53 protein-coding genes (2 of these 53 running past the window's edge) are annotated in these 56,039 nt (G+C 59.8%); 28 read left to right on the top strand and 25 right to left on the bottom strand.

Annotated features, from left to right (window positions below):
* The 4 genes from trkA to def all read right to left on the bottom strand — a co-directional run.
* Positions 1 to 469, bottom strand: partial view of a Trk system potassium transporter TrkA gene (gene trkA / locus ACYZT4_RS20905; protein ID WP_461982766.1) — the start only. It extends 905 nt beyond the left edge of the window; the window shows 469 of its 1,374 coding nt (coding positions 1-469); it begins with the start codon at positions 467 to 469; its stop codon lies off the left edge, out of view.
* A gap of 23 nt (positions 470 to 492) precedes the next feature.
* Positions 493 to 1,803 (bottom strand): 16S rRNA (cytosine(967)-C(5))-methyltransferase RsmB, encoded by a 1,311-nt coding sequence (gene rsmB / locus ACYZT4_RS20900; protein WP_461982765.1) that lies wholly within the window; start codon positions 1,801 to 1,803, stop codon positions 493 to 495.
* Positions 1,800 to 2,759 carry a methionyl-tRNA formyltransferase gene (gene fmt, locus ACYZT4_RS20895; protein WP_461982764.1) on the bottom strand — a complete coding sequence of 320 codons (960 nt, stop codon included), beginning with the start codon at positions 2,757 to 2,759 and terminating at the stop codon, positions 1,800 to 1,802. The genes rsmB and fmt overlap by 4 nt, the downstream gene beginning before the upstream one ends.
* An 87-nt stretch (positions 2,760 to 2,846) precedes the next feature.
* Positions 2,847 to 3,353, bottom strand: coding sequence for a peptide deformylase (gene def / locus ACYZT4_RS20890; RefSeq protein WP_461982763.1), 507 nt, complete (start codon positions 3,351 to 3,353; stop codon positions 2,847 to 2,849).
* Between the two features lie 171 nt (positions 3,354 to 3,524).
* Between def and ACYZT4_RS20885 the strand changes: the two genes are divergently transcribed.
* From ACYZT4_RS20885 to ACYZT4_RS20875, 3 genes are all read left to right on the top strand, one after another.
* Positions 3,525 to 4,550: a LysM peptidoglycan-binding domain-containing protein gene (locus ACYZT4_RS20885; protein WP_461982762.1), complete on the top strand. Its 1,026-nt coding sequence runs from the start codon at positions 3,525 to 3,527 to the stop codon at positions 4,548 to 4,550.
* A gap of 79 nt (positions 4,551 to 4,629) precedes the next feature.
* Entirely contained in the window at positions 4,630 to 5,730 is a 1,101-nt protein-coding gene (dprA, locus tag ACYZT4_RS20880) for a DNA-processing protein DprA (RefSeq protein ID WP_461982761.1), read from the top strand.
* Positions 5,731 to 5,784: 54 nt separating this feature from the next.
* On the top strand, positions 5,785 to 6,342 hold the full coding sequence (locus tag ACYZT4_RS20875; RefSeq protein ID WP_461982760.1) for an L-threonylcarbamoyladenylate synthase: 558 nt from the start codon (positions 5,785 to 5,787) through the stop codon (positions 6,340 to 6,342).
* A gap of 93 nt (positions 6,343 to 6,435) precedes the next feature.
* On the opposite strand, the gene ACYZT4_RS20870 is transcribed toward ACYZT4_RS20875, so the two are convergent.
* Positions 6,436 to 7,413, bottom strand: a complete 978-nt coding sequence (locus tag ACYZT4_RS20870) for an NADPH:quinone reductase (RefSeq protein WP_461982759.1) — start codon at positions 7,411 to 7,413, stop codon at positions 6,436 to 6,438.
* A gap of 178 nt (positions 7,414 to 7,591) precedes the next feature.
* On the opposite strand from ACYZT4_RS20870, the gene hemF reads away from it, so the two are divergent.
* Positions 7,592 to 8,521 carry an oxygen-dependent coproporphyrinogen oxidase gene (gene hemF / locus ACYZT4_RS20865; RefSeq protein ID WP_461982758.1) on the top strand — a complete coding sequence of 310 codons (930 nt, stop codon included), beginning with the start codon at positions 7,592 to 7,594 and terminating at the stop codon, positions 8,519 to 8,521.
* Positions 8,521 to 9,342, top strand: a complete 822-nt coding sequence (gene aroE / locus ACYZT4_RS20860; protein WP_461982757.1) for a shikimate dehydrogenase — start codon at positions 8,521 to 8,523, stop codon at positions 9,340 to 9,342. Before hemF ends, aroE begins: the two co-directional genes overlap by 1 nt.
* A gap of 7 nt (positions 9,343 to 9,349) precedes the next feature.
* Here aroE and ACYZT4_RS20855 read toward each other — a convergent pair whose 3' ends face one another.
* From ACYZT4_RS20855 to betC, 3 genes are all read right to left on the bottom strand, one after another.
* A complete protein-coding gene (locus ACYZT4_RS20855; RefSeq protein WP_461982756.1) occupies positions 9,350 to 10,918 on the bottom strand; it encodes a SulP family inorganic anion transporter in 1,569 nt (522 codons plus the stop codon).
* Positions 10,919 to 11,079: 161 nt separating this feature from the next.
* Positions 11,080 to 12,000 carry a choline ABC transporter substrate-binding protein gene (gene choX, locus ACYZT4_RS20850; RefSeq protein ID WP_461982755.1) on the bottom strand — a complete coding sequence of 307 codons (921 nt, stop codon included), beginning with the start codon at positions 11,998 to 12,000 and terminating at the stop codon, positions 11,080 to 11,082.
* A gap of 16 nt (positions 12,001 to 12,016) precedes the next feature.
* On the bottom strand, positions 12,017 to 13,531 hold the full coding sequence (betC, locus tag ACYZT4_RS20845; protein ID WP_461982754.1) for a choline-sulfatase: 1,515 nt from the start codon (positions 13,529 to 13,531) through the stop codon (positions 12,017 to 12,019).
* Between the two features lie 114 nt (positions 13,532 to 13,645).
* Here betC and ACYZT4_RS20840 point away from each other — a divergent pair, with 114 nt between their 5' ends.
* A complete protein-coding gene (locus tag ACYZT4_RS20840; protein WP_461982753.1) occupies positions 13,646 to 14,596 on the top strand; it encodes a choline sulfate utilization transcriptional regulator in 951 nt (316 codons plus the stop codon).
* On the opposite strand, the gene ACYZT4_RS20835 is transcribed toward ACYZT4_RS20840, so the two are convergent.
* On the bottom strand, positions 14,583 to 15,254 hold the full coding sequence (locus ACYZT4_RS20835) for an NAD(P)-dependent oxidoreductase (protein WP_461982752.1): 672 nt from the start codon (positions 15,252 to 15,254) through the stop codon (positions 14,583 to 14,585). The genes ACYZT4_RS20840 and ACYZT4_RS20835 overlap by 14 nt on opposite strands.
* A gap of 82 nt (positions 15,255 to 15,336) precedes the next feature.
* Here ACYZT4_RS20835 and ACYZT4_RS20830 point away from each other — a divergent pair, with 82 nt between their 5' ends.
* Complete coding sequence (locus tag ACYZT4_RS20830; RefSeq protein ID WP_461982751.1) at positions 15,337 to 15,663, top strand: DOPA 4,5-dioxygenase family protein; 327 nt, start codon at positions 15,337 to 15,339, stop codon at positions 15,661 to 15,663.
* Here the strand turns inward: ACYZT4_RS20830 and ACYZT4_RS20825 are convergent, their stop codons facing one another.
* A complete protein-coding gene (locus ACYZT4_RS20825; protein WP_461982750.1) occupies positions 15,664 to 16,065 on the bottom strand; it encodes a GFA family protein in 402 nt (133 codons plus the stop codon).
* A 409-nt stretch (positions 16,066 to 16,474) separates the two neighbouring features.
* Between ACYZT4_RS20825 and ACYZT4_RS20820 the strand changes: the two genes are divergently transcribed.
* The 9 genes from ACYZT4_RS20820 (at position 16,475) to ACYZT4_RS20780 (ending at position 26,834) form a co-directional block, all read left to right on the top strand.
* On the top strand, positions 16,475 to 17,782 hold the full coding sequence (locus tag ACYZT4_RS20820; protein ID WP_461982749.1) for a CitMHS family transporter: 1,308 nt from the start codon (positions 16,475 to 16,477) through the stop codon (positions 17,780 to 17,782).
* A 96-nt stretch (positions 17,783 to 17,878) separates the two neighbouring features.
* Complete coding sequence (locus tag ACYZT4_RS20815; protein WP_461982748.1) at positions 17,879 to 18,646, top strand: TerC family protein; 768 nt, start codon at positions 17,879 to 17,881, stop codon at positions 18,644 to 18,646.
* 283 nt (positions 18,647 to 18,929) lie between these two features.
* Positions 18,930 to 20,588, top strand: coding sequence for a Na/Pi cotransporter family protein (locus ACYZT4_RS20810; protein ID WP_461982747.1), 1,659 nt, complete (start codon positions 18,930 to 18,932; stop codon positions 20,586 to 20,588).
* A 56-nt stretch (positions 20,589 to 20,644) separates the two neighbouring features.
* On the top strand, positions 20,645 to 22,021 hold the full coding sequence (locus tag ACYZT4_RS20805) for a M16 family metallopeptidase (RefSeq protein WP_461982746.1): 1,377 nt from the start codon (positions 20,645 to 20,647) through the stop codon (positions 22,019 to 22,021).
* A 218-nt stretch (positions 22,022 to 22,239) separates the two neighbouring features.
* The gene (locus ACYZT4_RS20800) at positions 22,240 to 23,268 is read left to right on the top strand and encodes a DUF5924 family protein (RefSeq protein WP_461982745.1); all 1,029 of its coding nucleotides are present in this window, start codon (positions 22,240 to 22,242) and stop codon (positions 23,266 to 23,268) included.
* Between the two features lie 54 nt (positions 23,269 to 23,322).
* On the top strand, positions 23,323 to 24,471 hold the full coding sequence (locus ACYZT4_RS20795) for an ABC transporter permease (protein ID WP_461982744.1): 1,149 nt from the start codon (positions 23,323 to 23,325) through the stop codon (positions 24,469 to 24,471).
* Positions 24,468 to 25,271 (top strand): ABC transporter ATP-binding protein, encoded by an 804-nt coding sequence (locus ACYZT4_RS20790; protein WP_461982743.1) that lies wholly within the window; start codon positions 24,468 to 24,470, stop codon positions 25,269 to 25,271. The genes ACYZT4_RS20795 and ACYZT4_RS20790 overlap by 4 nt, the downstream gene beginning before the upstream one ends.
* Position 25,272: 1 nt before the next feature.
* Positions 25,273 to 26,211 (top strand): MlaD family protein, encoded by a 939-nt coding sequence (locus ACYZT4_RS20785; protein ID WP_461982742.1) that lies wholly within the window; start codon positions 25,273 to 25,275, stop codon positions 26,209 to 26,211.
* Positions 26,208 to 26,834, top strand: coding sequence for an ABC-type transport auxiliary lipoprotein family protein (locus tag ACYZT4_RS20780; protein ID WP_461982741.1), 627 nt, complete (start codon positions 26,208 to 26,210; stop codon positions 26,832 to 26,834). Before ACYZT4_RS20785 ends, ACYZT4_RS20780 begins: the two co-directional genes overlap by 4 nt.
* Positions 26,835 to 26,960: 126 nt before the next feature.
* Here the strand turns inward: ACYZT4_RS20780 and ACYZT4_RS20775 are convergent, their stop codons facing one another.
* The 5 genes from ACYZT4_RS20775 to ACYZT4_RS20755 all read right to left on the bottom strand — a co-directional run bounded on the left by ACYZT4_RS20775 (position 26,961) and on the right by ACYZT4_RS20755 (position 31,407).
* The gene (locus ACYZT4_RS20775; RefSeq protein WP_461982740.1) at positions 26,961 to 28,190 is read right to left on the bottom strand and encodes a nucleoside recognition domain-containing protein; all 1,230 of its coding nucleotides are present in this window, start codon (positions 28,188 to 28,190) and stop codon (positions 26,961 to 26,963) included.
* Between the two features lie 141 nt (positions 28,191 to 28,331).
* Complete coding sequence (gene gltP / locus ACYZT4_RS20770; RefSeq protein ID WP_461982739.1) at positions 28,332 to 29,663, bottom strand: glutamate/aspartate:proton symporter GltP; 1,332 nt, start codon at positions 29,661 to 29,663, stop codon at positions 28,332 to 28,334.
* 719 nt (positions 29,664 to 30,382) lie between these two features.
* Complete coding sequence (locus ACYZT4_RS20765; protein ID WP_461982738.1) at positions 30,383 to 30,847, bottom strand: inhibitor of vertebrate lysozyme family protein; 465 nt, start codon at positions 30,845 to 30,847, stop codon at positions 30,383 to 30,385.
* A 2-nt stretch (positions 30,848 to 30,849) separates the two neighbouring features.
* Positions 30,850 to 31,014 carry a DUF1328 domain-containing protein gene (locus tag ACYZT4_RS20760; RefSeq protein ID WP_003177151.1) on the bottom strand — a complete coding sequence of 55 codons (165 nt, stop codon included), beginning with the start codon at positions 31,012 to 31,014 and terminating at the stop codon, positions 30,850 to 30,852.
* 105 nt (positions 31,015 to 31,119) lie between these two features.
* Complete coding sequence (locus tag ACYZT4_RS20755; protein WP_461982737.1) at positions 31,120 to 31,407, bottom strand: hypothetical protein; 288 nt, start codon at positions 31,405 to 31,407, stop codon at positions 31,120 to 31,122.
* Between the two features lie 444 nt (positions 31,408 to 31,851).
* Here ACYZT4_RS20755 and algB point away from each other — a divergent pair, with 444 nt between their 5' ends.
* Both algB and ACYZT4_RS20745 read left to right on the top strand, forming a co-directional pair.
* Entirely contained in the window at positions 31,852 to 33,198 is a 1,347-nt protein-coding gene (algB, locus tag ACYZT4_RS20750; RefSeq protein ID WP_461982736.1) for a sigma-54-dependent response regulator transcription factor AlgB, read from the top strand.
* Between the two features lie 10 nt (positions 33,199 to 33,208).
* On the top strand, positions 33,209 to 34,999 hold the full coding sequence (locus tag ACYZT4_RS20745) for an ATP-binding protein (protein ID WP_461982735.1): 1,791 nt from the start codon (positions 33,209 to 33,211) through the stop codon (positions 34,997 to 34,999).
* Positions 35,000 to 35,007: 8 nt separating this feature from the next.
* Here the strand turns inward: ACYZT4_RS20745 and ACYZT4_RS20740 are convergent, their stop codons facing one another.
* The 7 genes from ACYZT4_RS20740 to ACYZT4_RS20710 form a co-directional block, all read right to left on the bottom strand.
* Entirely contained in the window at positions 35,008 to 36,621 is a 1,614-nt protein-coding gene (locus ACYZT4_RS20740; protein ID WP_461982734.1) for an EAL domain-containing protein, read from the bottom strand.
* Positions 36,622 to 36,696: 75 nt separating this feature from the next.
* Positions 36,697 to 37,479 (bottom strand): N-acetylmuramoyl-L-alanine amidase, encoded by a 783-nt coding sequence (locus ACYZT4_RS20735; RefSeq protein ID WP_461982733.1) that lies wholly within the window; start codon positions 37,477 to 37,479, stop codon positions 36,697 to 36,699.
* A 98-nt stretch (positions 37,480 to 37,577) separates the two neighbouring features.
* Positions 37,578 to 39,611, bottom strand: coding sequence for a GGDEF domain-containing protein (locus tag ACYZT4_RS20730; protein WP_461982732.1), 2,034 nt, complete (start codon positions 39,609 to 39,611; stop codon positions 37,578 to 37,580).
* The gene (locus ACYZT4_RS20725; RefSeq protein ID WP_461982731.1) at positions 39,608 to 40,486 is read right to left on the bottom strand and encodes an endonuclease/exonuclease/phosphatase family protein; all 879 of its coding nucleotides are present in this window, start codon (positions 40,484 to 40,486) and stop codon (positions 39,608 to 39,610) included. The genes ACYZT4_RS20730 and ACYZT4_RS20725 overlap by 4 nt, the downstream gene beginning before the upstream one ends.
* Before the next feature lie 14 nt (positions 40,487 to 40,500).
* A complete protein-coding gene (locus tag ACYZT4_RS20720) occupies positions 40,501 to 41,142 on the bottom strand; it encodes a thiol:disulfide interchange protein DsbA/DsbL (protein WP_461982730.1) in 642 nt (213 codons plus the stop codon).
* 199 nt (positions 41,143 to 41,341) lie between these two features.
* Positions 41,342 to 41,953 (bottom strand): c-type cytochrome, encoded by a 612-nt coding sequence (locus ACYZT4_RS20715; RefSeq protein WP_461982729.1) that lies wholly within the window; start codon positions 41,951 to 41,953, stop codon positions 41,342 to 41,344.
* A 46-nt stretch (positions 41,954 to 41,999) separates the two neighbouring features.
* Complete coding sequence (locus ACYZT4_RS20710) at positions 42,000 to 42,290, bottom strand: c-type cytochrome (RefSeq protein WP_461982728.1); 291 nt, start codon at positions 42,288 to 42,290, stop codon at positions 42,000 to 42,002.
* Between the two features lie 191 nt (positions 42,291 to 42,481).
* Here ACYZT4_RS20710 and yihA point away from each other — a divergent pair, with 191 nt between their 5' ends.
* Positions 42,482 to 43,126 carry a ribosome biogenesis GTP-binding protein YihA/YsxC gene (gene yihA, locus ACYZT4_RS20705; protein ID WP_461982727.1) on the top strand — a complete coding sequence of 215 codons (645 nt, stop codon included), beginning with the start codon at positions 42,482 to 42,484 and terminating at the stop codon, positions 43,124 to 43,126.
* A 348-nt stretch (positions 43,127 to 43,474) separates the two neighbouring features.
* Here yihA and polA read toward each other — a convergent pair whose 3' ends face one another.
* Positions 43,475 to 46,243, bottom strand: a complete 2,769-nt coding sequence (polA, locus tag ACYZT4_RS20700; protein ID WP_461982726.1) for a DNA polymerase I — start codon at positions 46,241 to 46,243, stop codon at positions 43,475 to 43,477.
* A 74-nt stretch (positions 46,244 to 46,317) separates the two neighbouring features.
* Between polA and ACYZT4_RS20695 the strand changes: the two genes are divergently transcribed.
* Both ACYZT4_RS20695 and ACYZT4_RS20690 read left to right on the top strand, forming a co-directional pair.
* Positions 46,318 to 46,608: a DUF2782 domain-containing protein gene (locus ACYZT4_RS20695; protein ID WP_461982725.1), complete on the top strand. Its 291-nt coding sequence runs from the start codon at positions 46,318 to 46,320 to the stop codon at positions 46,606 to 46,608.
* A 58-nt stretch (positions 46,609 to 46,666) separates the two neighbouring features.
* Positions 46,667 to 47,617 (top strand): homoserine kinase, encoded by a 951-nt coding sequence (locus ACYZT4_RS20690; RefSeq protein WP_461982724.1) that lies wholly within the window; start codon positions 46,667 to 46,669, stop codon positions 47,615 to 47,617.
* Positions 47,618 to 47,697: 80 nt separating this feature from the next.
* On the opposite strand, the gene ACYZT4_RS20685 is transcribed toward ACYZT4_RS20690, so the two are convergent.
* Complete coding sequence (locus ACYZT4_RS20685; RefSeq protein WP_461982723.1) at positions 47,698 to 48,618, bottom strand: zinc ABC transporter substrate-binding protein; 921 nt, start codon at positions 48,616 to 48,618, stop codon at positions 47,698 to 47,700.
* A gap of 66 nt (positions 48,619 to 48,684) precedes the next feature.
* On the opposite strand from ACYZT4_RS20685, the gene zur reads away from it, so the two are divergent.
* The 6 genes from zur (at position 48,685) to ACYZT4_RS20655 (ending at position 52,728) form a co-directional block, all read left to right on the top strand.
* A complete protein-coding gene (gene zur, locus ACYZT4_RS20680; protein ID WP_461982722.1) occupies positions 48,685 to 49,167 on the top strand; it encodes a zinc uptake transcriptional repressor Zur in 483 nt (160 codons plus the stop codon).
* Positions 49,167 to 49,952: a zinc ABC transporter ATP-binding protein ZnuC gene (gene znuC, locus ACYZT4_RS20675; RefSeq protein WP_461982721.1), complete on the top strand. Its 786-nt coding sequence runs from the start codon at positions 49,167 to 49,169 to the stop codon at positions 49,950 to 49,952. The genes zur and znuC overlap by 1 nt, the downstream gene beginning before the upstream one ends.
* A complete protein-coding gene (gene znuB / locus ACYZT4_RS20670) occupies positions 49,945 to 50,733 on the top strand; it encodes a zinc ABC transporter permease subunit ZnuB (protein WP_461982720.1) in 789 nt (262 codons plus the stop codon). Before znuC ends, znuB begins: the two co-directional genes overlap by 8 nt.
* 37 nt (positions 50,734 to 50,770) lie before the next feature.
* A complete protein-coding gene (locus ACYZT4_RS20665; RefSeq protein ID WP_461982718.1) occupies positions 50,771 to 51,487 on the top strand; it encodes a PA5502 family lipoprotein in 717 nt (238 codons plus the stop codon).
* Positions 51,488 to 51,601: 114 nt separating this feature from the next.
* Positions 51,602 to 51,898: a transposase gene (locus ACYZT4_RS20660; RefSeq protein WP_461981154.1), complete on the top strand. Its 297-nt coding sequence runs from the start codon at positions 51,602 to 51,604 to the stop codon at positions 51,896 to 51,898.
* A gap of 35 nt (positions 51,899 to 51,933) precedes the next feature.
* Entirely contained in the window at positions 51,934 to 52,728 is a 795-nt protein-coding gene (locus tag ACYZT4_RS20655) for an IS3 family transposase (RefSeq protein ID WP_461981152.1), read from the top strand.
* A gap of 78 nt (positions 52,729 to 52,806) precedes the next feature.
* Here the strand turns inward: ACYZT4_RS20655 and katE are convergent, their stop codons facing one another.
* Entirely contained in the window at positions 52,807 to 54,945 is a 2,139-nt protein-coding gene (gene katE / locus ACYZT4_RS20650; RefSeq protein ID WP_461982717.1) for a catalase HPII, read from the bottom strand.
* A gap of 264 nt (positions 54,946 to 55,209) precedes the next feature.
* Here katE and ACYZT4_RS20645 point away from each other — a divergent pair, with 264 nt between their 5' ends.
* Positions 55,210 to 56,039 carry the 5' portion of a methionine ABC transporter ATP-binding protein gene (locus ACYZT4_RS20645; protein WP_461982716.1) on the top strand. The gene runs 178 nt beyond the window's last position, so the window shows 830 of its 1,008 coding nt (coding positions 1-830); the start codon lies at positions 55,210 to 55,212; the stop codon falls past the right edge of the window.

Genomic DNA, 56,039 nt, shown 5'->3' with positions numbered 1-56,039 from the left:
CCGCCACCAACTGCGCTTTGCCTTCGGCGAAGTCGATCACCTGCAATGCGCCCGGATGCTGGATCAGGCGCTTGATGTAATTGGTGACCACTTGTTCCGGGCTGATCAGCACGTCCACCGGAATCGCGTCGTTGTCGAACAGCTCGGAGCGTGTCAGGTACGCGGCTTCGCGCACGCGGGCGATTTTGGTCGGGGTGTGGAACAGGGTGTGGGCGACCTGGCAGGCGACCATATTGGTTTCGTCACTGTTGGTGACTGCCACCAGCATGTCGGCGTCATCGGCGCCGGCCTGACGCAGCACTGTTGGCAACGAGCCTCGGCCCTGCACGGTGCGGATGTCCAGCCGATCGCCAAGGTCGCGCAGGCGTTCGCCGTCGGTGTCGACCACGGTGATGTCGTTGGCCTCGCTGGCCAAGTGTTCCGCCAGCGAACCGCCGACCTGCCCTGCGCCGAGGATGATGATTTTCATCCAGTCACTCCCTTGGAATCCGGTTAACCGCGCGCGGCGGCGATCTTGATCAGCTTGGCGTAGTAGAACCCGTCATGCCCACCTTCCTGGGCCAGCAACTGGCGCCCATGGGGCTGCTTGATCCCGGCTGTCGTGGCGAGGTCCAGTTCCCGGGCACCCGGCGTGCGCGCGAGGAACGCCTCGATGACTTCGGTGTTCTCGGTGGGCAACGTCGAGCACGTGGCGTACAGCAGAATTCCGCCCACCTCCAGAGTTACCCACAGGGCGTCGAGCAGTTCGCCCTGAAGAACCGCCAGCGCGGCGATGTCATCCGGTTGGCGAGTCAGTTTGATGTCCGGGTGACGACGGATCACGCCGGTGGCCGAGCACGGTGCGTCGAGCAAGATGCGCTGGAACGGTTTGCCATCCCACCAGGTGGCGGTGTCGCGCCCGTCGGCGGCGATCAGCTCGGCGCTCAGGCCCAGCCGTGCAAGGTTTTCCCGCACCCGCACCAGGCGCTTGGCTTCCAGATCCACGGCCACCACGCAGGCCAGTGCCGGTTCGGCTTCAAGGATGTGGCAGGTCTTGCCGCCGGGTGCGCAGCAGGCGTCGAGCACCCGTTGGCCCGGCGCGAGATCGAGCAGATCGGCGGCCAGTTGCGCCGCTTCGTCCTGCACGCTGATCCAGCCTTCAGCAAAGCCCGGCAGGCTGCGCACGTCGGCCGCCGATTCGAGAATGATGCCGTCGCGGCTGTAGACACAGGGCGTGGCGGCAATGCCGGCGTCGGTCAGCAGCCCGAGATAGGCATCGCGGCTGTGATGGCGGCGGTTGACCCGCAAAATCATCGGCGGATGCGCGTTGTTCGCCGCGCAAATGGCTTCCCATTGCTCAGGCCAGAACGCCTTCAGGGATTTTTGCAGCCAGCGCGGATGAGCCGTGCGCACCACCGGGTCGTGTTCCAGTTCGGCCAGCAGCGCTTCACTTTCACGCTGCGCGCGGCGCAACACGGCATTCAGCAAGGCTTTGGCCCAAGGCTTTTTCAGTTTGTCGGCGCAACCCACGGTTTCGCCGATGGCGGCATGGGCCGGGACGCGGGTGTAGAGCAATTGGTAGAGACCGACCAGCAACAGCGCCTCGACATCGGCGTCCGCCGCCTTGAATGGCTTCTGCAACAACTTCGCCGCCAGCGCCGAAAGGCGTGGCTGCCAGCGCGCCGTGCCAAACGCCAGGTCCTGGGTGAAACCGCGATCGCGGTCTTCGACCTTGTCCATCTGTGTCGGCAGCGAACTGTTAAGTGAGGCTTTTCCGTTTAGGACGGCTGCAAGTGCCTTGGCGGCGGCCAGACGCGGGTTCATTGAGCGTCCGCCGTTTGACCGAGGAAGGTGCCGACAGCAAATTTCTCACGACGGCTGTTGAACACATCGCTGAAGTTCAGCGCCTTGCCGCCGGGCAATTGCACACGGGTCAGACACAGCGCTTGCTCACCGCAGGCCACGATCAAGCCGTCCTTGCTGGCGGCGAGGATTTCCCCGGGTGCGCCCTTCCCTTCCGCGAGGCTCGCGGCCAGCACCTTCAAGGCTTCGCCGTTCAGCGTGCTGTGGGTGATCGGCCACGGGTTGAAGGCGCGGACCAGACGTTCCAGCTCAACGGCCGGACGGTTCCAGTCGATGCGCGCTTCGTCCTTGTTCAATTTGTGTGCGTACGTGGCGAGGCTGTCGTCCTGCACTTCGCCTTCGAGTGTGCCGGCGGCGAGGCCGGCGATGGCCTCAATCACTGCCGGCGGGCCGATGTTTGCCAGACGATCGTGGAGGCTGCCGCCGGTATCTTCCGCGCTGATTGGCGTGGTGGTTTTGAGCAGCATCGGCCCGGTGTCGAGGCCCAGCTCCATGCGCATCACGGTCACGCCGCTTTCGCTGTCGCCGGCTTCGACGGCACGCTGGATTGGCGCCGCACCGCGCCAGCGCGGCAGCAACGACGCGTGGCTGTTGATGCAGCCCAGGCGCGGAATATCCAGAACCACTTGCGGCAGGATCAGGCCGTAGGCAACCACCAGCAGCAAATCCGGCTTCAGCGCCGCCAGTTCAGCCTGAGCGTCTTCGTTGCGCAGGGTCGGCGGTTGAAAGACCGGGATGCTGTTTTCCAGCGCCAGCTGCTTGACCGGGCTCGGCATCAGTTTTTGCCCGCGACCCGCCGGACGATCCGGTTGGGTGTAGACGGCGACAATCTCGTAAGGGCTGGCGAGCAGCGCCCGGAGGTGTTCGGCGGCGAATTCCGGGGTGCCGGCAAAGACGATGCGCAGTGGCTCAGTCATGGAGGATTCTCATTTTAAAAGGCAGTCATTTACAAAGCAGCCGCAAAAGAAAAAGGCTTGCCGCAGCAAGCCTTTGGAAGGAGGGCATCAAGCGTTCTGGCGATGGAGCTTTTCCAGCTTCTTCTTGATTCGGTCGCGTTTGAGATTGGACAGATAGTCGACGAACAACTTACCGTTGAGGTGGTCGCATTCGTGCTGGATGCACACGGCGAGCAGGCCTTCGGCGATCAGTTCGTAGGGCTTGCCGTCGCGGTCCAGAGCCTTGACCTTGACGCGCTGCGGGCGATCGACGTTTTCGTAGAACCCCGGCACCGAGAGGCAGCCTTCCTGGTACTGCTCCATCTCGTCGGTCAGGGATTCGAACTCGGGGTTGATGAACACCCGCGGCTCGCTGCGGTCTTCGGAGAGGTCCATCACGACGATACGTTTGTGCACGTTGACCTGGGTCGCGGCGAGGCCGATGCCTGGCGCTTCATACATTGTTTCAAACATATCATCGACCAACTGACGCACTTCGTCGTCCACTACGGCCACTGGTTTGGCGATAGTACGCAGACGCGAGTCGGGAAATTCGAGGATGTCTAAAATGGCCATAGGCTTATTGATGCACGTGTGAGGTAAAGTCGGGTCGATGGCCTGGCGGGTCCGTAGATGCAGGCTACCGTTGTGAAGCGTAGCTACCTTCTCTTTTTGGTAAAGGGTCGGAAGCGAGCCACGAGGGCTCTGGCGTTTCACGCGAACGCACATAATAAAGGGATTCACCGCATGAGGAAATCACTACTCGCCCTGCTCCTTCTGGCTTCGGTCGGTTTTGCGCACGGGCAAGTGCAACTCAAGGAAGGTTTTCCACAGCAATACACGGTTGTCGCGGGTGACACGCTTTGGGACATTTCTGGAAAATTCCTCCGTGAACCCTGGAAATGGCCGGAACTCTGGCAGGCCAATCCGCAGATCCAGAACCCCAATCTGATCTACCCCGGCGATTTGCTGTCGCTGGTCTACGTCAACGGCCAGCCCCGTCTGACCCTCGACCGCGGGGCTTCCCGGGGCACCATCAAGCTGTCGCCACGGGTGCGCAGCTCGCCGGTGGCCGACGCCATCCCGAGCATTCCGTTGCAGTCGATCAACAGCTTTCTGCTGAGCAACCGCATCGTCGACAAGGTCGAGGATTTCGACAAGGCGCCCTATATCGTCGCGGGGGATGCCGAACGGGTGCTCAGTGGCACCGGGGACCGCATCTTCGCCCGTGGCCATTTCGATCCGAACCAGCCGGTCTACGGGATCTTTCGCCAGGGCAAGGTCTACACCGACCCGCAGAGCAAGGAGTTCCTGGGGATCAATGCCGACGATATCGGCGGCGGTGAAATTGTTGCTGCCGAGGGCGACGTCGCGACGCTGGCGCTGCAACGCACGACTCAGGAAGTGCGCCTTGGCGATCGCTTGTTCAGCGGCGAGGAGCGATCCATCAACTCGACCTTCATGCCCAGTGCGCCGAAAACGGATATCGACGGGCTGATCATCGACGTACCGCGCGGGGTGACCCAGATTGGCACGATGGATGTGGTCACGCTGAACAAGGGCCTGCGCGACGGTCTGGCCGAAGGCAACGTGCTGGTGGTGATGAAAACCGGCGAAACAGTGCGTGACCGGATCACCGGGCAACCCCTGAAAATTCCCGATGAGCGCGCAGGTCTGCTGATGGTTTTTCGCACCTACGACAAGCTTAGTTACGGGTTGGTGCTCAATGCATCACGCTCATTGGCGGTGATGGACAAGGTGCGAAATCCTTAGCCAGCTTCACAAGTTACCAACAGAGTTATCCACAGCTTATTCCCGTTTGAACGGGGCTCATAACGATCAAGGATGATCCATGTCGCTGTCTGCAATTACATCGGTTTCCCCTGCGGAACTTGAAGCTCGTTTACGCCTGCATCGTTTGCCGGAACTCGGGCCGATGCGTTTCAAGAAGTTGCTCGAAGCCTTCGGCTCGGCGTCCAAAGCCATCAGCGCACCGGCCAGTGCCTGGCGCTCGTTGGGTTTGCCCCTCGCCTGCTCGGAGGCCCGGCGCTCGACTGAAATCCGTGACGGCGCCAGCCATGCATTGGCTTGGCTAGAGCGTCCGGGCCAGTCTTTACTGATGTGGGACCAGCCTGAGTACCCGGCATTGCTGGCGGAAATCAGTGACGCGCCACCGCTGCTATTCGTGGCGGGTGATCCGGGCATTCTGGAAATACCGCAACTGGCGATGGTCGGTAGTCGCCGCGCGTCGCGACCGGGAATGGACACCGCGGCCGCGTTTTCACGCAGTCTTGCCAGTGCCGGTTTTGTCATCACCAGCGGTCTGGCGCTGGGCATTGACGCCGCCGCGCATCAAGCCGCACTGGACGTGGGCGGGCGAACGGTGGGTGTGCTTGGCACGGGACTTGAAAACTTTTATCCACAGCGCAACCGAAGGCTGGCGGACGCGATGATTGCGTCGGGAAGTGCGGTGCTTTCCGAGTTCCCGCTGGACGCCGCGCCGACCGCCAGCAACTTTCCGCGGCGCAACCGAATCATCAGTGGTTTGTCTCTCGGCGTGCTGGTGGTCGAGGCCAGTGTCGCCAGCGGTTCATTGATCACGGCGCGGCTGGCGGCGGAGCAAGGTCGCGAGGTGTACGCGATTCCGGGTTCGATTCATCATCCCGGTGCCAAGGGTTGTCATCAGTTGATTCGGGACGGTGCGATGCTGGTGGAAACCATCGAGCATATCCTCGAGGCGTTGCGCGGCTGGCAACGATTGCCGCTGTCCTCAACGATGCCTTCGGTGACTCATCCGCTGCTCAAGCTGCTGCATGCGGCTCCCCATACCAGTGAGGCGTTGGCGGCCAGCAGCGGCTGGGCCTTGCCAAAAGTGCTGGCGGCGTTGACGGAGCTGGAAATGGAGGGCCGGGCGGTGTGCGAAAACGGGCGCTGGTTTGCGCGGGTGAGCTAGGTTTTACAAGGAAGATCGGTAAACTGCGCAGAGCCTTTTTCCGGAGAGTTTTTCATGGTCAACAATTGGCGTGTGCAAAAAGCCGCGCAAGCCATTCGCCAAGGCGCGGTGATTGCCTATCCAACCGAGGCAGTCTGGGGCCTGGGTTGCGATCCCTGGAACGAAGAAGCGGTAGAACGTCTGCTGCTGCTCAAAGGGAGGTCGGTGGATAAGGGCCTGATTCTGGTCGCCGATAACATTCGCCAGTTCGACTTCCTCTTCGAAGACTTCCCTGAATTGTGGATGGATCGGATGGCGAGCACCTGGCCGGGTCCGAATACCTGGCTGGTACCGCATCAGAATCAATTACCGCCGTGGATCACTGGCATGCATGAGACGGTGGCGCTGCGCGTCAGCGATCATCCGCAGGTACGGGATTTGTGCGCGGCGGTCGGGCCGTTGGTGTCGACGTCGGCCAACCCACAGGGCCGGCCCGCTGCACGAACGCGGATTCGCGTGGAGCAGTATTTCCGTGGGCAGATCGATTTGATCCTTGGCGGGAATCTGGGCGGGCGCAAGAATCCGAGTGTGATTCGCGACGTGGCGACCGGGACCGTCATTCGCCCGGCTTAAAACCGCGTCATCGTTCATCGCTGGCAAGCCAGCTCCCACAGGGTTTGGGTCGACACAGAACCGGTGGGAGCTGGCTTGCCAGCGATGGCGATCTCAAGGTAACAAAACAGTCGAGCCAGTAGTGCGCCGCGCCGACAACTCGGTCTGTGCTTTGGCGGCATCAGCCAGCGAATAGGTCTGGTTGATTTCCACTTTCAACTTCCCGCTGATGATCATCTCGAACAGCTCATCCGCCATTCGCTGCAGGTTCTCCGCGTTGTTGGCGTATGTCGCCAGTGTCGGGCGGGTCACGTACAGCGAGCCCTTCGCCGACAAAATCCCCAGATTGACCCCGTCCACCGCACCCGATGCATTGCCGAAACTCACTACCAGGCCCCGAGGCGCCACGCTGTCCAGCGATGTCAGCCAGGTGTCCTTACCGACGCCGTCGTACACCACCGGGACTTTTTTGCCGTGGGTCAATTCCAGTACGCGTTCGGCGACGTTTTCATGGCTGTAGTCGATGGTCGCCCACGCACCGTTGGCCTTCGCCAGCGCGGCTTTCTCCGGCGAGCTGACCGTACCGATCAGCTTCACGCTCAGGGCCTTGGCCCATTGGCACGCCAGCGAGCCGACACCACCGGCGGCTGCGTGGAACAGAATGGTTTCGCCACCCTTGAGTTCATAGGTCTGACGCAGCAGATACTGCACGGTCAGGCCCTTGAGCATCACGCCGGCGGCTTGCTCGAAGCTGATCGCATCCGGCAGGTGCACCAGATTGGCTTCCGGCAACACATGAACTTCGCTGTACGCACCCAGCGGACCGCTGCCGTAAGCCACGCGATCACCGACCTTGAAGCGGCTGACTTCGCTGCCCACCGCCTCGACGATGCCGGCACCTTCGGCGCCCAGACCGGACGGCAAGGCGGGCGGCGCATACAGGCCGCTGCGAAAATAGGTGTCGATGAAGTTCAGGCCGATCGCCTTGTTGGTGACGCGGACCTGTTGCGGACCGGGCTCGGCCGGTTGGTAATCGACAAACTCGAGCACTTCGGGGCCGCCGTGGGCGCGGAACTGGATTCGCTTTGCCATCAGAACTCTCCTTAGGTCTGGCTACTGGAGGTGTAGCGCCAAGCGCCCTATCGGACTCCTATGCTTGATCCGCGTCAACTGCGGCGAGCCCTTCCGCGATGTTATGCTACGCGCCCATTTGCGCCGGCCCCTGCATCCATGGCGCGCCGCGTAGTTTTGCCCGATTCAAGGTGATGACATGACGACCCGCACCGAGGCCGTAAAAGCCTACCTGCTCGACCTGCAAGACCGCATTTGCGCTGCCCTCGAAGCCGTAGACGGCGGCACGCAATTCGTCGAAGACGCCTGGACCCGTGCGGCCGGCGGTGGCGGTCGCACCCGAGTGATGGAAAACGGCACGGTCATCGAGAAGGGCGGCGTCAACTTTTCCCACGTCTTCGGCAGCGGTCTCCCACCGTCCGCCAGCGCCCATCGGCCTGAACTGGCCGGCCGTGGCTTCGAAGCCCTCGGGGTGTCGCTGGTGATTCATCCGCATAACCCGCAGGTGCCGACTTCCCACGCCAACGTGCGATTTTTCATCGCTGAAAAAGAAGGCGAAGAAGCGGTCTGGTGGTTCGGCGGCGGTTTCGACCTGACCCCCTATTACGGCAATGAAGAAGACTGCGTGCACTGGCACCGTGTCGCCGAGCAGGCCTGCGCGCCGTTCGGTGCGGACGTCTACCCGCGTTACAAAGCCTGGTGCGACAGCTACTTCCACATCAAGCATCGCCATGAACCGCGGGGCATTGGCGGTCTGTTCTTCGATGACTTGAACGAATGGGACTTCGACACCAGTTTCGCCTTCATGCGTGCAATTGGTGATGCGTTCATCGACGCCTACCTGCCGATCGTGCAGCGGCGCAAAAACGATGCGTTCACCGCCAAACAGCGCGAATTCCAGGAGTTCCGCCGTGGCCGCTACGTCGAATTCAACCTGGTATACGACCGTGGCACGCTGTTCGGCCTGCAGTCGGGCGGGCGTACGGAGTCGATCCTCATGTCGTTGCCGCCGCAAGTGCGCTGGGCCTATGACTGGAAAGCCGAACCGGGCAGCGAAGAAGCGCGCCTGACCGAGTACTTCCTGCAAGACCGTGATTGGTTGGCCAAAGGCCTGAACGAGGAATCCTGATGGACCGTTACGTCGTATTCGGTAACCCGATTGGCCACAGCAAGTCGCCACTGATCCACCGTTTGTTCGCCGAGCAGACCGCTCAGCAACTGGACTACAGCACTTCGCTGGCACCGCTTGATGACTTTTCCGACTTCGCCCAGGTGTTTTTCGTTGAAGGACGCGGCGCGAATGTGACGGTGCCGTTCAAGGAAGAGGCGTTTCGTCTGGCCAACAGCCTGACGGCGCGCGCGCAGCGGGCCGGTGCGGTGAACACGCTGAGCAAACTCGCCGATGGCTCGCTGCAGGGCGATAACACGGACGGTGCCGGGTTGGTGCGCGACCTGACGGTCAACGCCGGTTTCAGTCTCAAGGGCAAACGCATCCTGCTGCTCGGCGCCGGCGGTGCGGTGCGCGGCGTGCTGGAACCGCTGCTGGCGGAACAGCCGGCGTCGCTGATCATTGCCAACCGCACGGTGGAAAAAGCCGAAGTGCTGGCGGAGTTGTTCGCTGATCTGGGGCCGGTGTCGGCCAGTGGTTTCGATTGGCTGCGGGAGTCGGTGGACCTGATCATCAACGCGACGTCCGCCAGCCTTACGGGCGAAGTACCGCCGATTGCCGACAGCCTGATCGAGCCGGGCAAGACCGTTTGCTACGACATGATGTACGGCAAGGAGCCAACCTCGTTCTGTCGTTGGGCGACCGAGCATGGCGCGGCGGTGTCGATGGATGGTTTGGGCATGCTCGCTGAACAGGCGGCGGAAGCGTTCTTCCTGTGGCGCGGAGTGCGCCCGGACACCGCGCCCGTGCTGGCGGAACTGCGCCGCCAATTAGCCCTTTAAAATCTTTTCAATCTTCAAAACGGATCGGGCAATTCTCTGCGCCTTCCAGCTTTCGCAACTCTTCTACCACCGGTGCCCGCGCCCCGCGCAAGGTCAGGCTGCGATCCTGCTTGCGCAGCCGCCGCGCTTCCTGATGCAGCATTTCTACGCCCGAATAGTCGATAAAGTTGATGTGCTGCGCCTCAATCACTACGCGCGTGCCGTGCATCCGCTGCAGGCGTACTTGCAGGTAATGGCTGGCGCCGAAGAAGATCGAACCGCCCACCCGCAAAATGTCTTCATCGCCATCGCGCCAATGCTGCACCCGGGGCTGCGAGGTGCGTTTCAGATAGAAGAACAGCGAAGCCAGCACCCCGGCATAAATTGCCGTCTGCAATTCCAGCAGCAGCGTCGCGACGCAGGTCAGCGCCATCACCACGAATTCCGCGCGACTCACCCGCAACAACGCGCGAATACCGCGGTGGTCGACCAAGCCCCAGGCGATCAGCAGAATGCTGCCGGCCATGGCCGGGATCGGAATATGCGCAATCAGGTTGGCGCCAAAGATCGCAAACAGTGCCACCCACAACGCCGAGAAAATCCCCGCCAGCGGCGAGCAGGCACCCGCTTCGTAGCTCAGGCCCGAGCGGGTGAAGGAACCGGCTGACAGCGAACCGGAGAAAAACGCGCCGACGATGTTTGAAAAACCTTGGGCGCGCACTTCCTGATTCGCATCGAGCAACTGTTGCGAGCGCGCCGACAGGGAGCGGGCAATCGACAGGCTCGTCACCAGCCCGAGCATCCCGACCGCCACGGCACTGGGCAGCAAACGCAGAATCATGTCCAGGTCCAGCGGCAGCGGGCTGAACGGCGGCAAGCGCCCGACGAAGGCGCTGACCAATTTCACATGACCGAACATCGACGGCCACAGCCAAACCAGCCAACCGGCGAGGATCAAGGTGATCAACAGCGTCGGCCAGCGCGGTAAAAGCCATTTCAGAATGACGCCGACGCCGACGGTCGCCAGACCCAGGACCAGCGAAGGCTTATCCACAGCGGCGAGATGCCGGGACAATTTCAAAAAGCTGTCGAGTGCCGTGGCCTGGCTGGGTAAATCCAGCCCCAGCAGATTGGGCAGTTGCCCGATGGCAATCACCACCGCGGCGCCGAGGGTGAAACCCAGTACCACCGAATGCGAGACGAAGTTCACCAGGGCGCCGAAACGCAGCAAACCCAGCAGCCACTGGAAAATCCCGGCAAGCAGCGTCAGCAGCAGGATCAGCGTGATGTAGTCCTGTGACGCGGGAACGGCCAGAGGACTGACGCTGGCGAACAGGACGATCGATATCGCCGCTGTAGGACCACAGATCAAATGCCAGGATGAGCCCCACAGGCTGGCGATCAACACCGGGATAATCGCCGCGTACAAACCGTATTCCGGTGGGAGACCGGCGATCAGTGCGTAGGCAATGGATTGCGGCAACGCGAGAATCGCGCCGCTGAGGCCGACGATCAGGTCACGGCTGACGCTGGCGCGGGTTTGCCGGGGCAACCAGGAAAGGAAGGGAAAGAGTGAATGGCGGCTGGGAAGGGCCATGGGGCCTCTCGGTTGGGGATTTGCGCAAGGGTAGCAGACCTGGTGGTAGATCCTGTGGGAGTGAGCCTGCTCGCGATAGCGGTGTGTCATGCGACTTTAATGTCGATTGATCCACCGCTATCGCGAGCAGGCTCACTCCTACAGGGCTTCCACAAATCGGGTTAGAGCTTGGCTTTTACGGCGGGCAGCGCGTCCTTTCCATCCGCAGTCTTCACGCCATCCAGCCATTTATCCAGCACCGCCGGGTTGGCCTTGATCCACGCCTTGGCCGCGGCCGCGTTGCTGACTTTCTTGTTTACCACCTCAGACATGATGCTGTTCTCCATTTCCTGGGTGAAACTCAGGTTGGTCAGCAGCTTGCCCACATTCGGGCAGGCTTGGGCGTAACCCTTGCGCGTCAGCGTATGAACACTGCCGGTATCGCCAAAGTATTTCTCGCCACCCTTCAGGTAATGCATTTTCAGCTGCACGTTCATCGGGTGCGGCGTCCAGCCAAGGAACGTGACGAATTTCTGTTTCTTCACCGCGCGCGACACTTCGGCCAACATGGCCTGTTCGCTGGACTCGACCAGTTTCCACTGACCCAGGTCGAAGTCGTTTTTCTTGATGATGTCCTGCAGCGAGATATTCGCCGGCGCGCCCGAGCCGATGCCGTAGATCTTCTTCTCGAATTTGTCGGCGTATTTGTTCAGGTCGGCAAAGTTATGCACACCCGCGTCCCAGACGTAGTCCGGGACTGCCAACGTAAATTCGGTGCCGTCGAGGTTTTTTGCCAATTGCGTGACGTCGCCCGTGGCCACGAACTTGTCGTAGAAGCCCTGCTGCGCCGGCATCCAGTTACCCAGGAACACATCGACCTGGCCATCCTTCAAACCGCCAAAGGTAATCGGTACCGCGAGGGTGTCGACCTTGGCCTTGTAGCCCATGCCGTCCAGCAGAAACCCGGTGATGGCGTTGGTTGCGGCGATGTCGCTCCAGCCAGGATCGGCCATTTTCACCGTCTCGCAACTCTGATCGGCATACGCCGACGCACTGCCCAGAGCCAGCAGCCCGACCGTCAGTACTGTGGATAACTTTTGCATGGACTTCCCCTTAACATTATTGGTTTTGGCAGGGTTGTGGATAACGTGCTTTGCGTTCCAGATCATCGAGATCGATGTGGTTGCGCATGTATTGCTGACTGGCGTCCACCAGTGGCTGGTGATCCCAGCTCTTCAGCTTGCCGATGGTCAGCGCATTGGCGACGAAACGCCGACGACGCTGGCTCGCGAGCACCTGTTGGTGTATCTCCGGGATGTTCCATTTGGCCCGCGCTTCGGCGAGAAATTCCTCGAACAAATCGCGATGCTGTGGCGATTGGCTGAGTTCTTCACGCTCGCGCGGATCGTTGTGTACGTCGAAGAGTAGGCAAGGGTCGTCTTCGCTGTAGATGAATTTGTAGGCGCCCCGGCGAATCATCATCAGCGGACTGATCGTGCCTTCGGCCATGTATTCGCCAAAGACTTCGTCATGGCCGCCCTGCCCTTGCAGGTGCGATACCAGCGAACGGCCATCCAGCGGCAAGCCCGGCTCGAGTGAGCCGCCCGCCAACTCGACAAACGTCGGCAGCAGGTCGGCAGTGGAAACGGCGGCGCTGACTCGCCCTGCACCGAACTGCCCCGGCGCACTTATCAACAGGGGGACGCGTGCGGCCATTTCGAACCAGTGCATTTTGTACCAGAGCCCGCGCTCGCCGAGCATATCGCCATGATCCCCGGAGAAGACAATGATCGTGTCATCGATCAACCCGGTTTCCTCGAGTGTTTGCAGGAGTTTGCCAACGTTGCTGTCGATATAGCTGCAAGCACCGAAATAGGCGCGGCGCGCATCGCGGATCTTATCCACAGGCAGCGGCTTTTCCCACAGGTCATAAACTTTAAGCAGGCGCTGGGAATGCGGATCGAGATCGGTTTGCGCCGGTGTTTCCGGCAGTGGGATGTCGGCATCGTCGTACAGGTCCCAGAATGCCTTGGGAATGGTGTACGGGTCGTGTGGGTGAGTCATCGACACGGTCAGGCAGAACGGCTGGTCGCCATCTTCGCGGATGTGATCGAACAGATATTGCTGAGCCTTGAACACCACCTCCTCGTCAAAATCCAGTTGATTGGTGCGCACGCATGGCCCGGCTTGCAGCACGGACGACATGTTGTGAAACCAGCTCGGGCGCACGTCCGGTTCGTCCCAGTTCACCGCCCAGCCGTAATCGGCCGGGTAAATATCGCTGGTCAGGCGCTCTTCGTAACCGTGCAACTGGTCCGGGCCGCAGAAGTGCATCTTGCCGGACAGCGCAGTGCGGTAACCGAGTTGACGCAAGTAATGGGCGTAAGTCGGCACATCAGCGGGGAAGTCGGCTGCGTTGTCATAGGCGCCGATCTTGCTCGGCAACTGACCGCTGACCAGGGTAAAGCGCGACGGCGCGCACAGTGGGCTGTTGCAATAAGCGGCGTCGAACACCACGCCTTCGGCGGCGAGGCGGCTGAGATTGGGCATTTTGATGGGTGAAGGACCGTAGATCGGCAACATTGGCGCGGCCATCTGATCGGCCATGATGAAAAGAATATTTTTGCGCTTCATGTATTCGCGGCATTCCATAGTGAATATTTATGCGAGAGTGCTGCGTTCGAGCATGGATTCCAGGCAGATTGTGGTAAAGCCCATGCCAGGCAATGACTAGGATAAGCACAGCTTATGTATGACGCTTTGGGTGATTTGTCCCTCGACTTGCTTCGTGCGTTCGAAGCAGCGGCCCGTCAACGCAGCTTCACCGCCGCGGCGGGAGAGCTCGGGACCACGCAACCGGCGATCAGCCAGCAGATCAAACGACTGGAAGATCAGCTCGGCACTCGGCTGTTCGACCGGATTTATCGCGGCATAGAACTGACGGAGACCGGGGCCATTTTGTTCGAGCGCGTTCAGCTCGGTTTGCAGAATATCGAAGCAGGGTTGAGTGCGATCAGTGCACAGGATCAGCATGAAGTCTTGCAGGTCGCCACGGATTTTGCCTTCGCCGCCTATTGGCTGATGCCTCGTTTGCATCGCTTCCATGCCGCCAACCCGCAAGTGGACGTCAGCCTGGTGACCAGTGAACGCAGCCTCAATATGCTGCGCACGGATATTGATGTGGCGGTGTTGTTCGGTGATGGTCGATTCAAACAGGGCGAAAGCCATTGGCTGTTCAGCGAGGAAGTTTTTCCGGTGTGCAGCCCGTTGTTGTTGAAGGATCGTCCCTTGCCCTTGCCGGCTCAATCGCTGCTGGAATTTCCGCTGCTGCACCTGCGCGGTGAGAACAGCAGCAACTGGTTCGACTGGAGCGGCGTATTTCGCGAGCTGGGGATCAGTTCGGCACCAGCCCCCGGGCAATTGCGTTTCGACAATTACACCTTGCTGATTCAAGCGGCGATTGGCGGCCAGGGTGTGGCCATCGGCTGGCGCCACCTTGTGGATAACTTGCTGGATCAAGGTCTGTTGTGCCGACCGATTGCCGACACGGTGATGTCCCGCCAGGGTTATTACGTGGTCCTGCCCCAACGCAAACGGCGCGGGGCGCTTATTCAACAGTTTGTGGACTGGTTGATGGCCGAGCAGGCCAGCAGTGCGCAATCGCTGAATGGCTTGCCGCTGCCGTCTATCGCTGTCTAGCCTCGGTCGCGATGAAATTCACATGTTCGCCAACATGCAGGTTCAGTTGCAGCTCATCGGCAATCCCTACAGCCACTCGGCTCAAACGCTCAAGCGGTTCGGCCAGTCCCGGTTCAAGACTGCTGCTGACCTGACTGAAATGCTCAATGGTCAGCCCCGCGACGCCGCGTGGTGAATTGACCAGCGTCCAGTGCAGGGGGCTGCTCTGCAGGGCCTCGCGGATATCTTCGGCCGCGTGGCGTTGCAGCCTGTCCTCAATCTCCGGATCGTCCAGCACCTCGAAATCACCTACCAGAAACAACCTGGAGATATTCGCGGCCTGCATGCCATCGATCAGCGCATCAACCGCCAGCACCTGCTCGACCGGGCCCGGCACAATGGTTTTTTCCACATGTTCACTGTTGAACGGCAGGCCGGGAGCGTCAAGCAAACAGATGACCGCGGAACACCCCGCGACGCTTTGATTGACCCGCTCGGCGTCAAACAAGTCGCCGGTCTTGGTGCGCAAGCCGGGGCGCGGAGCGAGTGCATTCAGGTCATCGAGAATCGCGATCACTTCATGTTGGCGCCGCAGCATTTCAGCCATCAGCGCACTGCCCAGGCTACTCATGGCACCATAAAGCACCACTTTTACCACTGGGGTTTCGGCATTTTTCATGGCGGGACTCCGTTTTCCGGCGTATATGGCGTGTGACCCGCGGGAAGCGGTGAGGGTTCGACCGGGATTCAGAGGGTTTTAGATGCAACAGATCAAGGGCTATCACGCCCATGTGTATTTCGACGCCAGCAGCATTGATCAGGCGCGAACGTTGTGCGAGCAAGCGGCGCAGGTGTTCCCGCTGAAAATGGGACGCGTGCACGAGCGCCCGGTGGGTCCGCACCCGGATTGGAGCTGTCAGTTGGCGTTCGTCCCGGAGCTGATCGGCGAGGTGTTGCCGTGGCTGGCGCTCAATCGCAAGGGCCTGGTGGTGTTCCTGCATCCGGACACCGGCGACGATCTGCTCGATCACACCGAGCATGCGATCTGGATGGGCGCGATTCGCCCACTGGATCTGTCTATTTTTTGATCACAGGGTTTCTTCGGCTTCACCCGGCAGGTGTTCGTCGAGGTGCAGCCAGGGCAGCCGGTTGTCGGTCCAGATGTGCCGCTCGGCCGGTGCCTGCTCGGGGTGGTCGAGGGTGGCGATGGTGACGTCGATGTTTTCGGGGCTGAGGTGTGTCACCAGTGCGAGCTGTGCGCCGCAGTCTGGGCAGAAGTAGCGTATGCAACTGGACGAAGACGCGTACTGCGCCGGCGTGCCTTTGACCCATTCGAAAGTTGATGTGGGCACGGTGATCCAGGTCGTCACAATCCCACCGCTGACTCGGCGGCAAATCGAGCAGTGGCAGTGGGCGATGTCCCGCAACGGGCCGCTGAATTGATAGCGCAGGTGTCCGCAGTGGCAGCCGCCTGTGTGGAATTTTTCCATTACCTTCACTCCTGTTGCGGATGTACCGACGCCATCGCGAGCAGGCTCACTCCTACAGAGGAACGCGTTTCAATGTAGGAGTGAGCCTGCTCGCGATGGCCTCAACTGGGTCTAATGCCCTGCCCCCGGTCCGACGACCGGTCACACATCCCGTCAATGCTTTCACCAACGAAAGCTGGCTGAAAGCTTCCCCGATTAGGATCGCCCCCACTACCGGCAACAGACCGGTCGGCCAGTGCCAGTGTTTTAGCGCTTGCACAGCCCATTTAACAACAACAATGGTGACCCTGATGTCCTTTGCTACCCGCCGCTTCGCTGCAACTCCACCCGTACGCCTCGTGCTTCCCGTTCTGCGCTGACCCTGTCCGGTTCGCCCATTCCCTAGCCGCGCTACGCCTGGAGTATTCCCATGCTGACTTTCCTTGGCTTCGCCATGGTCATCACGTTCATGTTCCTGATCATGACCAAGCGCCTGTCCGCGCTGATCGCCCTGATCATCATTCCGATCATATTTGCCCTGTTCGGCGGTTTTGCGCCGAAAATCGGCCCGATGATGCTTGAGGGCATCACCAAACTTGCGCCAACCGGCGTGATGTTGATGTTTGCCATTCTGTACTTCGCCCTGATGATCGACTCCGGCCTGTTCGACCCGGCCGTGCGCAAGATCCTCAAACTGGTCAAGGGTGACCCGTTGAAAGTGTCGGTCGGCACCGCCGTACTGGCGCTCGTCGTCTCCCTCGATGGTGACGGCGCGACCACTTATATGATCTGCGTGGCCGCCATGCTGCCGCTCTACAGCCGTATTGGCATGAGCCCGCGAATCATGGCCGGCCTGATCATCCTCGCCGGTGGCGTGATGAACATGACGCCATGGGGCGGTCCGACCGCTCGTGCGGCCAGTGCGCTGCACGTGGACCCTTCCGACATTTTCGTGCCAATGATTCCGGCGATGCTGGCCGGTGTAGTGGCAATCCTGGCGATTGCGTACTTCTACGGCAAACGTGAACGTGCACGTCTGGGTGAACTGCATCTGGTCGGTGATGAAATCGACCACAGCGAAATCAGCGTTTCGCAGTTCCCGGACGCCCGTCGTCCCAAACTGATCTGGTTCAACGGCGCGCTGACTTTGGCACTGATGGGCACCCTGATTGCCGGCCTGTTGCCGCTGCCGGTGCTGTTCATGGTGGCGTTCAGCATCGCGATGATTGTTAACTATCCTTGCCTGCAACAGCAGAAGGATCGCGTTGCGGCCCACGCCGGTAGCGTGCTGGCGGTGGTCGGCCTGATCTTCGCCGCGGGCATCTTCACCGGTATCCTCACGGGCACCGGCATGGTCGATGCGATGTCGAAGAGCCTGTTGTCGGTCATTCCGGACTTCCTCGGCCCGTACCTGGCCGTGATTACCGCGCTGGTGAGCATGCCGTTCACGTTTTTCATGTCGAACGACGCATTTTATTACGGCGTGTTACCAGTACTTGCCGAAGCCGCCAGTCATTACGGTATAACCGCGGTGGAAATGGCACGTGCCTCGATCGTCGGTCAGCCCGTCCACTTGCTGAGCCCGCTGGTACCATCGACCTATTTGTTGGTGGCCCTGGCCGGTATCGACTTCGGTGACCATCAGCGCTTCACCCTGAAATGGGCAGTGCTGGTGTGCATGTGCATACTGGTTGCCGCATTGCTGATGGGGATCTTTCCGCTGTTCAGCACTCTATAAACCCAAGACAAGTCCAAGACTCACCATGACGGGTCCAGGCTTTGTTGAATGAAGCCCGGGCCCTTCGTGGTTTGACACATCCTCAAAGGAATACACATGGAATGGCTGACCAACCCTGAAATCTGGGTTGCCTTCTTCACCCTGACCGCCCTGGAAATCGTCCTGGGTATCGATAACATCATCATGATTTCGATCCTGGTCAGCCGCATGCCCAAACACATGCAGCAGCGCACCCGGATTTTCGGCCTGGCGCTGGCCATGGTCACGCGGATCCTGTTGCTGCTGTCGATTACTTGGGTCATGCGCCTTACGGCCGATCTGTTCGAAGTGTTCGGCCAAGGCATTTCCGGGCGCGACCTGATCTTGTTCTTCGGTGGTCTGTTCCTGCTGTGGAAGAGCTCGCAAGAGATGTATCACGCGCTGGAAGGTGAAGACGAAACCAGCGACGAGCCGAAAGGCACGGGCGGCAAGTTCCTCTACACCATCATCCAGATCGCGATCATCGACATCGTGTTCTCGCTGGACTCGGTGATTACCGCAGTCGGCATGGTCTCCCACGTACCGGTCATGGTCGCGGCGATCATCGTGGCGGTGCTGGTGATGATGCTGGCTTCGGGCACCATCAGTAACTTCATCGACAAGCACCCGTCGCTGAAGATGCTGGCACTGTCGTTCCTGCTGATCGTCGGTACGGTGCTGATCGCCGAATCGTTCGACGTGCACGTGCCAAAAGGCTACGTCTACTTCGCCATGGCGTTCTCGCTGGCGGTGGAAGCGATCAACATCAAGATGCGCACCGCGATTGCGAAAAAGAAAAAACAGCAGGACCCGGTGAAACTGCGCAAGGACATTCCCGGCCAGTAAGCCAAACGCAAAAACCGGTGGGAGCGGGCTTGCTCGCGAAAGCGTTGTATCAGTCAACATCATCGTTGCCTGACACACCACCTTCGCGAGCAAGCCCGCTCCCACAGTTGTTTTGTGCGGTTGCATGAAGCTGGTTTCATGACAGTTTTGTTTCAAACGCTTCTTTAGCTATGCGATGCTGGCGCCCGAGCCGTTAGCCAACTACAGCTAAAGTACAGAACGTAGAAAAAGCGCGGTACCGTCAACTTGCCCCTCTGGGGCGCGACCACCACAGGGGGCCCGTATGCTCACCCTGCTCAATTTGTTATCTGCCGTGGCCTTGTTGATCTGGGGCACGCACATCGTCCGAACCGGCATCCTGCGGGTCTACGGCTCCAATTTGCGCCATGTGATTGGCCAGAACATGTCCAAGCGCGGCCTGGCGTTCATCGCCGGCATCATCGTCACCGCCATGGTCCAGAGCAGCAACGCCACCGCCATGCTCGTCACCTCCTTCGTTGGCCAGGGCCTGATGGCGTTGATGCCGGCCCTGGCGACCATGCTGGGCGCCGACGTCGGTACGGCGCTGATGGCGCGGGTGCTGACGTTCGATTTGTCGTGGCTGTCGCCGCTGCTGATTTTTCTCGGAGTGATTTTCTTCCTGTCGCGCAAACAGACGCGGCTCGGGCAGATGGGCCGCGTGGCCATCGGTCTGGGGTTGATCATTCTGGCGCTGCAATTAATAGTCGAAGCGGCGGCACCGATCACTCACGCCCAAGGGGTGAAAGTGATATTCGCCTCGCTGACCGGCGACATCCTGCTCGACGCCCTGGTCGGCGCGCTGTTCGCGATGATTTCCTACTCCAGCCTGGCCGCCGTCCTGCTCACGGCGACGCTGGCCGGTGCCAGTGTGATCAGCTTGCCGGTGGCCATCGGCCTGGTGATCGGCGCCAACATCGGCAGCGGCATTCTGGCGTTCATGAGCACCAGCATGCAGAACGCCGCGGGCCGTCAGGTGGCGCTCGGGAGCTTGCTGTACAAGCTGATCGGCTTGCTGTTGATCATTCCGGTGCTCGACCCGTTGGTGCACTGGATCGACAGCCTCGACTACAGCCCGCAGGAAATGGTCATCGGTTTTCACCTGCTCTACAACACTGTGCGCTGCCTGATCCTGCTGCCGACGGTCGGGGTCATGGCCAGGCTCTGCGCGTGGCTGTTGCCGGAGCGGCCGGAAGTCAACGGCACCGCCAAACCGCGGCACCTTGACCCGACGGCGCTGGTGACACCCAGCCTCGCACTCGCCAATGCCGCCCGGGAAACCCTGCGCCTTGGCGATTTGATCGACAACATGCTCGAAGCCATGCTCAATGTGCTGCAAGGCAAGCACACCGCCGTCACCCAGGAAATGCGCCGACTGACCGATGATGTCGAATCGCTCTACAGCTCGATCAAGCTCTATCTGGCGCAAATGCCACGCGAAGACCTCAGTGACCAAGACAGCCGGCGTTGGGCGGAGACCATCGAACTGGCGATCAACCTCAAACTCGCCAGTGACCTCATCGAACGCATGTTGCGCAAAGTGCAGCAACAGAAGACCTCGCAGCGCCGGTCGTTTTCCGAAATCGGTCTGGAAGAATTGTCAGGGCTGCACAGTCAGTTGATTGCCAATTTGCGCCTGGGGTTGTCGGTGTTCCTCAGCGCCGACAAGGAAAGTGCCCGGCAGTTGCTGCGAGAAAAACGTCGCTTTCGCGCACAGGAGCGCCGCTTGGCCCATGCCCATGTCAGCCGGTTGCAACGTAAGATCGTGCAGAGTATCGAGACCAGTTCGCTGCACCTGGAACTGATCGCCGACATGAAGCGCTTGAATTCGCTGTTTTGCAGCAGCGCGTACGTGGTGCTGGATACCTCTGACACCGGAGCACTCGTCATCGACGATTTGGCTGACATCACGCATTCACCCTGAACGTCCACAGTTGCCTGAAGTCTGTTGAACTTACGCTAGCCGTACGGAAACTCGTTATGCGTTGTCTGTTGTTCGCTTGCCTCTTGCTCGGATCATTCCCGTTGTTCGCCCTGGACCGTTTCCAGGTCGAAGGCTATACGTTGCCCAACGGCCTGCAATTGCTGCTCAAGCCTGGCACCGAGCGCGGGCATGTGGCCATCCGGCTGGTGGTCGGCGTCGGCCTCGATGATTTCAGTTGTGCCGACAAGGAGCTGCCGCACCTGCTCGAACACCTGCTGTTCAGCGGCATCGACGCCACGGGCGAAGGTGGTCTGGAAGAACGCATGCAGGCCTTGGGCGGTGAATGGAATGCCTACACCAGCAACGCCGACACCACGTTCGTCATCGAGGCCCCGGCGAAAAACCAGCGCAAGGTGCTTGATCTGGTGCTGGCGCTGCTGACCCAGACCCAATTCGACGACAACGCCATCAACGCCGCCAAACAAGTGGTCGAGCGCGAAGACGGCGGTCATTACTCGCACCTGCAACGCTGGCTGGATCGTCAGGACCTCGGCCACACGGCGAGTAACCAGCTGGCGGTGGAACTGGGCCTCAAATGCCCGGAGCGCGCCCAGGTCGATCACCTGACCCGCGAACAACTGGAGGCGGTGCGCAAAGCCTGGTACGCGCCGAACAACATGACGCTGATCATGGTCGGCGATCTCGACCGCTTGCTGCCGGCTTATCTGGAGCGGGCATGGGGTGAACTCAAGGCGGTTGACCCGACCGATCACCCGCCGCTGCCGCAAATCCAGGCCAGCGCCGCCCATGAGCGTACGTTGAGTCACGGCTTCGTTGGCGGTGGCGCCAAGTTGCACTGGCTGGTGCCGGAACCGGTGCTGGAAGATCAACACGACGAAACCTATGATTTGCTCAAGGACTATCTGGACTGGGCGCTCTATCGGCAAATGCGCCTGACGCACAGCTTGTCCTACGGCCCTTCGGCGGAGCGCGAGCTGTTTGGCGGCGTAGGGTTCATGAGCCTGAACGCCGACCTGGACCGCGACGATCTGCCCGAGGCCGAGCAAGTACTCGAGGAATTAAAGGCTGGGTTGCTTAGGGACGGCCTTGATGCCGAGACCTTCAACCGCCTCAAGCAGGCCGCCATCGCCCGACAGGCCTGGGCGGTGCAAGGCAATAGCGCGCTGGCGGACTACTATTGGAGTGCGCTGGGCGACTACGAGGATGGCCGTTTCGCCGACCCGGCCAGAGAGCTGCAAGGCGTGACGCTGGCCGAGGCCAACCAGGCCATTCGCGAACTGCTCTTGCAGCCGGGTTACTTACGGATCGAGAAGCCTTTGTTCAGTGATGATCAGTTGATGTGGGCGGTTGCCGGGGTGTTTGCGCTGATGCTGCTAGGGTTATTGGCTTGGTGCCGCCATCGCAAACGATAAATAACCCTGTGGGAGCTGGCTTGCCAGCGATGGACTTCAAGGCGCCCGGTTATCCAGAAAGCGCGCTTTATCGTTCACGACCATCGCTGGCAAGCCAGCTCCCACAGTTCGTCGTATGTCAGAGTTTTGTGTTCGTCCATAGACCGGCACCCTCGCCACACCGCCCCTCGGGCGGTAACCTGTCGAGGATTTTTCCTACGACTACTGTGAATCGCCGAATGCCTACCCTGACCTTGTACGTACAGCGCATCCTTGAATTGATGAAGCGCTACCCAGGGGTCATTGCGCTCGGTGGTTTCATCTCCGGAGTCGGCAGCTTCATGCTGGTGGACCGCCAGCAAGGCCTGGCAACCTGGATCACCATCATCATGGTGCTCAGCTGGATCTGGCTGATGCTGGAAAACAGCCTCACTCAGCTGTTCACCCGGATCTTCAAACGGGAAATCCCCCAGCCATTGCTGCGTTATGCGACGCAGATGATCCACCAGGAAAGCCTGTTTTTCGTCCTGCCGTTCTTTGCCATCACCACGACCTGGAACAGCGGCCAGTTGTTTTTCACCGGGTTGCTGGGCATCGCCGCGTTGATTTCGATCACCGACCCGCTCTATTACAAATGGCTGGCGCCACGGCGCTGGGCGTTCCTGGCGCTGCACACGCTGACCCTGTTCGCCGCGCTGCTGACCGCCCTGCCCGTCATCCTGCACCTGACCACCTCGCAGAGTTTCAAACTGGCGCTGGGCATCTCGGTGGTCCTGTCGTTCCCGAGCCTGGCGTCGATCTTCCCGATTCGCACCGTGCGCAACGCCCTGGCGATTCTGTGCATCACCGTCGGCATTGGCGGTGTGGGTTGGGTGCTGCGTTCGTGGGTGCCACCGGCGACGTTGTGGATGACCGACGTGGCCATCAGCACTCAAATGCAGGACCGCACGCCCGGCAAGAGTCTGGACGAAGTCAGCGCCGAGCAGATTCGTGGCGACGGCCTGTACGCCTACACCGCGATCAACGCCCCGCGCGGTCTGGACGAGCGGATTTATCACGTCTGGCAGTTCAACGGCAAAGAGGTCGACCGCATCGCGCTGGACATCCACGGCGGGCGCAAGGAGGGCTATCGCGCCTGGACCCACAAGCAGAACTTTCCCGGCAACCCGGCGGGTGACTGGCAGGTCCGGGTGTTGACCGAGGACGGGCAACTGATCGGTGTGTTGCGCTTCAAGATTACAGACAGCACACCGACCAAAGAAAAGTAACGCGGTTCGTGTTATTACGTAGTTCTGCGTATCAGCCGAACAAGCACGGAGCTTATGACCAGCAGCACAATGGCCGGCAACGCCCAGTTAGACGCCTCACACTCCCCCGCCCAGTTGCGGGTAACGGGTGACTGGACGCTTGCCCATTACGCCGAACTCAAGGACCTGAGCGAAAAGCTCCGCGGCCAGTACGACGACAAAACCCACATCGACCTCAATGGTCTCGGCGCCCTCGACACCGCCGGCGCCTCGCTGTTGGTGGAGTTGCTCGGTTCGGAGCGCCTGGGTCGATCCGCCGAGCATCCTGACTGCACCTTGTCCGTCCCCGACCGTGCGTTACTACAGACGGTTTATCGCTCGATGACCGACTTCTGCGTGCCGATCAAGGAAGCGGAAATCAGTGTCGGGATTCAACTGCTGACCCGCATCGGTCGCGCGGTGGACGCCGTCTGGGAAGACACCCTCCAACTGTTGGGCTTCGTCGGCCTGATCCTCGAAACCATCGCCCGTGGGTTGTTCCGGCCCAAACGCTGGCGCATCACGCCGATGGTCGCGCACATCGAACAGACCGGCCTCGACGCCGCCCCCATCGTTGCTCTACTGACCTTTCTGGTGGGCGCCGTGGTGGCGTTTCTCGGGGCGACGGTGCTGGCGAGTTTTGGCGCGAGTATCTTCACCGTCGACCTGGTGGCATTTTCCTTCCTGCGCGAATTCGGCGTATTGCTCACCGCGATCCTGATGGCCGGCCGCACCGCCAGTGCGTTCACCGCGCAGATCGGCTCGATGAAGGCCAACGAAGAAATCGACGCGATCCGCACCCTTGGCCTCGACCCGATGGAGTTGCTGGTGGTACCGCGCGTACTGGCGTTGCTGGTGGCGCTGCCGATGCTGACCTTCCTGGCGATGATCTCGGGGATTATCGGCGGCGGCGTGGTGTGCGCGGTGTCGCTGGGGATTTCCCCGGCGATGTTCCTTTCGCTGCTGCAAACCGACATCGGCATTCAGCACTTTCTGGTGGGGATCGTCAAAGCGCCAATTTTCGCGTTCCTCATCGCCGCCATTGGCTGCCTTGAAGGCTTCAAGGTCAGCGGCAGCGCCGAGTCGGTTGGCGCACACACCACGTCGAGCGTGGTGCAGTCGATTTTTGTGGTGATCGTGCTCGATGCCGTCGCCGCGCTGTTTTTCATGGAGATGGGCTGGTGAGTCGTCTACCCCGAGCGCCTTCCGAGGCGGTGATCGAAGTCCGTGGGCTGTGCAATCGTTTTGGCAGCCAGAGCGTGCACGAGAACCTCGACCTGGATTTGTACAAGGGCGAGATCCTCGCCGTCGTCGGCGGTTCCGGCAGCGGGAAATCGGTGCTGCTGCGCAGTATCATCGGCTTGCGCCAGCCCAGCGAAGGCGTGGTGAGGGTGTTCGGCAAAAACCTGCCTACCCTGTCCGAACACGAGCGCTCACTGGTCGAGCGGCGTTTCGGCGTGCTGTTCCAGCGAGGCGCGCTGTTTTCTTCGCTGACCGTGACCGAGAACGTCGCCCTGCCCTTGATCGAGCACGCAGGCCTGAGCCGCAACGATGCCGAGCACCTGGCGGCGGTCAAACTGGCGTTGGCCGGGTTGCCGCTGTCGGCAGCCGACAAGTACCCCGCTTCATTGTCCGGCGGGATGATCAAGCGTGCGGCACTGGCCCGCGCATTGGCGCTGGACCCGGACATCCTGTTTCTCGACGAACCCACCGCTGGCCTCGACCCGATTGGCGCGGCGGCCTTCGATCAGTTGATCCTGACCCTGCGCGATGCGCTGGGTTTAAGTGTGTTTATCGTGACCCACGACCTCGACACGCTCTACACCATTACCGACCGTGTGGCGGTGCTGGCGCAGAAAAAAGTGCTGGTGGCGGACGCCATCGACAAGGTGTCGGAAACCGACGACCCGTGGATTCACGAATACTTCCATGGCCCTCGCGGCCGCGCGGCGCTGACGGCCGCTCAACAGTTGAAAGAGGTCTGACATGGAAACCCGAGCCCATCATGTTTTGATCGGCCTGTTCACTGTGATGGTGGTGGCAGGCGCCCTGCTCTTCGGTTTGTGGCTGGCCAAGTCCAGCGTCGACACCGAGTTCAAGGATTATGAAATCGTCTTCAACGAGGCGGTCAGCGGTTTGTCCAAGGGCAGCGCCGTGCAGTATAGCGGGATCAAGGTCGGCGATGTGGTGACCTTGCGCCTCGATCCGAAAGACCCGCGCCGGGTGCTGGCGCGGATTCGCCTGGGCGGCGAGACGCCGATCAAGGAAGACACCCAGGCCAAACTGGCGCTGACCGGGATTACCGGCACGTCGATCATCCAGCTCAGCGGCGGCACCCCACAGAGCCCGACGCTCAAGGGCAAGGACGGCGACTTGCCGACGATTGTCGCATCGCCCTCGCCCATCGCCCGGTTGCTCAACGACAGCAATGATTTGATGGCCGGGGTCAACGTGTTGATGCACAACGCCAATCAGATGTTTTCTTCGGAAAACGTCGAGCGCATCAGCAAGACCCTGGAACATCTGGAGCAAACCACCGGCACCATCGCCGATCAACGCGGCGACATCCGTCAGGCCATGCAGCAATTGTCGGCCATTGGTAAACAGGCGACGGCGACGCTGGAGCAGACCGCCGCACTGATGCGCAACGCCAACGGCCTGCTCACTGATCAGGGCAAACAGATGTTCGGCAGCGCCGAGCGAGCGATGAAGTCGCTGGAACAAAGCAGCGCGACCATCAACACACTACTCACTCACAATCAGGACTCGCTCAACAGCGGCATGCAAGGTCTCAATGGCCTGGCACCGGCGGTGCGCGAGTTGCGCGACACCCTGACGTCGTTGCGGGCGATCTCCCAACGCCTGGAAGCCAATCCCAGCGGTTACCTGCTGGGCAATGACAAGAACAAGGAGTTCACGCCATGAAGCTGAACCACGTCGCCCTCCTCGCCGGTTTCACGTTGATCAGCGCTTGTTCGATTCTGCCCAAGTCCGAGCCGTCCGATGTCTATCGTCTGCCTTCGGCCCAGAGCAGCGCTGCGGCCAGTCATGGCACGCCGCAACGCTGGTCGCTGCGCCTGGCCAAGCCGCAGGCCAGCGAAGCATTGAACAGTCCGAAGATTGCCGTTATCCCACAAGGCGATCGGGTCAGCAGCTACAAGGCTTCACGCTGGAGCGACCCGGCGCCGGAGCTGTTGCGCAATCGTCTGCTCGATGGTTTCCAGCGTGACGGTCGGGTGACGCTGTTAAGCACCGACGACAGTAATTTCCAGGCGGATCTGGAATTGGGCGGGAGCTTGCAGGCGTTTCAGACTGAATATCAAGGCATGGCCGCCAGCGTGGTGGTGCGTCTGGATGCGCTGCTGGTGCGCGGTTATGACCAACGCATCCTCGCCAGCCGCCGCTTCGAAGTGCATCAGCCACTGAGCGATGTTCAAGTGCCGTCGGTGGTGGCCGGGTTTGGCCAGGCGAGTGATCAGCTGACGGCGCAGGTGGTGAATTGGGCGGTGGAGCAAGGGCAGAAAGTCGCACCGCCGACACGACCCTGAATCCAATACAAATCCTGTAGGAGCGAGCCTGCTCGCGATGGACGTAAACGATGATGCGGGCATTCTGCAAGAGCGCGGTGCTCCTGCCACCATCGCGAGCAAGCTCGCTCCTACAGGGTTTTGTAATTAGCCGAAGAACCAGTAACACACGCCGATCGCGCCTAGTACGCCGGCGAACTCCGCCAATAACGCACACCCTACAGCATGCCGCGCGCGCTGAATTCCCACCGCGCCGAAATACACCGCCAGCACATAGAACGTCGTTTCCGTGCTGCCCTGAATCGTCGCCGCCACGAGCGCCGGGAAGCTGTCTACCCCGGACGTCTTCATCGTCTCGATAAGCATCGCCCGGGCCGCGCTCCCGGAGAACGGTTTGACCATCGCCGTCGGCAACGCTTCAACGAAGCGCGTGTCCCAACCGGCCCACTCCACCAGATGACGAATCCCGTCGAGGCCGAAATCCAGCGCCCCGGAGGCGCGCAGCACGCCCACAGCGCACAGCATCGCCACCAGATACGGCAGCAGATTCTTCGCCACATCGAAGCCTTCTTTCGCGCCTTCGACGAACGCCTCGTAGACCTTCACCTTGCGCAGCGCGCCGATCACCAGAAACAGCATGATCAGGCCGAACAGCGTCAGGTTGCCGAGGATCGATGACAGGCCCGCCAGTGCGGTCGCCGAGAGCGTCGCCAGCAACGCCATGAAGCCGCCGAGGGCGAGGGCACCGGGGATCAGATAAGCGAGCACCACTGGGTCCCACAGGCGCAGGCGTTGCATAAAGGCCACCGAGAGCAAACCGACCAATGTCGAGCAACTGGTGGCGAGGAGGATCGGCAGGAAAACCAGCGTCGGATCGGGCGCGCCTTGCTGGGCGCGGTACATGAAGATCGTGACCGGCAGCAGCGTCAGGGAGGAGGCGTTGAGCACCAGGAAGAGGATTTGCGCGTTGCTGGCAACGGTAGCGCTGGGGTTGAGCTCTTGCAGCGCCTTCATGGCTTTCAGGCCGATCGGCGTGGCGGCGTTGTCCAGGCCCAAGCCGTTGGCGGCGAAGTTCAGGGTGATCAGGCCGATGGCGGGGTGGCCGGCCGGTACTTCCGGCATCAGGCGCAGGAACAGCGGCCCCAACGCTTTGGCGAGCCAGTCGACGATCCCGGCCTTTTCGGCAATTCGCAGAAACCCGAGCCAGAGGGTGAGGGTGCCGAACAGCAGGACCATGACCTCGACCGACAACTTGGCCATGGCGAAAATGCTTTCCACCATCGCCGCGAAGATTCCGGCATTGCCGCCAATCAGCCACTGCGCCAGCGCCGACACGGCCGCAACGATAAAGAAGCCAAGCCACAGGCCATTGAGCATCAGTTAAATCCCCCGAAGAATGCGGCGAATGATAGCGGGGTAGCCAGAAACGACAAACCCCGGATTTCTCCGGGGTTCATTTGTGAGCTATACGCGATTCCCTGTGGGAGCGGGCTTGCCCACTCCCACAGGGGTTATGGGTTAGTTGGCGGAAATTTCGCCAGCCGGCAGCTTCTCTTTGCTGCGCCAGTGCGGCAGCGAGTTCCAGTAGCGCTGGCCCTTCGCGTCGTCGTACATGCCTTCCCAACGGGAGATGACCAAAACGGCCAGGGCGTTGCCGATCACGTTCAGCGCAGTACGCGCCATGTCCATGATGCGGTCGACACCGGCGATGAACGCCAGGCCTTCCAGCGGAATACCCACGCTGCCCAGAGTGGCCAGCAACACCACGAAGGACACGCCCGGCACGCCAGCGATGCCTTTGGAGGTGACCATCAAGGTCAGCACCAACAGCAACTGCTGGCTGATCGACAGGTCGATGCCATACAGCTGGGCAATGAAGATCGCCGCGATGCTCTGGTAAAGAGTCGAACCATCAAGATTGAACGAGTAACCCGTCGGCACCACAAAGCTGCAGATGGCTTTCGGTGCGCCGTAGGCTTCCATCTTCTCGATCACGCGCGGCAGCACGGTTTCGGAGGAGGCGGTGGAGTAGGCCAGCACCAGCTCATCCTTGAAGATGCGCATCAGCTTGATCACTGAGAAGCCGAACAGGCGAGCGATCAGGCCCAGCACCACGAAGGCAAAGAAAATGATCGCGACGTAAACCAGGATCACCAGTTTGGCCAGCGGCAGCAGCGACGCAAAGCCAAAGTTGGCCACGGTGACCGCAATCAGTGCGAAAACGCCGATCGGCGCGTAGTTCATGATCATGTGAGTGACCTTGAACATGCTTTCCGAGACGCCCTGGAACAGGGTGACCAGCGGATCGCGCAACTCAGCCTTGAGGCTCGACAGACCGAGGCCGAACAGCACCGAGAAGAAGATGATCGGCAGCATCTCGCCGCGAGCGATAGCCGCGAAGATATTCGAGGGGATCAGGTTGAGGATGGTTTCGATGAACGCGTGTTCATGCTGAACCTCGGCGGCCGTGGCCTGGTACTTGGAAATGTCCACCGTACCCAGGGTGCTCATGTCGATGCCGGCGCCTGGATGGAACACGTTGGCGAGGACCAGCCCGACGACGATGGCGATCGTGGTGACGACCTCGAAGTAGAGGATGGTTTTCAGGCCAATGCTGCCAAGTTTTTTTGCATCACCGACGCCAGCAATACCGACGATCAGCGACGAGATCACGATAGGGATCACGATCATCTTGATCAGACGGATAAAGATATCGCCTGCTGGTTGCAGGACGTTGCTGATCCACCAGGCCTTTTCGGCGCTGAAATGGTTGAGCAGCGCACCGATTGCAATCCCCAATACCAGACCGATGAGGATCTGCCAGGCGAGGCTAAGCTTTGCCTTCTTCATATCTTTACCCTTACTTGCGTTTGACTCGGGCAGAGGCTGGAACCGGTCCGCTTGTGGCGGAAAAGCCCTGAACATCTGCCCCCGTATAAGGAGCCCCGGAGCAGTATCTATGGCTCTCTGGCAGGCGAAAAAAGGCGCAACTATTCCGATGCAAGGAAGCGACGTCTAATGCCGTAAACGCCTACCCTATGCCGAATCAGCATGAGGTTTTTTTGCTGAAACCGACGTCGCGAACAGTTCGGATACGACATTTCGGCAGACATACGTGCCGTGAACCGGCCATTTGCAGGTGGGTCGTACGTTTTTTGATCAGTTGCAGGGGAGGGTGATTCGGGGTAAAAACGCCATCGATCAGCGAGAAATCGCTGTAAAAACAAAGGCTTTTTTCTCGATGTACGGTCGCCCAAGAAACACCGGGAAAAGAATTTTCCGGTGATCATTCGTACGAATGGGAATTAGAGCAACAAATCCGAGTGGATTGCTCACTTTCAACGAGTGTGAATTGAAGCTCTTCGCAAGTCCGTCGAACGCCATTGGATCGGCGAACTCGCGTCGCAGCTTTTTACTTGCCTGACCCGGCCCTTGCGCAGGTACTCCCTGTACCCGTAGGTCACTCCGCCCCTGAAACAGGCAGAACGTCCCGACCCCTTGGTCATGCGTCTACCTTCATCGGGTAGCGCATTGGAGAGAAGCAATGCTGCTTCTTTCGTATGACAGATTCAGTACCAGTTCGGATCTTTCTTCAGTTGTTCCATCAACAGACCCTGCATGCCTTGGTCTGGCTTGCCGAGGAAGCGGTAGTCGGCATGTCGCGTGGGCGACTTGTCGGCCGGCAATCCTGCAGGCACTTCGACCAGCATGGCGTACGCGTCCTTCTTATTGAAGCTGACGGCGACGATCAAGCGTTTGTTGAGGCACGTGTCATGCGATTCGCACAGCGGACCCACCAGGTACTTGTCGCCATCTTCTTCCACTGCATTCATTTGCTCGGCATCGCCGGACAGGTTCATCACCCATTCCGGCAAGCGTTCTTCCTTCTTGACCACGCCCTGCCAAGTGTCATGAAACTGCGGGTCAGTGCTTAACAACTCGTTGACCCGCGCCTGGCCGTCATTGGCCGCCATCACGATGGCACTGCCGCCCAGAAGCAAGGCGGCTGCCAGCGTCTTGAGTGAAACGCTCATCTTCAACCTCGACCGCGACGGCCGAAGAAGAACGAAGCAATGAACATCACCAGGAACACGACAAAGAGAATCTTGGCGATACCCGTGGCGGTGCCCGCGATACCACCGAAGCCCAGTACTGCGGCAATGATGGCAATGATCAAGAATGTGATTGCCCAGCTCAACATGGTGATTCTCCTTACGCTTCTATTTAGAGGTAGTGTTAGAGGTAGTGCTAGTGATGCTGCTTCCCGGCGCATCGAACGCGCCAAGTTCGGTGTTCAGTCCATTAATCAAAACACCCAACGTTCCTGACGGGGTATCTCATCCACAGGCCGGGCCTGGTCGACGTCCATCATTCGCATTGGCGCGCTGTCAGCGGAGGTGCTGCTGACGGCACTGAAGTGTGTCTGGGTCGGATGCTGAATTGACAGGTGTGACGCTTCCGGCTGCTGCCCTTGCTCCCAGCGCTGAAACTGCTGGCCGCCAATCAAGGTGATCAAAAGCGCCAAGACAGCAAACAGACACTGTTGGATATGCAGCGGCGAGATTCGCAATTGGGCGGCACGTTGGCGACTCATCCTGAAGCTCCTCCCACAGTGTGGTGATCTTGATTGGTGGGCGACTGACTGATTGCTCGATTGCCCCTGTTGCTCAAACTATTGCAGCCTGCATGCCAGTTTTTTTAATTGAAAAATACCATTTAAAACAATGAGTTATACCAATGTAGAAATTCATGTCGGACGCATCCTGCACGATGACCCCATTGGAGTCGTGCGTAATGCACGATAAATTTGTAGGAGCTTTCAGAATTTTTGAATTGCGAGGAGGGCGCAGATGTCTGAAAGGGAGTCGGGTGTAGGTCAGAAAACTGTCAAACCGATAAAAATCAACCAAATCAGGTGATTAGCCATAGTGTGAGTAGATAACTACCCAGATGTGCGCGGAATCGACCAGAATCAACCATGCAACTTGCCCGATATTTCCGGGACTAACCAAGATCATTCTTTCAGGAGCGTAGGAAAATGGAATCAGCCACCGAGAATCAAGGCCGCATTCTGCTGGTGGACGACGAGTCCGCCATCCTGCGAACGTTCCGTTATTGCCTCGAAGACGAGGGTTACAGCGTCGCCACGGCCAACAGCGCGGCGCAGGCGGATGCATTGTTGCAACGCCAGGTGTTTGACCTGTGTTTCCTGGATTTGCGTCTCGGCGAAGACAATGGCCTGGATGTGTTGGCGCAAATGCGCATTCAGGCGCCGTGGATGCGCGTGGTCATCGTCACCGCGCATTCGGCCGTAGACACCGCGGTGGACGCGATTCAGGCCGGCGCCGCGGATTATCTGGTCAAACCTTGCAGTCCCGACCAATTGCGCCTGGCCACCGCCAAGCAATTGGAAGTGCGGCAATTGTCTGCACGACTGGAGGCACTGGAAGGCGAAATTCGCAAACCCAAGGACGGCCTGGATTCCCACAGCCCGGCGATGAAAGTGGTGCTGGAAACTGCCCGGCAAGTAGCCGGCACCGATGCCAACATTCTGATACTCGGCGAATCCGGCACCGGTAAAGGCGAGCTGTCACAAGCGATTCACGGCTGGAGCAAGCGCGCGAAAAAATCCTGCGTCACTATTAACTGCCCGTCGCTGACCGCAGAGTTGATGGAAAGCGAGCTCTTCGGCCACAGCCGTGGCGCATTCACCGGCGCCAGCGAGAGCACCCTCGGTCGAGTCAATCAGGCCGATGGCGGAACACTGTTTCTCGACGAGATCGGCGACTTTCCACTGACGTTGCAACCGAAGTTGCTACGTTTCATTCAAGACAAAGAATATGAGCGTGTCGGCGATCCGGTCACGCGCCGCGCCGATGTGCGCATTCTCGCCGCGACCAACCTCAATCTTGAAGACATGGTTCGCGAAGGTCGTTTCCGCGAAGACCTGCTTTACCGCCTGAACGTCATCACCTTGCACTTGCCGCCATTGCGCGAACGCCGCGAGGACATTCTCAACCTCGCAGACCGCTTCCTGGCTCGCTTCGTCAAGGAATACGCACGTCCAGCACGAGGCTTCAGCGATGAGGCACGTGAGGCGTTGCTCAGCTACCGCTGGCCCGGGAACATCCGTGAACTGCGCAACGTGGTGGAGCGGGCGAGCATTATCTGTCCGCAGGAGCGCGTCGAGATCAGCCATTTGGGCATGGCCGAAACGCCGGTCAACAATGCGCCACGCATCGGCGCTGCGTTAAGCCTGGACGAACTGGAGAAGGCCCACATCGGCGCGGTGCTGGCTACTGCCGACACTCTGGATCAGGCCGCCAAGACCTTGGGCATCGACGCTTCTACGCTGTACCGCAAACGCAAGCAATACAACCTGTGAGTCATGCCCGATGAAACTGGCGATGAAGTTGCGCACTCGGCTCTTCCTCAGTATTTCCGCACTGATCACCGTTGCGCTGCTTGGGCTGTTGCTCGGGTTGGTCAGCGTGATCCAGATGGCTGGAAAACAGGAGGCGCTGGTCCGCGATAACTTTGTCACCCTGGACATCGGTCTTAAACTGCGCCAGACCCTGGGCGATCAACTGATTCTGATGCTCAGCGACAAACCCGACCCGTCGGCGTTTGAAGCGTCGAAGCAGCGTTATTTTCAGCTGCTGGATGAAGGAATTGCCCATGACCAGGAGGGCGAGGGACACGCGTATGGCTTCTTGCAGGCCAAGAACGATTACCTGGGCTTTCTTCAGGCATTGGACCTGTCGAGCGATTCGTCTCACGTCCTGACGGGCAACGAGAAACTCACTGAAAAATTCAACGCGGTGCGTAACGGGCTGATCACCGAGCACAAGCGCGCGCTGGACAATATCAGTGAAACGCAACGCCAGGCTCGGGATCGGGCATTGCTGATTGCCGGGCTGCTCGGGCTGGTCGGGTTGGCGGTGTTGATCATCGGTTTCGTCACGGCCCACGGGATTGCCAGACGGTTCGGCGCGCCAATTGAAGCGCTGGCGCATGCCGCCGACAACATTGGCCAAGGCAATTTCGAGGTGATCCTGCCGATCTCCTCGGCGGTGGAAATGAATCAGCTGACTCAGCGTTTCGGGATCATGGCGGAAGCGCTGCGTGAGCATCAGGCTACCAACGTCGACGAGTTGCTCGCCGGCCAGCAGCGGTTGCAGGCGGTGCTGGACGGCATCGACGACGGTTTATTGATAATTGGTCGAGACGGCCATCTCGAACACCTCAACCCGGTAGCGCAACGCCAGTTGGGCTGGGACAGCGACCGTCTCGGCCAAGGGCTGGGCTCGGCGCTCGAACGTCCCGAGCTGGATCAGCAGCTGCAACTGGTATTGCGCGGCGGCACGCTGGAGCGGGCTCCGGAAGATTTGAATATCGAGGTCGATGGCGAGTCGCGGCTCCTCACCTACAGCCTGACGCCGGTCAGCCATACCCAGGGCCATATCCTCGGCGCCGTGATGGTGCTGCATGACGTCACCGAGCAGCGCGCGTTCGAGCGCGTGCGCAGCGAATTTGTCCTGCGTGCCTCCCATGAGCTGCGCACGCCGGTAACCGGGATGCATATGGCCTTCGGTCTGTTCCGTGAGCGCGCGCATTTCCCGGCGGATTCACGAGAAGCCGATCTACTCGATACCGTGAATGAAGAAATGCAGCGCTTGATGCAATTGATCAACGACCTGCTGAATTTCTCGCGCTACCAGAATGGATTGCAGAAACTGACGCTGGCGCCGTGTTCCATCGAGGCATTGCTGGAGCAAGCCCGTTTACGGTTTGCTGATTTGGCACGAGAGCAGAGCATCGATCTTGTGGTGGAAGTGCAGGGTCCTTTGCCATGGCTGCAGGCCGATCAACCGCAGCTGGACCGCGTGCTCGATAACCTGATCGACAACGCGTTGCGTCACACCGGCGCTGAGGGCCAGATTCGCTTGCAGGCTCGGCGCCACGGCGAGCGGGTGATCATCAGCGTCGAGGACAACGGTGAAGGCATCGCCTACGGTCAGCAGGGGCGGATCTTCGAGCCTTTTGTGCAGGTCGGGCGCAAAAAGGGTGGCGCGGGGCTTGGCCTGGCGTTGTGCAAAGAAATCGTGCAATTGCACGGTGGCCGGATGGGCGTCTATTCGCGGCCGGGGCAGGGCACTCAGTTCTACATGGCGCTGGCGGTTTAACCCGCGTCCTACGCCTCATCATCCAGGCGCCGACCAGCCAGGCGTCGGCCCCGGGTGATCAGTTCAATGAACTGCACAGCGCTCAACGCACGGGCGAACAGCCAGCCCTGACCGTACTTGACCCCTTCACTGCTGAGAAACGCCGCTTGGGCTTCGTGTTCAATGCCTTCGGCGATGACACGCAGATGCAGTGACTGGGCCATGTGAATGATGTGCGGCGCCACGCCACTGCTGGCGGCGTCATGCCCGAGCGCATCGATAAACGCCTTGTCGATTTTCAGGCAATCCACCGGCAGGGTTTGCAAGTAGGCGAGGCTGCAATAGCCAGTGCCGAAGTCATCGATCAACACCTGATGCCCGACGTCGCGCAGGGCCTGCAGGTTTTCCCGCGCCACCACCACATCAATCAAACCGCGTTCAGTCACTTCAAAGGCAATCTGTTTGGCAGCGACCCGGTGCAGGATCAACAACCGCGCCATCACCTGGCCGATCCGCGGCACCATTACGTCGCAGGCGGCCAGGTTGACCGAAATGTACAACTGCGGATTGGCCCTCAACAGTTGCCCAAGCTGCTCAAGCAAACGTTGCAGGACGAAGTCGGTCATCTGGCGGATCTGGCCAGTGTTTTCCGCCATCGGAATGAACAGGTCGGGGCTGGTCAGGGTGCCGTCCGGCCGGCGCCAGCGCAGCAATGCTTCCGCCCCGACGCAGTTGCGGCTGTCGAGGTCGAAGATCGGTTGATACAACACCTGCAACTCCCCCCGGCGTATCGCCCCGGCCAATTCGGCATCCAGTGACTGGCGCTGCCGCACCAGCAGAAACACCATGAAGCCCACCGTTATGCCCAGCGCCAGACTGCCCGGTACCAGCCACCACAGGGCGGCGGGCACATTGACCGCGGTGCGCGGGGTGATCAGCACCAGTTGGTATTCAGGGCTATTGGTCGGCATGCGATAGATCAGGTGAGTCTGGGTGACTTGCAAGGCGTCGTTGCTTTTCGGTGGCCAGGGCTCGGTCGGCGGCCAGACTTGTGCCAGGCCCAGCACTGGAATAGCGCGGGTGCCCTTGTCGAGTATCACCAGCAGACTACTCCCCGGTGACAGGTCGACCATGTCGGTCAAATGCCCGCGAGAGGTCGCGACCCGGAAATTGCCGCGGCCGAGCATCAGCGCGGCACGGTTTTCGTCGGGTTCGGTGGTGGTGTTCAGCCAGTAGCTGTAGATGGGTTCTTTAATGTCCGGTGCCCGTGCCAGCGACAAGCCTTCCTGACGCGGACGGTTGGAGCAGATCTTTAAATCATCCATATACGCGGCTTCGTAAACGAAGCGGTAATTGAAGGTCACCTGCTGCAACGTGGCGATCATTTCCTTGTCGCAGGTTCGCAGCGGTTGGGCCTCCAGATCATCAAGGCTTTCGCGCAGTTGCCCGAACAGCTGCTCCAGGCGCATGAGAAAGCGCTCACCTTGCGCGTTCATCTCAAGACTTTCGTTCTGCTCTACCTGATGCAATGCCACAAACAGGCTAAGCGCCAATAGCAATGCACTGCTCAGGGCAGCAGCCAGCATCGCCAAAAACCATGGGCGATAGAACCAGCTACGAAGCGTCTCTCGAGCAGCAGGCATATGGCAATATCCGAAGAATTACCAATGAGTTATAGCTGCTGACAGGAAAAACGCCCGTACCGTCGGGCGGCGTCATTATTTTGTCTGATTCAATACCTGAAGCAGCGCCGCGGTTTCCGCGTCCGGCATTCCATCGAAGCGCGACGGCCGGAAGTGCATCTGGAAGGCTGCGATCACATGATGCGTCGCGACATCGAGTTCACCGGTTTGCGGCGTGGCGTAACCGAGGCGAGCCAACTGTCCTTGAAACCAGCTGATGCTCGGCAATTCTGCGGCGAACTGCGCCTGTTGGCGTGCAACAGTTTGCTCATTCGGCCAGACGCCAAGGCCTTCGGCAGCCAGGCGTTTCCAAGGGAACAGCGGGCCCGGATCAAGCTTGCGCAGCGGGGCAATGTCGCTATGGCCGATGATGCTGTGGGGATTGATGGCGTAACGTTTGCTGATGTCCTTGAGCAGGACGATCAGAGATTGGATCTGCGCCTCGCTGTAGGGATACCAACGACGACCGCCATCCGGGGTGCTCGTGTATCCCCGATTGACGATCTCGATGCCGATGGAGCTGGAGTTCAGCCATGTCCGGCCTTGCCACTCACTTTCTCCGGCGTGCCAGGCCCGCAGGTTTTCATCCATCAGCTTATAGATCGTGGCGTTGGTATCGTCGCCGATCAGGTAATGGCTGCTGACTTCGCCGTGGGTCAGCAACTGCAGCGAACGCTCCAGCGATGCGGAGGTGTAATGCACCACCACGAACTGAATTCGGCTGTCGTGATTGACGGACGGATGGCTGGTGTCGATCCGCGGGCCAGTGGCACAGCCGGCCAACAGAATCAGCGACACGATGAGAGCTAGATATTTCATGGCAGATAACAGTACGCGCAAGACAGTAATGCAACAGTGTAACGTACTGCCTCGCGCGACGACGGCTGACGAGTCCATTTAAATGGAACAATTGGCTCTCAACCCAGCTCCACCCGATTTCGCCCGGCATTTTTGGCGCGATATAGCGCCTGATCGGCTCTTTTAAGCACCAGATCGCCGTGTTCGCCCGGTCTAAACGCTGTTAATCCCATAGAAACGGTTATGGTCACCGGTTCACCCTTGAAGTGGAACGGGCAGGCTTCAATGGACGCGCGCAGGTTTTCCAGCAGTTTTGCTCCGACCGCCGGTACTGTGCCTGGCATCAACAACACGAACTCTTCACCGCCAAACCGCGCAATGAAATCGGTCCCGCGGATGCGCTTGCGCAGCACGCTGGCGACGATTTTCAGGACTTTGTCCCCGGCGAGGTGGCCGTAGTTGTCGTTGATGAGTTTGAAGTGGTCGAGGTCGAGCATGGCCAGCATCAGCGTGTTGCCGTGTTGCTGCCACTCGCTGATCTCATGATCGAGCCGCTCGCTCCAGGCCGCCCGGTTGGGCAGCCCGGTCAGCGGATCGATCAAGGCTTTCTGGCGCTGTTCTTCGAGATGCTCGCGGTAACCTTGAGCTTCCTGCTCCATGTGCGCGACGCGTTCGGCCAGACCTTTGAGGCGCGCCGCCACTTCTTGTTCACGCTCATCGCGCTGCTGCTGGTGTTTATCCATGGTGCCGAGCAGGCCTTCGAGATGGTTCTCCAGCACGTGCTTGAGATCGTCGAGGTCCGCCGCCTCTTGCATGCTGCTCTGCAAACCGTCTACCTGCTCGCGGATCTGTGTGTCCATTGCGCGCGCGGCAGAGCGGTTGTCTGCATGGCCATCGCTGGCGGCTTGCAAGTTGCTCTGAAAGGACTCCAGTCGCTCGTTCAGTTGCTGAAGATAAGCTTCGAATTCATGTTGGCCGCTGTCGTTAATCGCCAGCATCAAGGTGGCCAGATCGTCGAGAATCGGTAGCAATTCGTACCAGTTCAAGCCGTTTTGCAGGCGATCGCGCATAGCCTCGGCTTGTGGACGATGACGCTCGGGCAGCGACAGGTCATCCAGCAAGCCCAGCAGCGTGTCTTCAATGTGCTTGGCGACAGAGCTGTAGGACGGTTCCGGCGAATCCGGCAGGGCATAGAGAATGTCATGCTCGGATTGTTCGGGATCGATGGCGGCGAATGCCTGGACCATGGCCGAGGGCAGGGGCAGGCGGTCGAGGAATATTGTCGGGGTCAGCTCATCCGGATTGCTTGACGGGGTGACGGCAGGTGCGTGCTGCTCTGCTGGCTGGACGCCCGGCGGGAGCGGCACTTCCAGCGCGGGCGCTTGCTGAGGAACATGGATCGGCGGGACAAATGCCACGACTACTGCGGGTGCTTGCGAGGCCGTTGGGGTTTCGATCACCCGAGGCGCTGGCTCGGCAGGGTGGTCGGCTGCAGGTGCCGTGGCCGAATCTTCGGTAACGGGCGCGGGATCGACGGTCCCCCTTGGCAGTTCGACAGGTACCGTAGCAACGTCTACGACAGGCTGCGCGGCGGTCACTGGCGCGTCGGGGTGCGTCGTTTCATCGGCCCCATGGCCGCCAAACAAGCGCTGCAACAAACCCGGGCGCCCGGGCTCTGCCGGGTTCTCCAGCTGGCTCAGGGCTTTGCCTTGCAGCCCGCTCAATTCGCTGAGCAGCAATGGCATCTCACGCGCCTGGCTGACGCGACCATCGAGGGTTTTGGCGAAATTCTTCAGTGGCCGGCTGACTTCCCTGGGCAGCGGCAATTTCTGCAGTTGCGCCACCAGCGCGGTCAACGCGGCACTGGTCTGATTGACCCGGGTTTCGCGGCGCTGCTCGGAGTCGAGCACGGCTTTTTCCAGTCGCGGAAGCAGCGCCGCCAGGCCCGCGTCCATCTCATCGGTGCGTATGACGTCGCGCATTTCTTTCATGCACTGGTCAACGGCGCGGTCAGTGCCCTCGGCGGCCAGCGTGCTGCGCACCAGCCCGCGCCGCAGCAGGTCGAGCCGGGCGTCCCAGCGACGTTCGAGCTTTTCCTGTTGTTCGATGCCCTTGAGGTATTTCTCTTTCCAACGCTGTGTTTCGTCGCTCATTCATGGCTTCCGCGATGGGCAGGACTCAACGCGGGCAATGCATCAGCCGTGAGCGAACCCGGCAGACGAATCTCTACCGCGACCGGCAGGTGATCAGAAATGGGCTGGGCCAGCACTTCGACCTTTTCCAGCGTCAAGGTCGGGCTCAGCAGGATGTGGTCCAGGCAGCGCTGCGGGCGCCAACTCGGGAAGGTGGCTTCCAGTTGAGGCGCCAACAGGCCAAGGTCGCGCAACGGCGAGTTTTGCAGCAAGTCACTGGCGTGGGTGTTCATGTCACCCATCAGCACTTGATGCTTGTAACCGCCGATCAAGTCACGGATGTACGCCAGTTGCAGGCTCCGGGTGCGGGCACCCAGCGCCAGATGCATCATGACCACCACCAGCGCTTCCGGACCCTCGCCGAAACGCACCAGAATTGCACCGCGACCCTTGGGCCCCGGTAGTGGATGATCTTCAATCGCCCACGGCCGCAGGCGGCTGAGCACGCCATTGCTGTGCTGGCCAAGCCGACCGAGATTGCGATTGAGTTGTTGATACCAGTACGGGAAGGCGCCGAGTTGGGCCAGGTGTTCGACTTGATTGACGTAGCCGGATCTCAGGCTGCCGCCATCAGCTTCCTGCAGGGCGACCAGATCGAAGTCGCCCAGCAGATTGCCGATCTTTTGCAGATTGTCAGCCCGCCCGGTGTGCGGCAGCAGGTGCTGCCAGCCACGAGTCAGGTAGTGCCGGTACCGCTCGGTACTGATGCCAACCTGGATGTTGAAGCTGAGCAAGCGCAGACGGCTGTCTGCGGGCAAGCCCGTCGACTCCAGATGGTGCTCGTTGACCCGCGGAGCATGCAGGCCAACGATGCGTTCGGTACCCCAGCGGCGCATGGCGGGCCCCGCGCTTAGTTGGCAGCAGCCTTGTTAGCCGCTCGCTCTTGATCAACCAGTTTGTCGGCCAGTTGCAAGGCTTGCTCGGCACCGCCGGCGGAACCCACGTCAAAGCGATACTTGCCGTTGACGATCATGGTTGGAACGCCGGAGATTTCATATTTCTTCGCCAGTTCGCGAGCTTGAACGATCTTGCCTTTGATAGCGAAGGAGTCGAAAGTCGCCAGGAACTTGTCCTTGTCTACGCCCTGAGTTGCCAGGAAGTCGGCCATCTCATTCTTGTCGACAAGCTTCTTGTGCTCTTTCTGGATCGCATTGAACACTGCCGCGTGAACCTTGCTCTCGACGCCCATGGCTTCCAGGGTCAGGAACATCTGGCCGTGTGCATCCCACGGGCCACCGAACATGGCGGGGATACGCACGAAATTCACGTCCGAAGGCAGCTTCTCGACCCAAGGATTGATCACCGGCTCGAACGCGTAGCAATGCGGGCAGCCATACCAGAACAATTCCACGACTTCGATCTTGCCAGGCACTGCGACCGGAACCGGATTGCTCAGTTCGACATACGGGGCGGCGGGTGCTTCGGCGGCTTGGGCAGTCATGCCGAACAGGCTGGCAGCGACGAGAGCGGCGCTGATGATCAGATTACGCATGCTTTACTCCTGGACAATTTGGGTCGCCTCGCGCGACCTGTTTTCAGACAGGTCCTGGCGGGCTTGAGTTCGGTAGTGTAACGGCAGCGGCCACAAAAAAGGGCAGCCGTAGCCACCCTTTTTATACTTGCTGCGACAGATTAATAGAGCGTTAACGTTGCAGGAGATGTACGTCCTGCGCGGCGCCCGATTCGCCGTCTTAGTGCAGGCCTTGAATGTAGCTGGACACGGCAGCGATATCTTCGTCGCTCAGTCGCTTGGCAATGGTCTGCATGGTTTTGGTGTCGCCGTCGTTGGTGCGGCCGCCTTCTTCCTTGCGGAAGTCAGTCAACTGTTTAGCAACGTACTGGGCGTGCTGGCCGCCCAGGTGCGGGAAGCCGGCAGCGGCGTTGCCTGCGCCATTTGGCGAGTGGCAACCGGTGCAGGCTGGCAGGCCCTTGGCCAAATCACCACCGCGGAACAGTGATTCACCGCGAGCCACGACTTTCGGGTCGGCGGCGCCAACGCTGCCTTTCTGGGTGGAGAAGTAGGCGGCGATATCGGCCAGGTCCTGATCGCTCAGGTTGGTCAGCAGGCCGGTCATTTCCAGCACCGTGCGTTTGCCGGACTTGATGTCGTGCAACTGCTTGTTCAGATAACGCTCGCCCTGACCTGCCAGTTTCGGAAAGTTAGGCGCCATGCTGTTGCCATCCGGGCCATGACAGGCGCCACATACTGCGGCTTTCGCCTGACCAGCAGTTGCATCACCTGCAGCATGGGCTATGCCGGAGATCCCCACGGTCAACAGCAGACTCACGATCAATTTGTTCATCAGCTAATCCAACTACGGCTAAGGGTTAAAGAGTTATGGACCGGGATCACTCGCTCATCCAGTGGATGATGGCCTGGTAATCCTCGGCACTGCAGTCCATGCACAAACCACGCGGCGGCATCGCCTTGAAACCCTGGGTCACGTGTTGCACCAGCGTCTCCATACCTTTCGCCAACCTCGGCGTCCAGGCTGCCGGATCGCCCTTTTGGGGCGCCGTGGGTAGCTGGCCGGAATGACAGGCACCACAAACACGGTTGTACACAGCTTCCGGATCCTGTGTAGCCTGAGCGCCGTAAAGCGGAATCAAGACACCGGCAGCTAGCAGCCATTTCGTCATAAAACGACCTTTTCAGGGTTGAGAGCGTTCTGCGTTCTAATGCGCATTCAAGGTCAATCGCTCTCGTGAACTTCATCCTACGCTGGGACAAAGCGCACACAAAATCTGCGGCATTATATACTGGCGCTACTGAAACGGAAACGACACCGCTTGCCGCGTCCATTCCCGGCGCCGCCCACATCGGAAATCTCATGCAACTCAAGAACCCCATCCTCGGCCTGTGCCAACAGTCCACCTTCATGCTCAGCGCTGCCAAAGTCGATCAATGTCCCGATGACGAAGGCTTTGAAGTGGCCTTCGCCGGGCGTTCCAACGCCGGTAAATCCAGCGCGTTGAACACCTTGACGCATGCCAGCCTGGCGCGGACCTCGAAAACCCCGGGTCGCACGCAACTCTTGAACTTCTTCAAGCTAGACGATGATCGCCGTCTGGTCGACCTGCCGGGTTACGGTTACGCAAAAGTACCCATCCCGTTGAAGCTGCACTGGCAGCGTCACCTGGAAGCATATCTGGGTGGCCGCGAGAGTCTGAAGGGGCTGATCCTGATGATGGACATCCGCCATCCGATGACCGATTTCGACCTGTTGATGCTCGATTGGGCCGTCGCCAGTGGCATGCCGATGCACATTTTGCTGACCAAAGCAGACAAGCTGACGTACGGCGCGGCAAAAAACGTGCTGCTCAAGGTTCAGTCGGATATTCGTAAAGGCTGGGGCGATGCGATCAGCATCCAGCTGTTTTCAGCGCCCAAACGCCTCGGGCTGGAAGACGCCTACACTGTATTGGCAGGCTGGATGGAATTGGCTGACAAGGGCGCGGAACCTGTCGAGCAGTAAATCGCAGGCAAAAAAAACCCCGGACTTCTTATGGGGAGGGGGAAGTTCCGGGGTCCAAGTTCCGGACCGTTAGGGCGGGGTCCAGATATCTGCCAACACTTAACACAACATAGGAGCTGAACGGCTTCACCAGCCATTCAGTTACTCTGAGTCGCAGTTCACAGGTTTAGTTCCAGGGCTTCAAAAACCATTTGAAATAAGCCGGATCGCTATCAGAACCAAGCGCGTCACTGTGCCGCAGTGCCTCCCCGTGTAGGAGCGAGCCTGCTCGCGATGGTCGATAACGATAACGCTGGGTTTCTGGGCGACCACGGCGTTCTCAAGTCCATCGCGAGCAGGAGACTGGGATTAGTGCGCCTCATCCCAGTTATTTCCGACACCAACCTCGACCAGAAGTGGCACGTCCAGCTTCACGGCGTCGCTCATGTGCGCGCGAATTTCGTCGCGAACCTGATCGACCAAATCCTCACGCACCTCAAGCACCAATTCGTCGTGCACCTGCAGGATGACTTTGGCGTCGAGGCCCGATGAAGTCAGCCAGTCATCCACCGCCACCATGGCTTTCTTGATGATGTCCGCCGCAGTGCCTTGCATCGGGGCGTTGATCGCCGTGCGCTCGGCACCTTTGCGCAGCGCCGGGTTTTTCGCGTTGATCTCCGGCAGGTACAGACGGCGGCCGAAGATGGTCTCGACAAAACCTTGCTCTGCCGCCTGGGTGCGGGTGCGTTCCATGTACTCGAGCACACCGGGGTAACGGGCGAAATAGCGGTCGATGTAGGCCTGCGACTGTTTGCGATCGACACCGATCTGCTTGGCCAGCCCGAATGCGCTCATGCCGTAGATCAAACCGAAGTTGATCGCCTTGGCGCTACGACGCTGATCCGTGGTGACCTGCTCCAACTCAACGCCGAACACCTCGGCAGCGGTGGCTTTGTGCACGTCCAGGTCATTGCGGAAGGCGTGCAGCAGGCCTTCATCCTTGGCCAGGTGCGCCATGATCCGCAATTCGATCTGCGAGTAGTCCGCGGCCAGTAGTTTGTAGCCTGTTGGCGCGACGAACGCCTGACGGATCCGCCGACCTTCCGCGGTGCGGATCGGAATGTTCTGCAGGTTCGGATCGATGGAGGACAAGCGTCCGGTGGCGGCGACAGCTTGCTGATAATTGGTATGGATGCGGCCTGTACGCGTGTTGATCTGCTCGGGCAACCGATCGGTATAGGTGCTTTTGAGTTTGCTCAGCGAGCGGTACTGCATCAGCACTTTGGGCAGCGGGTAGTCCTGTTCGGCCAGCTCGGCCAATACTGCTTCGGCCGTGGAAGCCTGGCCCTTGGCGGTTTTGCTAAGTACCGGCAAACCGAGCTTTTCGTACAGGATCACGCCCAGTTGCTTCGGCGAGCCGAGGTTGAATTCCTCGCCGGCAATGGCAAACGCCTCACGCTCCAGGGCGACCAGTTTCTCGCCCAACTCCACGCTCTGGATGCCCAGCAGTTTCGCGTCGACGAATGCACCTTGGCGTTCGATCCGGGCCAGTACCGGCATCAGCGGCATCTCGAGGTCGGTGAGCACTTTGCCCAGGCTTGGTATCGCCGCCAGTTTTTCTTGCAAGGCCAGGTGTAGACGGAAAGTTACGTCAGCCTCTTCCGCCGCATAAGGGCCGGCCAGTTCCAGGGAGATTTGATCGAAAGTGAGTTGTTTGACGCCCTTGCCGGCAATTTCCTGGATGTCGGTTTTGCTTTGGCCGAGGTATTTCAGCGCAAGGCTGCCCATGTCGTGGCGGGTCGCAGTCGAGTCGAGCACGTAGGACTCAAGCATGGTGTCGTACGCAATGCCCTGGACATTAATCCCATGGCTCTGATCACCACCAATGGCGCAATTGGCCAGGATATTGGTTTCGAACTTGGCGTTCTGGCCAACTTTCAGCTTGTTCGGGTTTTCCAGTAACGGCTTCAATGCCAGCAACACGGTGTCGCGATCCAGCTGTTCTGGCACGCCCATGTAGGAATGGGTCAGCGGAATGTAGGCCGCTTCGTTAACGGCGACGGAAAACGAAAGACCCACTAGCTGCGCGTGCTGAGCGTCGGCGCCGTTGGTTTCCGTAACGAAGGCAATCAGCGGCGCCTTGTCGAGTTTATCCAGCCAGGCGTCGAAGCGCGGACGGTCTAGGATGGTTTCGTACTTAACAGCGACAGCGTCAGGTTGCTCTTCTACGACCTCGACAATCTCCTGGCCGGAACGCTTGGCGTCGCGCTGGTTGTCGTCGAACCAGCTCTTGAATTCCAGCAGGGTATAGAGCTCGGCCAGTTTGTCGTGATCCGGCTGGCCCATTTGCAGGTCGTCGAGGCCGATGTCCAGCGGAACATCGATCTTGATCGTCGCCAGTTTGTAGGAGAGGAACGCCATCTCCCTGTGCTCTTCGAGCTTGGCCGGCAGGGTTTTCGCCCCGCGAATCGGCAGGGTCGGGACGATGTCGAGTTGCGCATACAGTTCGGTCAGGCCGCCGTTGACACCCACCAGCAGGCCGGAAGCGGTTTTGGGACCAATGCCCGGAACGCCTGGGATGTTGTCGGAAGAGTCGCCCATCAGCGCCAGATAATCGATGATCTGCTCGGGAGCGACGCCGAATTTCTCCTTCACGCCCTCTACGTCCAGTGCGCTACCGGTCATGGTGTTGACCAAGGTAATGTGGCCGTCAACCAGTTGCGCCATGTCCTTGTCGCCGGTGGAGATCACCACCGGACGGTCAGCGGCGGCGCTGCTGCGGGCCAGCGTGCCGATCACGTCATCGGCTTCGACACCTTCGACGCACAGCAGCGGGAAGCCGAGGGCTTTTACGCTCTGGTGCAGCGGCTCGATCTGCACGCGCATGTCGTCGGGCATGCTCGGACGGTTGGCCTTGTATTCGGCGTACATGTCATCGCGAAAAGTCCCACCCTTGGCGTCGAACACCACGGCGAACGGACTGTCCGGGTACTGCTTGCGCAGACTCTTGAGCATGTTCAGCACGCCTTTGACCGCCCCGGTCGGCAGACCTCTGGACGTGGTCAGCGGTGGCAGGGCATGAAAGGCGCGGTACAGGTAAGAAGAACCGTCCACCAGGACGAGGGGGGCTTGGCTCATGAGCAGGATCAACCTTTTCGGCGGGTCCGGCGCTAGAATAGCGGGACCGTTGACGACAAAGGGACAAGGTTATCATGCGCACACTAAATCGCCTGTTGCTGGCTGGCTTGTTTGCAACCGTTCCACTGGCCGTGATGGCGGCGGACGATGCGCCGACGCCGGAACCCGAGGTCACGATTCGCACGGAAGGGGACAAGGTCATTCAAGAATACCGGCAAAACGGTTTCCTGTACGCGATCAAGGTCACGCCGAAGGGCATGCCACCGTATTTCCTGGTGCGTGCGGACGGTACGGATGCAAACTTCATCCGCTCGGATCAGCCGGATATGCTGATTCCGTCGTGGAAGATTTTTGAATGGAAGTAGTTTCTTAATTTCAATCGGCGCTGGCTCGAGCAGCGGCGCCCGTACTGGCAGTTAAAACATGTCTGTGTTCACCCCGCTGGCTCGGCCCGAGCTGGAAACCTTTCTCGCCCCATACGGGCTCGGCCGCCTGCTGGATTTCCAGGGAATTGCCGCCGGTAGCGAAAACACCAATTTCTTTATCAGCCTGGAGCAGGGCGAATTTGTTCTGACCCTGGTCGAGCGCGGTCCGGTCCAGGAGATGCCGTTCTTCATCGAACTCCTGGACGTGCTGCATGAAGCCGATCTGCCGGTGCCGTATGCCTTGCGCACCACCGACGGCCTCGCCTTGCGCGAGTTGGCGGGCAAGCCTGCGCTGCTGCAACCACGTCTGGCTGGCAAGCACATCAAGGTCGCCAACGCGCAACATTGCGCTCAGGTCGGTGAATTGCTCGGGCATCTGCACCTGGCGACCCAGGCCAACATGATCAAGCGCAAAACCGATCGCGGTCTGGACTGGATGCTGGAGGAGGGCACGCAGCTGCTGTCGCACCTTAATGCCGAACAGAGCGATCTGCTACAGCGAGCACTGGACGAAATCACGCAACAGAAAGAGAAAATTCTGGCGTTGCCGCGGGCGAATATCCACGCCGACCTGTTTCGCGATAACGCGATGTTTGAAGGCACGCACCTGACCGGGCTGATCGACTTCTACAACGCGTGCTCGGGGCCGATGCTCTATGACGTGGCGATTGCGTTGAATGACTGGTGTTCGGACGACGCGGGCTTGATCGACGGGCAGCGTGCGCGGGCGTTGCTGGGGGCTTATGCGGGGTTGCGGCCGTTCACGGCGGCCGAAGCGGAGTTGTGGCCGACCATGCTGCGCGTGGCGTGCGTGCGGTTCTGGTTGTCGCGATTGATTGCCGCGGAGTCTTTCGCCGGGCAGGACGTGTTGATTCACGATCCAATGGAGTTTCAGCTGCGGTTGGCGCAGCGGCAGAAGGTCAGTACACCGTTGCCGTTCGCCCTTTAAAGTCAAAAGATCGCAGCCTTCGGCAGCTCCTACTTAGATCGGCGTAGGAGCTGTCGAAGGCTGCGATCTTTTTTGTGGGGTTACAACGACTCCAGACACCCCGCCAAATCACTCCCCAACTTCTCCAGCACCTGCTCATACCCCTGAGCCGTCGCTGGCGTGTACCCGCCCAGCGCATCCAGTTCCGCCAATTTCACCGGCAGCCCGGCCACCAGGGTTTCCGCCAGACGCGGGCGCAACGGCGGTTCGCTGAACACGCACGTCTTGCCGACTTCCTGCAACCGCGTGCGCATTGCCGCGACGTGCTGGGCGCCAGGCTGCACTTCGGCGGCGACGCTGAACACGCCGGCGTGCTTGAGGCCGTAGGCGTCTTCGAAGTAGTCGAACGCTTCATGGAACACAAAGTACGGTTTGCCCGCGATGCCCGCCAGACGTGATTTCAGGCGCAGGTCCAGCGCGTCGAGACGCTCGTCGAATGCCTTGAGATTGCTCTGGTAGCGCGCCGCGTTGGCGGGATCGGCAGCGCTCAAGTCAGCGGCCATTTTCGCCGCGATCACCCGAGCGTTGACCGGCGACAACCACAAATGCGAGTCCAGGCTGCCCGGACGGTGATCGTGATCATGTTCGTCGGCGTCTTCGGCGTGAGACTGGCTGTCCTCGGCGAAACGACGCAATGTCAGCCCTGGCAGATCCTGCAAGGCGACGCTTGGCAGCGTCCGACCGTCCAGCACGCGAGGCAGAAAACCTTCCATGTCCGGCCCGATCCAGTACAGCAGATCAACCGATTGCACCTTCCGTACGTCGGACGGGCGCAGAGCGTAGTTATGCGGCGAGGCGCCCGGTGGCAGCAACACTTCCGGAATCGCTACGCCATCCTGCACCGCAGCGGCAATCAGCTGCAGCGGCTTGATGCTCGTCAGGACCCGGACTTCGGCCTGAGCAGAACCCATCAACGCAAAACTGGCGACAAATGCGACAAAGATAGAAAAAAGTCGGGACACGATGACCACTCAAAGAGGCGAGAACGGGTAACATAATAACGTCTCTCACAAAAATCGTCGCCGCTCATGCCTAAAACACCGATTGCCAGCCGTCCCCACGACCACTCCCATTGCGTGCATAGCGCTTTGACTGAGGCCGATACTTTGTGCGCACGTCAAGGTTTGCGCCTGACCGCCTTGCGTCGGCGGGTGCTGGAACTGGTGTGGCAAAGCCATAAACCGTTGGGCGCCTACGACATTCTTGCGGTACTCAGCGAGCAGGACGGCCGCCGCGCAGCGCCGCCGACCGTGTATCGCGCGCTGGATTTCCTCCTGGAAAACGGCCTGGTACACCGCATCTCCTCGCTGAACGCGTTTGTCGGCTGCAATCACCCGGAGCACGCGCACCAGGGTCAGTTCCTGATTTGCCGCGAATGCCATGCCGCCATCGAACTCGAACAGAAATCCATCAGCGACGCGATTGTCTACAGCGCCAAGGACGTCGGGTTCGTTGTCGAAGGCCAGACCGTTGAAGTGGTCGGCCTCTGTTCGGGTTGCCAGGGGGCTTGATGAGCAATGCGTTGATCCGCCTCGAGCAGGTTGCCGTCACGTTTGCCGGGCAAAACGTGCTGGATAACATTGAGTTGAGCGTCGAGCCGGGCCAGATCGTCACCCTGATCGGCCCCAACGGTGCGGGTAAAACCACCCTCGTGCGCGCGGTGCTCGGTTTGTTGAAGCCGGACAGTGGCAGCGTGTGGCGCAGGCCGAAACTGCGGGTCGGTTACATGCCGCAAAAACTTCACGTCGATCCGACGTTGCCATTGTCAGTGCTGCGTTTCTTGCGACTGGTGCCAGGTGTGGACCGTGCTCGCGCCTTAGCGGCACTCAAGGAAGTCGGCGCCGAACAAGTGATCGACAGCCCGGTGCAGACTGTTTCCGGTGGTGAAATGCAGCGCGTTTTGTTGGCTCGGGCCCTGTTGCGCGAGCCCGAATTGCTGGTGCTCGACGAACCGGTGCAAGGCGTCGATGTCGCGGGCCAGGCCGAGCTCTACAGCCTGATCACCCGTCTGCGCGACCGCCACGGTTGCGGCGTGTTGATGGTGTCCCACGATTTGCATCTGGTCATGAGCACTACCGACCAGGTGGTCTGCCTCAACCGGCACGTCTGCTGTTCCGGCCATCCTGAGCAAGTCAGCGGCGATCCCGCTTTCGTCGAACTATTCGGAAAGAACGCACAAAGCCTGGCGATTTATCACCACCATCACGACCACGTCCATGATCTGCATGGCTCGGTGGTGACCGCGTCCTCGACCGCGCAACCCCACGTCCACGGAGATGGCTGCAAGCATGGCTGAATTTCTGCTCTACGCCCTGCTTGCAGGTCTCGCATTGGCGCTGGTAGCGGGCCCGTTGGGTTCGTTCGTGGTCTGGCGGCGCATGGCCTATTTCGGCGACACCCTTTCTCACGCAGCCTTGCTCGGCGTGGCCCTGGGCTTCCTGCTGGATGTCAGCCCGACCGTGGCAGTCACCGTTGGCTGCCTGCTGTTGGCGGTATTGCTGGTGACGTTACAACAGCGTCAGCCGCTGGCGTCCGACACGCTTCTGGGAATTCTCGCACCGAGCACGCTCTCTCTGGGCCTGGTCGTACTAAGCTTCATGCACGAAGTGCGGATCGACCTGATGGCCTATCTGTTCGGCGACTTGCTGGCGATCAGTCCGACCGATCTGGCGTGGATTCTCGGCGGCAGTGCGGCCGTTCTGGCCTTGTTGATAACGCTGTGGCGGCCATTGCTGGCGATCACGGTGCATGAAGAGCTGGCCACGGTGGAGGGTTTGCCCGTGCCGGCTTTGCGGCTGACTTTGATGTTGCTGATCGCGGTGGTGATCGCCGTGGCGATGAAAATCGTCGGTGTGTTGCTGATTACGTCACTGCTGATCATCCCCGCGGCTGCGGCACAACGTCACGCCCGGTCACCGGAGCAGATGGCACTGGGCGCGAGCCTGCTGGGCATGCTCGCGGTGTGTGGCGGGCTGGCGTTGTCGTGGTTCAAGGACACCCCGGCAGGCCCCTCAATTGTTGTGACAGCCGCCGCAGTGTTTCTGCTGAGTTTTGTCCTGCCCCGTCGAGGGGTGTAGACTTGCTCGTTTTTTGCGCAAATAGAGAGTCGCAGGAATGAAGCCGTTCGCCTCCCGTTATCTGCTCCTTGTCGCATTTTCGCTGCTACTGGGCGCATGTCAAAGCTCGCCGCCGGCGGTCACCGAGGCTACCAATGCGCGGGCTGCGGCCATCGCACAGCTCGAACAAAGCCTGGCCAGCAGCGAGCTGGCCACTGCTGAAGACCAGTTGGCTGCCTTGCAAACCGCATCGCCCAACGATCAATCCCTTGTGCAGTACCAGCGGCAACTCGCCGAAGCCTATCTGCAACGCAGCCAGATCGTGCTGCAAAAAGGTGATGTGAATGCCGCGGCGACAGCACTGAGCCGCGCCCGGGCGCTGATGCCCAAGGCACCGGCGCTGACTGGCGGGGTCAACAACGCCATCGTCAATGCGCGCAAGGCTGAGCTGGACAGAGCCGAAGCGGCGCTGATGGCGGCTGAAGCCAAGCCTCAGGCGAAAGTGATTGATCCGACGGCTGAAAGCACCACGGTGGCGCTGAACCTCACCGATATGGCCAAACTACGTCGGCAGTTGGATGCGATCGCCGCTGATGTGGTGAATTATCAGTGTGACGTGAGCATTCAGGCGCCGCGCACGCAGGATTACCCGTGGTTGGCGACACTGCTGACCAAGCGCGTGAAGAAGCTGGACACGGATTTTGACCTGAAGCTGGAAAAGCAGATTCTGCGCAATATCCCGGCCCAGATGGTCTTGAGCCCGCGTAAGCCCTAAAAGCATCGCGAGCAGGCTCACTCCTACAGATCCGATGCGATTCTGTAGGAGCGAGGCTGTTGTGGCTCAATGTTTTTGGACCATGATGTAGGAGCATCGATCTAAGGAAGCATCATGGGATATCGCATTGTAAATATCGGGGAAAAAGCGGAGGCCATTCGCTTGGTTGTGGAGATGAATTGCTCCATACCTGAAGCCTGCAAGCTAACGGGAGTTGGACCTACAGCTCTACGCCGATGGGTTCTGCTCTGGCGTCGGGAGCATGCGGGGATTTCACAACCCTCTCGGCCACAGGACCAGGAACTGATCGAGTCGCTACAGGCAAAATTGGCGCTGGTCGAAGCCGAGAACCAAGTATTAAAAAAGCAATTGCCCTCTCATCTGAAGGTTCTGTTCAGTCGAACCAAGTGATTGACGGCGCTAGAGGGGAAGTGTCGATTAGACGCATGTGTCTGGTCTTAGGCTTGGCCCGCAGTAGCTATTACGCGAAACGTAAACCCAAGCCGCCTCGTGTTATCGAGAGTGGCTTGGAGATGAAGATTCGTGCGCTGCATATAGAGCATCGCGAAGCTTTAGGGGCCCGCGGCTTATCCAAGGAGTTGAGAGCGGAAGGCATTTTTATCGGACGCCACCGAATGCGCTCCTTGATCAAGACCCTTGATTTAGCTAGGCGCCGGCCACGTTACGCTCACTATCGTCGCGCCACCAAACCAAGTATCACGGCGCCGAACATACTTGATCGTCGCTTTAATCCGGTCCAGCCAGACACGCTCTGGGCAGGCGATATCACCTACATCAAAGTGAGGGATAGCTGGTTATATCTGGCCGTAGTGATGGATTTATTTTCCCGCCGAATTGTGGGGTGGGCCTGTTCAAGAACTGCTGACACAGACTTGTCGATCAAAGCGCTGAAATTGGCGGTAGCGCTGCGCAGCCCAATGCCTGAGCTGTTATTTCATTCAGATCAGGGCTGCCAGTACACCGCTGAGAGGTTTTCAGCGTGTCTGGCCGAAAGCCGAATCGTCCACAGCGTGAGTCGTCGTGGCAACTGTTGGGACAACGCGGTAGTAGAGCGTTACTTCAGAACGCTGAAGCACGACTGGATGCCAGAAAATGGTTACCAAAGTCACTTTGAGGCGGAAAAGGATGTGATCGACTTTGTGTCGCACTACAACCATCGCCGTTGCCACACCGCATCGAATAACCTGCCGCCTGCGCTCTTTGAGCAGCAGGCGGTCTAAAACTCCTACGGAGTGGTCCAAAAAAACTGGACCCCAACAGGCTTGCCCGCGAAGGCGTCCTCCATATCGATACAAATATTAAGCCGGAACCGCCTTGGCCTTAGCCTCCCGATCCCAAACCCGATGCTGCCCGATCGCGGCAATAAAAGGTTTGATCAACTTGGCATCCGCGCCCACGATCAACCCGGCATCAGCCTCCAGTTTCAACACATCCAGCAACTGCTTCGCTTCGCCATGCAACGCGATTGCCTTCAGGTGTTTGTACGCCTCCAGCACGTAATGCAACGCCACGCCATCGCCGCTCAACGCCTTGATCGATGCCGCGCCACCTGGCACGAACACCGCATCAAACGCGATGGACGGCAAACCCTCCATCGACGCATCCACCGGCAACGCCTTGCCATCAGCGGTAGTCACCGGCGCCGACGTTGGGCCGAGCAGTTTGGCGTGGGCACCTTCGGCTTTCAGCGCAGCTTTCATCGCATCGATCGCAGCACCATCGACACCATTAGCCGCCAGAATCGCAACCTTGCGGGTTTTGATATCGCCCGGCAGCAGATTGGCCTGACTCAAGGCCGGCGAGCGGTCCAAAGATGTTTTTGGCACATCGACCGTCCCGGCTTTCGGTGCCGGCAAGCCAAGGTTCTGAGCCACGCGCTTGGCCAGTTCCAGGTCGATGTTGGCGAGGATTTCATTCACTTCGCGCGCTCGGATGTGTTCGCGTTCTACCTTGCCCAATTCAAAGCTGTAGGCCGAGATGATGTGTTCCTGCTCGTGCTTGCTCATGCTGTGGAAGAACAGCCGGGCCTGCGAGAAGTGATCACCGAACGACTCGCTACGCTGGCGGATTTTGTTGGCATCGATGCGCTCCGGATAGGTTTCGAAGCCGCCATCCTGCGCGGCGGGCGGTGTTTCTTTCGGCCAGCCGCCGTCGATGGAATTCGGCTCGTAGGCCGCGCGACCCTTGTCGATGGTGGTGCGATGCAACGCATCCCGCTGACCATTGTGGAAGGGTGCGACCGGACGGTTGATCGGGATTTCGTGAAAATTCGGTCCACCGAGTCGGCTGATTTGCGTATCGGTGTAGGAAAACAACCGACCTTGTAGCAACGGATCATTGGAAAAGTCGATTCCCGGCACGATATGCCCCGGGCAGAACGCAACCTGCTCGGTCTCCGCGAAGAAGTTATCCGGATTGCGATTGAGGACCATTTTGCCCAGCGGCGTGATTGGCACGGTTTCTTCAGGAATCAGTTTGGTCGGGTCGAGGATATCGAAGTCGAACGAGTGCTCGTTTTCCTCTTCGATGATCTGCACGCCCAATTCCCATTCTGGATAATCGCCCAGCTCAATAGATTCCCAGAGATCGCGACGGTGATAGTCGGTGTCCTTACCGGCGAGTTTCTGTGCTTCATCCCAGACCAGCGAGCAGGTGCCGGCGGACGGACGCCAGTGGAATTTGACGAAGCGCGATTTGCCTTCGGCGTTGACCAGGCGGAACGTGTGCACGCCAAAACCCTGCATGCTGCGCAAACTTTTCGGAATCGCCCGGTCGGACATTGCCCAGATGACCATGTGCGCCGATTCCGGCACCAGCGAGACGAAGTCCCAGAAGGTGTCATGCGCCGAGCCACCCGTAGGAATCTCGTTGTGCGGCTCGGGTTTTACCGCGTGCACGAAGTCTGGAAACTTGATCGCATCCTGTATGAAAAACACCGGCATGTTGTTGCCCACCAAATCGAAGTTGCCTTCGTCGGTGAAAAATTTCACGGCAAAACCGCGTACATCGCGCACGGTATCGCCCGACCCGCGAGGTCCCTGCACCGTGGAAAACCGCACGAAGACCGGGGTTTTCTTGCCCGGGTCCTGCAGGAAACCGGCCTTGGTCAACACCGAATGGTTTTCATAGGTCTGGAAGTAACCATGGGCGCCGGTGCCGCGTGCGTGGACGATGCGTTCCGGGATGCGCTCATGGTCAAAATGCGTGATTTTTTCACGCATGATGAAATCTTCGAGCAACGATGGCCCGCGAGCGCCGACCTTCAAGGTGTTCTGGTTGTCCGAGACCTTCACGCCCTGATTAGTGCGCAGGGCCTGTTCGGTAGCGTCGGAGCGGAATTGTTCCAGGCTGTCGAGCTTGGTGTTGGTGTTGCCGCGGTCCAGGGTATCGGTCCCGGCCAGTGCGCTTTTGGGGGCGGCAGGCTTTTTAGTACTCATCAGTCGTGATCTCCTCGTGGCGATTCCCGCCGTAGCCAGGACTCTTATGCATTCCCCAGGCACGGCACCGGGGGCGTTTTCGAGTTGCCTAATTAGTGACTGATGAGGTTTTTAGCCGTTCCTTTTTTCTGACTTTTGATCGCGTTATTGCCAAATGGAAGGTTGAATGCGGAATAAATGCTAATAACCTCTATACGGACAGGCTAAAATGCGCGCCCGGCTAACCGCTGATCCCTTTCCAACGCGCCCCACAAGGTTCGCTACGTGATCGAGTTCCAAAACGTCCACAAAACCTACCGCGTCGCCGGTAAGGATATTCCCGCCCTGCACCCGACCAATCTGTCGATTGAGAATGGCCAGGTCTTCGGCCTGATCGGTCATTCCGGTGCGGGAAAAAGTACCCTGCTGCGTCTGATCAATCGCCTGGAGAACGCCAGTGGCGGCAAGATCTTCGTCGACGGGGAAGAAGTCACCGCGCTCGACGCCAACGGCTTGCGACGCTTCCGTCAGCAGGTCGGGATGATTTTCCAGCACTTCAACCTGCTTGCGTCCAAGACTGTGGCCGACAACGTCGCGCTGCCGTTGACCCTGGCCGGCGAACTGTCGCGCAGCGAGATCGACCAGCGTGTCGCCGAGCTGCTGGCGCGGGTGGGGTTGTCCGACCACGCGAAAAAGTACCCGGCGCAGTTGTCCGGCGGCCAGAAGCAGCGCGTCGGCATCGCCCGCGCCTTGGCGACCAAGCCGAAAATCCTGCTGTGCGATGAAGCCACCAGTGCACTGGACCCGCAGACCACGGCGTCGGTCCTGCAGTTGCTGGCCGAGATCAACCGCGAGCTGAAACTGACCATCGTCCTGATCACCCACGAGATGGACGTGATCCGTCGCGTGTGCGATCAGGTCGGCGTGATGGACGACGGCGTGATCGTCGAGCAAGGCTCGGTGGCCGACGTATTCCTGCACCCGAAGCACCCGACCACCAAGCGTTTCGTCCAGGAGAGCGAGCAGGTTGAAGAGAGCGAACAGCGCGACGACTTCGCGCATGTGCCGGGCCGCATCGTGCGTCTGACGTTCCAGGGCGAAGCGACCTACGCGCC

The sequence above is a fragment of the Pseudomonas sp. GB2N2 genome (genome assembly GCF_054897705.1).
This window is presented reverse-complemented; position numbering and strand designations above follow the sequence as displayed.

What these genes read in the sequence shown, in the direction of transcription:
- rsmB (WP_461982765.1), bottom strand. Translation starts at nt 1,803, where the DNA reads ATGAACCCGCGTCTGGCCGCCGCCAAGGCACTTGCAGCCGTCCTAAAC.
- fmt (WP_461982764.1), bottom strand. Translation starts at nt 2,759, where the DNA reads ATGACTGAGCCACTGCGCATCGTCTTTGCCGGCACCCCGGAATTCGCC.
- def (WP_461982763.1), bottom strand. Translation starts at nt 3,353, where the DNA reads ATGGCCATTTTAGACATCCTCGAATTTCCCGACTCGCGTCTGCGTACT.
- ACYZT4_RS20885 (WP_461982762.1), top strand. Translation starts at nt 3,525, where the DNA reads ATGAGGAAATCACTACTCGCCCTGCTCCTTCTGGCTTCGGTCGGTTTT.
- dprA (WP_461982761.1), top strand. Translation starts at nt 4,630, where the DNA reads ATGTCGCTGTCTGCAATTACATCGGTTTCCCCTGCGGAACTTGAAGCT.
- ACYZT4_RS20875 (WP_461982760.1), top strand. Translation starts at nt 5,785, where the DNA reads ATGGTCAACAATTGGCGTGTGCAAAAAGCCGCGCAAGCCATTCGCCAA.
- ACYZT4_RS20870 (WP_461982759.1), bottom strand. Translation starts at nt 7,413, where the DNA reads ATGGCAAAGCGAATCCAGTTCCGCGCCCACGGCGGCCCCGAAGTGCTC.
- hemF (WP_461982758.1), top strand. Translation starts at nt 7,592, where the DNA reads ATGACGACCCGCACCGAGGCCGTAAAAGCCTACCTGCTCGACCTGCAA.
- aroE (WP_461982757.1), top strand. Translation starts at nt 8,521, where the DNA reads ATGGACCGTTACGTCGTATTCGGTAACCCGATTGGCCACAGCAAGTCG.
- ACYZT4_RS20855 (WP_461982756.1), bottom strand. Translation starts at nt 10,918, where the DNA reads ATGGCCCTTCCCAGCCGCCATTCACTCTTTCCCTTCCTTTCCTGGTTG.
- choX (WP_461982755.1), bottom strand. Translation starts at nt 12,000, where the DNA reads ATGCAAAAGTTATCCACAGTACTGACGGTCGGGCTGCTGGCTCTGGGC.
- betC (WP_461982754.1), bottom strand. Translation starts at nt 13,531, where the DNA reads ATGAAGCGCAAAAATATTCTTTTCATCATGGCCGATCAGATGGCCGCG.
- ACYZT4_RS20840 (WP_461982753.1), top strand. Translation starts at nt 13,646, where the DNA reads ATGTATGACGCTTTGGGTGATTTGTCCCTCGACTTGCTTCGTGCGTTC.
- ACYZT4_RS20835 (WP_461982752.1), bottom strand. Translation starts at nt 15,254, where the DNA reads ATGAAAAATGCCGAAACCCCAGTGGTAAAAGTGGTGCTTTATGGTGCC.
- ACYZT4_RS20830 (WP_461982751.1), top strand. Translation starts at nt 15,337, where the DNA reads ATGCAACAGATCAAGGGCTATCACGCCCATGTGTATTTCGACGCCAGC.
- ACYZT4_RS20825 (WP_461982750.1), bottom strand. Translation starts at nt 16,065, where the DNA reads ATGGAAAAATTCCACACAGGCGGCTGCCACTGCGGACACCTGCGCTAT.
- ACYZT4_RS20820 (WP_461982749.1), top strand. Translation starts at nt 16,475, where the DNA reads ATGCTGACTTTCCTTGGCTTCGCCATGGTCATCACGTTCATGTTCCTG.
- ACYZT4_RS20815 (WP_461982748.1), top strand. Translation starts at nt 17,879, where the DNA reads ATGGAATGGCTGACCAACCCTGAAATCTGGGTTGCCTTCTTCACCCTG.
- ACYZT4_RS20810 (WP_461982747.1), top strand. Translation starts at nt 18,930, where the DNA reads ATGCTCACCCTGCTCAATTTGTTATCTGCCGTGGCCTTGTTGATCTGG.
- ACYZT4_RS20805 (WP_461982746.1), top strand. Translation starts at nt 20,645, where the DNA reads ATGCGTTGTCTGTTGTTCGCTTGCCTCTTGCTCGGATCATTCCCGTTG.
- ACYZT4_RS20800 (WP_461982745.1), top strand. Translation starts at nt 22,240, where the DNA reads ATGCCTACCCTGACCTTGTACGTACAGCGCATCCTTGAATTGATGAAG.
- ACYZT4_RS20795 (WP_461982744.1), top strand. Translation starts at nt 23,323, where the DNA reads ATGACCAGCAGCACAATGGCCGGCAACGCCCAGTTAGACGCCTCACAC.
- ACYZT4_RS20785 (WP_461982742.1), top strand. Translation starts at nt 25,273, where the DNA reads ATGGAAACCCGAGCCCATCATGTTTTGATCGGCCTGTTCACTGTGATG.
- ACYZT4_RS20780 (WP_461982741.1), top strand. Translation starts at nt 26,208, where the DNA reads ATGAAGCTGAACCACGTCGCCCTCCTCGCCGGTTTCACGTTGATCAGC.
- ACYZT4_RS20775 (WP_461982740.1), bottom strand. Translation starts at nt 28,190, where the DNA reads ATGCTCAATGGCCTGTGGCTTGGCTTCTTTATCGTTGCGGCCGTGTCG.
- gltP (WP_461982739.1), bottom strand. Translation starts at nt 29,663, where the DNA reads ATGAAGAAGGCAAAGCTTAGCCTCGCCTGGCAGATCCTCATCGGTCTG.
- ACYZT4_RS20765 (WP_461982738.1), bottom strand. Translation starts at nt 30,847, where the DNA reads ATGAGCGTTTCACTCAAGACGCTGGCAGCCGCCTTGCTTCTGGGCGGC.
- ACYZT4_RS20760 (WP_003177151.1), bottom strand. Translation starts at nt 31,014, where the DNA reads ATGTTGAGCTGGGCAATCACATTCTTGATCATTGCCATCATTGCCGCA.
- ACYZT4_RS20755 (WP_461982737.1), bottom strand. Translation starts at nt 31,407, where the DNA reads ATGAGTCGCCAACGTGCCGCCCAATTGCGAATCTCGCCGCTGCATATC.
- algB (WP_461982736.1), top strand. Translation starts at nt 31,852, where the DNA reads ATGGAATCAGCCACCGAGAATCAAGGCCGCATTCTGCTGGTGGACGAC.
- ACYZT4_RS20745 (WP_461982735.1), top strand. Translation starts at nt 33,209, where the DNA reads ATGAAACTGGCGATGAAGTTGCGCACTCGGCTCTTCCTCAGTATTTCC.
- ACYZT4_RS20740 (WP_461982734.1), bottom strand. Translation starts at nt 36,621, where the DNA reads ATGCCTGCTGCTCGAGAGACGCTTCGTAGCTGGTTCTATCGCCCATGG.
- ACYZT4_RS20735 (WP_461982733.1), bottom strand. Translation starts at nt 37,479, where the DNA reads ATGAAATATCTAGCTCTCATCGTGTCGCTGATTCTGTTGGCCGGCTGT.
- ACYZT4_RS20730 (WP_461982732.1), bottom strand. Translation starts at nt 39,611, where the DNA reads ATGAGCGACGAAACACAGCGTTGGAAAGAGAAATACCTCAAGGGCATC.
- ACYZT4_RS20725 (WP_461982731.1), bottom strand. Translation starts at nt 40,486, where the DNA reads ATGCGCCGCTGGGGTACCGAACGCATCGTTGGCCTGCATGCTCCGCGG.
- ACYZT4_RS20720 (WP_461982730.1), bottom strand. Translation starts at nt 41,142, where the DNA reads ATGCGTAATCTGATCATCAGCGCCGCTCTCGTCGCTGCCAGCCTGTTC.
- ACYZT4_RS20715 (WP_461982729.1), bottom strand. Translation starts at nt 41,953, where the DNA reads ATGAACAAATTGATCGTGAGTCTGCTGTTGACCGTGGGGATCTCCGGC.
- ACYZT4_RS20710 (WP_461982728.1), bottom strand. Translation starts at nt 42,290, where the DNA reads ATGACGAAATGGCTGCTAGCTGCCGGTGTCTTGATTCCGCTTTACGGC.
- yihA (WP_461982727.1), top strand. Translation starts at nt 42,482, where the DNA reads ATGCAACTCAAGAACCCCATCCTCGGCCTGTGCCAACAGTCCACCTTC.
- polA (WP_461982726.1), bottom strand. Translation starts at nt 46,243, where the DNA reads ATGAGCCAAGCCCCCCTCGTCCTGGTGGACGGTTCTTCTTACCTGTAC.
- ACYZT4_RS20695 (WP_461982725.1), top strand. Translation starts at nt 46,318, where the DNA reads ATGCGCACACTAAATCGCCTGTTGCTGGCTGGCTTGTTTGCAACCGTT.
- ACYZT4_RS20690 (WP_461982724.1), top strand. Translation starts at nt 46,667, where the DNA reads ATGTCTGTGTTCACCCCGCTGGCTCGGCCCGAGCTGGAAACCTTTCTC.
- zur (WP_461982722.1), top strand. Translation starts at nt 48,685, where the DNA reads ATGCCTAAAACACCGATTGCCAGCCGTCCCCACGACCACTCCCATTGC.
- znuC (WP_461982721.1), top strand. Translation starts at nt 49,167, where the DNA reads ATGAGCAATGCGTTGATCCGCCTCGAGCAGGTTGCCGTCACGTTTGCC.
- znuB (WP_461982720.1), top strand. Translation starts at nt 49,945, where the DNA reads ATGGCTGAATTTCTGCTCTACGCCCTGCTTGCAGGTCTCGCATTGGCG.
- ACYZT4_RS20665 (WP_461982718.1), top strand. Translation starts at nt 50,771, where the DNA reads ATGAAGCCGTTCGCCTCCCGTTATCTGCTCCTTGTCGCATTTTCGCTG.
- ACYZT4_RS20660 (WP_461981154.1), top strand. Translation starts at nt 51,602, where the DNA reads ATGGGATATCGCATTGTAAATATCGGGGAAAAAGCGGAGGCCATTCGC.
- ACYZT4_RS20655 (WP_461981152.1), top strand. Translation starts at nt 51,934, where the DNA reads ATGTGTCTGGTCTTAGGCTTGGCCCGCAGTAGCTATTACGCGAAACGT.
- katE (WP_461982717.1), bottom strand. Translation starts at nt 54,945, where the DNA reads ATGAGTACTAAAAAGCCTGCCGCCCCCAAAAGCGCACTGGCCGGGACC.